The 56,063-nt window shown below is 71.9% G+C and carries 52 protein-coding genes (1 of these 52 running past the window's edge); 26 read left to right on the top strand and 26 right to left on the bottom strand.

From position 1 onward, the window contains the following. Both ABD999_RS39485 and ABD999_RS39480 read right to left on the bottom strand, forming a co-directional pair. Window positions 1-1,202: the 5' end (the start) of a non-ribosomal peptide synthetase gene (locus tag ABD999_RS39485; protein ID WP_271276756.1), read on the bottom strand. The gene continues 1,876 nt to the left of window position 1, outside the view; 1,202 of the gene's 3,078 nt are visible here — the first part of the coding sequence; its start codon is at window positions 1,200-1,202; its stop codon lies off the left edge, out of view. Then, window positions 1,193-7,435, bottom strand: a complete 6,243-nt coding sequence (locus tag ABD999_RS39480; RefSeq protein ID WP_271276755.1) for a non-ribosomal peptide synthetase — start codon at window positions 7,433-7,435, stop codon at window positions 1,193-1,195. The genes ABD999_RS39485 and ABD999_RS39480 overlap by 10 nt, the downstream gene beginning before the upstream one ends. Window positions 7,436-7,844: 409 nt before the next feature. Between ABD999_RS39480 and ABD999_RS39475 the strand changes: the two genes are divergently transcribed. Beyond that, window positions 7,845-8,753: a hypothetical protein gene (locus ABD999_RS39475; RefSeq protein ID WP_271276754.1), complete on the top strand. Its 909-nt coding sequence runs from the start codon at window positions 7,845-7,847 to the stop codon at window positions 8,751-8,753. A gap of 22 nt (window positions 8,754-8,775) precedes the next feature. On the opposite strand, the gene ABD999_RS39470 is transcribed toward ABD999_RS39475, so the two are convergent. Together ABD999_RS39470 and ABD999_RS39465 are read right to left on the bottom strand one after the other, a co-directional pair. Beyond that, a complete protein-coding gene (locus ABD999_RS39470) occupies window positions 8,776-9,741 on the bottom strand; it encodes an S-4TM family putative pore-forming effector (protein ID WP_271276753.1) in 966 nt (321 codons plus the stop codon). Window positions 9,742-9,892: 151 nt separating this feature from the next. Then, window positions 9,893-10,450, bottom strand: coding sequence for a TetR/AcrR family transcriptional regulator (locus tag ABD999_RS39465; RefSeq protein ID WP_222708951.1), 558 nt, complete (start codon window positions 10,448-10,450; stop codon window positions 9,893-9,895). 72 nt (window positions 10,451-10,522) lie between these two features. Here ABD999_RS39465 and ABD999_RS39460 point away from each other — a divergent pair, with 72 nt between their 5' ends. From ABD999_RS39460 to ABD999_RS39435, 6 genes are all read left to right on the top strand, one after another. Further along, window positions 10,523-11,500 (top strand): alpha/beta hydrolase, encoded by a 978-nt coding sequence (locus ABD999_RS39460; protein ID WP_271276752.1) that lies wholly within the window; start codon window positions 10,523-10,525, stop codon window positions 11,498-11,500. Then, the gene (locus tag ABD999_RS39455) at window positions 11,497-11,799 is read left to right on the top strand and encodes a sterol desaturase family protein (RefSeq protein WP_271276751.1); all 303 of its coding nucleotides are present in this window, start codon (window positions 11,497-11,499) and stop codon (window positions 11,797-11,799) included. Before ABD999_RS39460 ends, ABD999_RS39455 begins: the two co-directional genes overlap by 4 nt. Window positions 11,800-11,901: 102 nt before the next feature. Next, a complete protein-coding gene (locus tag ABD999_RS39450; RefSeq protein ID WP_148031734.1) occupies window positions 11,902-12,669 on the top strand; it encodes an ABC transporter ATP-binding protein in 768 nt (255 codons plus the stop codon). Further along, on the top strand, window positions 12,654-14,474 hold the full coding sequence (locus ABD999_RS39445; protein ID WP_271276750.1) for a hypothetical protein: 1,821 nt from the start codon (window positions 12,654-12,656) through the stop codon (window positions 14,472-14,474). The genes ABD999_RS39450 and ABD999_RS39445 overlap by 16 nt, the downstream gene beginning before the upstream one ends. 36 nt (window positions 14,475-14,510) lie before the next feature. Further along, window positions 14,511-15,719 carry a sensor histidine kinase gene (locus ABD999_RS39440; RefSeq protein ID WP_271276749.1) on the top strand — a complete coding sequence of 403 codons (1,209 nt, stop codon included), beginning with the start codon at window positions 14,511-14,513 and terminating at the stop codon, window positions 15,717-15,719. Next, a complete protein-coding gene (locus tag ABD999_RS39435; protein ID WP_148031737.1) occupies window positions 15,716-16,336 on the top strand; it encodes a response regulator in 621 nt (206 codons plus the stop codon). The genes ABD999_RS39440 and ABD999_RS39435 overlap by 4 nt, the downstream gene beginning before the upstream one ends. 8 nt (window positions 16,337-16,344) lie before the next feature. Here ABD999_RS39435 and ABD999_RS39430 read toward each other — a convergent pair whose 3' ends face one another. The 4 genes from ABD999_RS39430 to ABD999_RS39415 form a co-directional block, all read right to left on the bottom strand. Continuing rightward, entirely contained in the window at window positions 16,345-17,055 is a 711-nt protein-coding gene (locus ABD999_RS39430) for a GntR family transcriptional regulator (protein ID WP_271276748.1), read from the bottom strand. A gap of 109 nt (window positions 17,056-17,164) precedes the next feature. Beyond that, window positions 17,165-18,859, bottom strand: coding sequence for a dihydroxy-acid dehydratase (locus ABD999_RS39425; protein WP_148031739.1), 1,695 nt, complete (start codon window positions 18,857-18,859; stop codon window positions 17,165-17,167). 48 nt (window positions 18,860-18,907) lie between these two features. Then, on the bottom strand, window positions 18,908-19,882 hold the full coding sequence (locus ABD999_RS39420) for a cyclase family protein (RefSeq protein ID WP_271276747.1): 975 nt from the start codon (window positions 19,880-19,882) through the stop codon (window positions 18,908-18,910). Between the two features lie 29 nt (window positions 19,883-19,911). Then, window positions 19,912-20,775 (bottom strand): carbon-nitrogen hydrolase family protein, encoded by an 864-nt coding sequence (locus ABD999_RS39415; RefSeq protein ID WP_271276746.1) that lies wholly within the window; start codon window positions 20,773-20,775, stop codon window positions 19,912-19,914. A 143-nt stretch (window positions 20,776-20,918) separates the two neighbouring features. Here ABD999_RS39415 and ABD999_RS39410 point away from each other — a divergent pair, with 143 nt between their 5' ends. The 5 genes from ABD999_RS39410 to ABD999_RS39390 all read left to right on the top strand — a co-directional run bounded on the left by ABD999_RS39410 (window position 20,919) and on the right by ABD999_RS39390 (window position 27,852). Then, on the top strand, window positions 20,919-21,674 hold the full coding sequence (locus ABD999_RS39410) for an SDR family NAD(P)-dependent oxidoreductase (protein WP_271276745.1): 756 nt from the start codon (window positions 20,919-20,921) through the stop codon (window positions 21,672-21,674). 45 nt (window positions 21,675-21,719) lie between these two features. Then, window positions 21,720-22,766, top strand: a complete 1,047-nt coding sequence (locus ABD999_RS39405) for an ABC transporter permease (RefSeq protein WP_148031743.1) — start codon at window positions 21,720-21,722, stop codon at window positions 22,764-22,766. Between the two features lie 45 nt (window positions 22,767-22,811). Next, entirely contained in the window at window positions 22,812-23,981 is a 1,170-nt protein-coding gene (locus tag ABD999_RS39400; protein ID WP_271276744.1) for a substrate-binding domain-containing protein, read from the top strand. A 69-nt stretch (window positions 23,982-24,050) separates the two neighbouring features. After that, the gene (locus ABD999_RS39395; protein WP_271276743.1) at window positions 24,051-26,543 is read left to right on the top strand and encodes an ATP-binding cassette domain-containing protein; all 2,493 of its coding nucleotides are present in this window, start codon (window positions 24,051-24,053) and stop codon (window positions 26,541-26,543) included. 79 nt (window positions 26,544-26,622) lie between these two features. Then, window positions 26,623-27,852 (top strand): aminotransferase class III-fold pyridoxal phosphate-dependent enzyme, encoded by a 1,230-nt coding sequence (locus ABD999_RS39390; RefSeq protein ID WP_271276742.1) that lies wholly within the window; start codon window positions 26,623-26,625, stop codon window positions 27,850-27,852. Window positions 27,853-27,873: 21 nt separating this feature from the next. Here the strand turns inward: ABD999_RS39390 and ABD999_RS39385 are convergent, their stop codons facing one another. Beyond that, window positions 27,874-28,275, bottom strand: a complete 402-nt coding sequence (locus tag ABD999_RS39385) for a DUF4267 domain-containing protein (protein ID WP_148031747.1) — start codon at window positions 28,273-28,275, stop codon at window positions 27,874-27,876. 100 nt (window positions 28,276-28,375) lie between these two features. Between ABD999_RS39385 and ABD999_RS39380 the strand changes: the two genes are divergently transcribed. From ABD999_RS39380 to ABD999_RS39370, 3 genes are all read left to right on the top strand, one after another. Beyond that, complete coding sequence (locus tag ABD999_RS39380) at window positions 28,376-31,768, top strand: ATP-binding protein (protein ID WP_271276741.1); 3,393 nt, start codon at window positions 28,376-28,378, stop codon at window positions 31,766-31,768. A gap of 85 nt (window positions 31,769-31,853) precedes the next feature. Further along, on the top strand, window positions 31,854-32,726 hold the full coding sequence (locus ABD999_RS39375; RefSeq protein WP_271276740.1) for an aldo/keto reductase family oxidoreductase: 873 nt from the start codon (window positions 31,854-31,856) through the stop codon (window positions 32,724-32,726). A gap of 203 nt (window positions 32,727-32,929) precedes the next feature. Next, a complete protein-coding gene (locus ABD999_RS39370) occupies window positions 32,930-33,244 on the top strand; it encodes a transcriptional regulator (protein ID WP_271276739.1) in 315 nt (104 codons plus the stop codon). A 9-nt stretch (window positions 33,245-33,253) separates the two neighbouring features. Here the strand turns inward: ABD999_RS39370 and ABD999_RS39365 are convergent, their stop codons facing one another. The 5 genes from ABD999_RS39365 to ABD999_RS39345 form a co-directional block, all read right to left on the bottom strand. Continuing rightward, window positions 33,254-34,009 carry a GntR family transcriptional regulator gene (locus ABD999_RS39365; protein ID WP_271276738.1) on the bottom strand — a complete coding sequence of 252 codons (756 nt, stop codon included), beginning with the start codon at window positions 34,007-34,009 and terminating at the stop codon, window positions 33,254-33,256. Then, window positions 34,006-34,818 (bottom strand): tryptophan synthase subunit alpha, encoded by an 813-nt coding sequence (gene trpA / locus ABD999_RS39360; protein ID WP_271276737.1) that lies wholly within the window; start codon window positions 34,816-34,818, stop codon window positions 34,006-34,008. The genes ABD999_RS39365 and trpA overlap by 4 nt, the downstream gene beginning before the upstream one ends. Continuing rightward, window positions 34,815-36,020 (bottom strand): tryptophan synthase subunit beta, encoded by a 1,206-nt coding sequence (trpB, locus tag ABD999_RS39355; RefSeq protein ID WP_261808573.1) that lies wholly within the window; start codon window positions 36,018-36,020, stop codon window positions 34,815-34,817. The genes trpA and trpB overlap by 4 nt, the downstream gene beginning before the upstream one ends. 102 nt (window positions 36,021-36,122) lie before the next feature. Beyond that, window positions 36,123-36,299 carry a hypothetical protein gene (locus ABD999_RS39350; RefSeq protein WP_271276736.1) on the bottom strand — a complete coding sequence of 59 codons (177 nt, stop codon included), beginning with the start codon at window positions 36,297-36,299 and terminating at the stop codon, window positions 36,123-36,125. A gap of 206 nt (window positions 36,300-36,505) precedes the next feature. Beyond that, window positions 36,506-36,874, bottom strand: a complete 369-nt coding sequence (locus ABD999_RS39345; RefSeq protein WP_271276735.1) for a DoxX family protein — start codon at window positions 36,872-36,874, stop codon at window positions 36,506-36,508. Window positions 36,875-37,078: 204 nt separating this feature from the next. Between ABD999_RS39345 and ABD999_RS39340 the strand changes: the two genes are divergently transcribed. Further along, the gene (locus ABD999_RS39340) at window positions 37,079-37,960 is read left to right on the top strand and encodes a sigma-70 family RNA polymerase sigma factor (protein ID WP_271276734.1); all 882 of its coding nucleotides are present in this window, start codon (window positions 37,079-37,081) and stop codon (window positions 37,958-37,960) included. 124 nt (window positions 37,961-38,084) lie between these two features. On the opposite strand, the gene ABD999_RS39335 is transcribed toward ABD999_RS39340, so the two are convergent. Genes ABD999_RS39335 through ABD999_RS39325 form a run of 3 tightly spaced genes read right to left on the bottom strand, consistent with a single transcriptional unit; the run spans window position 38,085 to window position 40,385 of the window. Further along, window positions 38,085-38,519: a DUF6640 family protein gene (locus tag ABD999_RS39335; RefSeq protein ID WP_271276733.1), complete on the bottom strand. Its 435-nt coding sequence runs from the start codon at window positions 38,517-38,519 to the stop codon at window positions 38,085-38,087. Continuing rightward, the gene (locus ABD999_RS39330; RefSeq protein WP_271276732.1) at window positions 38,519-39,622 is read right to left on the bottom strand and encodes an FAD-dependent monooxygenase; all 1,104 of its coding nucleotides are present in this window, start codon (window positions 39,620-39,622) and stop codon (window positions 38,519-38,521) included. The genes ABD999_RS39335 and ABD999_RS39330 overlap by 1 nt, the downstream gene beginning before the upstream one ends. 19 nt (window positions 39,623-39,641) lie before the next feature. Then, window positions 39,642-40,385: a siderophore-interacting protein gene (locus ABD999_RS39325; RefSeq protein ID WP_271276731.1), complete on the bottom strand. Its 744-nt coding sequence runs from the start codon at window positions 40,383-40,385 to the stop codon at window positions 39,642-39,644. A gap of 202 nt (window positions 40,386-40,587) precedes the next feature. On the opposite strand from ABD999_RS39325, the gene ABD999_RS39320 reads away from it, so the two are divergent. After that, complete coding sequence (locus ABD999_RS39320) at window positions 40,588-41,304, top strand: TetR/AcrR family transcriptional regulator (RefSeq protein WP_271276730.1); 717 nt, start codon at window positions 40,588-40,590, stop codon at window positions 41,302-41,304. A 262-nt stretch (window positions 41,305-41,566) separates the two neighbouring features. Here ABD999_RS39320 and ABD999_RS39315 read toward each other — a convergent pair whose 3' ends face one another. Then, the gene (locus ABD999_RS39315) at window positions 41,567-43,033 is read right to left on the bottom strand and encodes a SulP family inorganic anion transporter (RefSeq protein ID WP_271276729.1); all 1,467 of its coding nucleotides are present in this window, start codon (window positions 43,031-43,033) and stop codon (window positions 41,567-41,569) included. Between the two features lie 393 nt (window positions 43,034-43,426). On the opposite strand from ABD999_RS39315, the gene ABD999_RS39310 reads away from it, so the two are divergent. Both ABD999_RS39310 and ABD999_RS39305 read left to right on the top strand, forming a co-directional pair. Beyond that, window positions 43,427-43,831 (top strand): MerR family transcriptional regulator, encoded by a 405-nt coding sequence (locus ABD999_RS39310; RefSeq protein ID WP_271276728.1) that lies wholly within the window; start codon window positions 43,427-43,429, stop codon window positions 43,829-43,831. A gap of 68 nt (window positions 43,832-43,899) precedes the next feature. Continuing rightward, window positions 43,900-44,568, top strand: a complete 669-nt coding sequence (locus tag ABD999_RS39305) for a hypothetical protein (protein ID WP_271276727.1) — start codon at window positions 43,900-43,902, stop codon at window positions 44,566-44,568. A 2-nt stretch (window positions 44,569-44,570) separates the two neighbouring features. Here the strand turns inward: ABD999_RS39305 and ABD999_RS39300 are convergent, their stop codons facing one another. From ABD999_RS39300 to ABD999_RS39285, 4 genes are all read right to left on the bottom strand, one after another. Then, on the bottom strand, window positions 44,571-45,773 hold the full coding sequence (locus ABD999_RS39300) for an RNA polymerase sigma factor (RefSeq protein ID WP_271276726.1): 1,203 nt from the start codon (window positions 45,771-45,773) through the stop codon (window positions 44,571-44,573). Next, complete coding sequence (locus ABD999_RS39295) at window positions 45,770-46,108, bottom strand: YciI family protein (protein ID WP_187281172.1); 339 nt, start codon at window positions 46,106-46,108, stop codon at window positions 45,770-45,772. Before ABD999_RS39295 ends, ABD999_RS39300 begins: the two co-directional genes overlap by 4 nt. Before the next feature lie 12 nt (window positions 46,109-46,120). Further along, window positions 46,121-46,519 carry a VOC family protein gene (locus ABD999_RS39290; RefSeq protein WP_271276725.1) on the bottom strand — a complete coding sequence of 133 codons (399 nt, stop codon included), beginning with the start codon at window positions 46,517-46,519 and terminating at the stop codon, window positions 46,121-46,123. 178 nt (window positions 46,520-46,697) lie between these two features. Beyond that, a complete protein-coding gene (locus tag ABD999_RS39285; RefSeq protein WP_271276724.1) occupies window positions 46,698-47,186 on the bottom strand; it encodes a DinB family protein in 489 nt (162 codons plus the stop codon). Between the two features lie 96 nt (window positions 47,187-47,282). On the opposite strand from ABD999_RS39285, the gene ABD999_RS39280 reads away from it, so the two are divergent. Next, window positions 47,283-47,861, top strand: coding sequence for a helix-turn-helix domain-containing protein (locus ABD999_RS39280; RefSeq protein WP_271276723.1), 579 nt, complete (start codon window positions 47,283-47,285; stop codon window positions 47,859-47,861). Between the two features lie 39 nt (window positions 47,862-47,900). Next, window positions 47,901-48,557 (top strand): alpha/beta fold hydrolase, encoded by a 657-nt coding sequence (locus ABD999_RS39275; RefSeq protein WP_271276722.1) that lies wholly within the window; start codon window positions 47,901-47,903, stop codon window positions 48,555-48,557. A 15-nt stretch (window positions 48,558-48,572) separates the two neighbouring features. Here ABD999_RS39275 and ABD999_RS39270 read toward each other — a convergent pair whose 3' ends face one another. Together ABD999_RS39270 and ABD999_RS39265 are read right to left on the bottom strand one after the other, a co-directional pair. Further along, window positions 48,573-49,718, bottom strand: coding sequence for an RNA polymerase sigma factor (locus ABD999_RS39270; protein ID WP_271276721.1), 1,146 nt, complete (start codon window positions 49,716-49,718; stop codon window positions 48,573-48,575). Window positions 49,719-49,724: 6 nt separating this feature from the next. Continuing rightward, a complete protein-coding gene (locus ABD999_RS39265; RefSeq protein ID WP_271276720.1) occupies window positions 49,725-50,132 on the bottom strand; it encodes a YciI family protein in 408 nt (135 codons plus the stop codon). Between the two features lie 175 nt (window positions 50,133-50,307). On the opposite strand from ABD999_RS39265, the gene ABD999_RS39260 reads away from it, so the two are divergent. Further along, window positions 50,308-51,516: a sensor histidine kinase gene (locus tag ABD999_RS39260; protein WP_271276719.1), complete on the top strand. Its 1,209-nt coding sequence runs from the start codon at window positions 50,308-50,310 to the stop codon at window positions 51,514-51,516. After that, a complete protein-coding gene (locus ABD999_RS39255) occupies window positions 51,498-52,175 on the top strand; it encodes a response regulator (protein WP_271276718.1) in 678 nt (225 codons plus the stop codon). Before ABD999_RS39260 ends, ABD999_RS39255 begins: the two co-directional genes overlap by 19 nt. A gap of 12 nt (window positions 52,176-52,187) precedes the next feature. Here ABD999_RS39255 and ABD999_RS39250 read toward each other — a convergent pair whose 3' ends face one another. Beyond that, window positions 52,188-52,643 carry a MarR family winged helix-turn-helix transcriptional regulator gene (locus ABD999_RS39250; protein ID WP_271276717.1) on the bottom strand — a complete coding sequence of 152 codons (456 nt, stop codon included), beginning with the start codon at window positions 52,641-52,643 and terminating at the stop codon, window positions 52,188-52,190. 30 nt (window positions 52,644-52,673) lie between these two features. Between ABD999_RS39250 and ABD999_RS39245 the strand changes: the two genes are divergently transcribed. Next, window positions 52,674-53,753, top strand: a complete 1,080-nt coding sequence (locus ABD999_RS39245) for a bifunctional NAD(P)H-dependent oxidoreductase/GNAT family N-acetyltransferase (RefSeq protein ID WP_271276716.1) — start codon at window positions 52,674-52,676, stop codon at window positions 53,751-53,753. Window positions 53,754-53,769: 16 nt separating this feature from the next. Here the strand turns inward: ABD999_RS39245 and ABD999_RS39240 are convergent, their stop codons facing one another. Next, window positions 53,770-54,363, bottom strand: coding sequence for a dihydrofolate reductase family protein (locus tag ABD999_RS39240; RefSeq protein WP_271276715.1), 594 nt, complete (start codon window positions 54,361-54,363; stop codon window positions 53,770-53,772). 149 nt (window positions 54,364-54,512) lie between these two features. On the opposite strand from ABD999_RS39240, the gene ABD999_RS39235 reads away from it, so the two are divergent. Both ABD999_RS39235 and ABD999_RS39230 read left to right on the top strand, forming a co-directional pair. Continuing rightward, window positions 54,513-54,896 carry a DoxX family protein gene (locus ABD999_RS39235; RefSeq protein ID WP_219547490.1) on the top strand — a complete coding sequence of 128 codons (384 nt, stop codon included), beginning with the start codon at window positions 54,513-54,515 and terminating at the stop codon, window positions 54,894-54,896. A gap of 19 nt (window positions 54,897-54,915) precedes the next feature. Continuing rightward, window positions 54,916-55,827, top strand: a complete 912-nt coding sequence (locus tag ABD999_RS39230) for an RNA polymerase sigma-70 factor (RefSeq protein ID WP_219547492.1) — start codon at window positions 54,916-54,918, stop codon at window positions 55,825-55,827. Window positions 55,828-56,063: the final 236 nt, after the last annotated feature.

Here is a 56,063-nt window from a genome sequence, read left to right as displayed (position 1 = left end):
ATCGTGGCGGGGTCGTACAGGTCGGTGGCGTACTCCAGCCAGCCGCTCAGATCGCCCTCGGCGTTCTGGATCTCCAAGGTCAGGTCGGTCTTGGTGGTGCCGGTGCCGATCTGGCCGCGCACGTCGTACGGCAGCTGGTTGAAGGCGACCTGGTAGAGCGGGGTGCGGGAAGGGTCGCGGGGTGGGTTCAGTTCGCTGACGATGCGGGCGAAGGGGACGTCCTGGTGGTCGAGGGCGTCCACGACGGTGGTCCGCACCCGTTCCAGCGCCTCGGCGAAGGACGGGGCGCCGCTCAGGTCGGTGCGGAGCGGGAGGGTGTTGACGAACATGCCGATGAGCGGGCCGAGCTCGGGCTGGTCACGTCCGGCGGCGGGCGAGCCGATCACCACGTCGGTCTGCCCGCTCCAGCGGGCGAGCAGGGCGGCGAACGCGGTGAGCAGCACCATGAAGGAGGTGCTGCCGGTGCTTCTGGCCAGCGCGGTCACCCGCTCGGTCAGCGCGGCGGGGACGGTGAAGGGGTGGTTGGCGCCCGCGTAGCCGAGCTCGGCCGGCCGCGGCCGGTCGGTGGGCAGTTCCAGCGGCACCGATCCGGCCAGGCGCTCGCGCCAGTAGGCCAGGGACGCCTCGAAGCCCTGCTCGCGCTGCCAGACGGCGTAGTCGGCGTACTGCACGGCCAGTTCGGCGTACCGGGGCGCCCGGTTATCGCGCAGCGCGTGGTACGCCTCGGCGAGGTCCTCGGTGAAGATCCGCATCGACCAGGCGTCGAAGACGGCGTGGTGGGCGACGAGCACGAGCCGCCACTGCCCGCCGCCGAGCCGCACCAGGCGGGCCCGCCACAGGGGCGCGTCGTCGAGGGCGAACAGCTCGGCGGCGTCGGCCGCCGCCAGGGCGGCGAGGTCGCCGGGACGGTCCCGCTCGGGGCGGCCGGACAGGTCGGTGTGGGCGAGCCGCACCGTCGCCTCGGGGGCGATCAGCTGCACGACCTCCTCGCCGCGCGGCTCCAGGCGGGTCCGCAGCGGCTCGTGCCGTTCGGCCAGCATCCGCAGCGCCCGCTCGACCAGGCCGGGCTCGACCTCGCCGAGCCGTTCCAGCCGGGAGACGCCGGCGATGTTGTAGAGCGGCACGTCAGGCAGCAGGCTGGTGAGGAACCAGACGCGTTCCTGCGCGTACGAGGCGGCGAAGGCGTCTTCGGTCACAGGCATGCGCGTATCTCCCGGGTGATCGGCTCCAGCGCGCTGACCTCGCCGATCGTGGCCAGCCAGTGCCACTGGTCGAGGGCGTGGTAGAGCCGGTAGAACGCCAGCCGCTCGGCCCAGTCGGCGGGCAGGTCGCCGTACCCCTCGTAGAGGGCGCGGCGGCGGAGCGGGTCGTCGCGGACGGCGAAGTAGTCGGTGCGGGCCAGGTCCATCAGCGGGTCGCCGCCGAGCGCGTTCTCGACGTCGATGAGACCGGTCAGCTCCCACCGGCCGGCGCGTTCTGCGACCATGACGTTGCGTTCGTGGAAGTCGTGGTGCAGCAGCACCGGCGTGGTGCGGCGGGCCAGCAGGTGGCGGTCGGCGCGCAGGCGGGCGAGCAGCGCCGCGTGCAGGCCGGGGTCGCCGCCGAACTCGGCGAAGTGGGCGGCCTTGAGCTCGAACTGGCCGCCTACGTAGGCGTCGTTGGTGGGTTCCTGTACGCCGTCGAGCGGGCCGAAGGCGGGCACCGTGACGCCGTGCACGGTGCGCAGCAGGCGGCCCATGTCGCGGTAGAGCCGCTCGACGGTCGTCCGGTCCATTCCGGCGGAGACCTGGGAGAGCGGCCGGCCCGCCACCTTGGTCATGACCAGGTACGCCTGGGGCAGGTCGCGCCTGGAGTCGTCGGCCCGGACCACGGTGGGCGCGGCCGCGCCGGTTCGGCTGAGCAGTTCGTAGACGTGCAGCTCCTTGCGCATGCGTTCGGTGAACAACCCCGGGTACAGCTTGAAGATCAGCTCGCGGTCGCGGGTCCTGACCTCGTAGACGGCGCTGATCTCGCCGCCGGTGCGCAGCAGCACCTTCTCGACCGGCTCCCCGAGCAGCTCAGCCGCCTTGGCCGCGCTGAGCGGCATGGTGAGCGCCTTGGCGAAGGCGGGAGCACTCCAGGCGAGGCTGACGACGTTGCCCGCCCGGTCCCGCAGCGCCCGCGCGCCGACCAGGTCGTCCGGGTCCGCCTCCGGCACCGCCTCGTCGAACCCGGCCAGCACCGGGATCCGCATGGCCACCAGCGCCAGGACGGCGATGCCCAGGCCCAGCAGGACGTACATGAACGCGATGCCGCGCCCCTGGCCCACGCCGATCACCACGCCGACGGTGTCGGCCAGCGCGCCGCCGGGCAGGAGCAGCGGCTCCAGCAGGCGTTCCCCGAGCGGGGCGACCACGGCCATGCCGACCGGCAGCGTCGACCAGGAGATCATCTGGTTGAACGCCATCACCCGGCCGTGGAACCGCTGCGGCACCTTCACGTGGATGATCGTCATGAAGACGCCGTTGACCACGGACAGGCTGCACCACAGCCCGAACGCGCCCAGGCCCACGGTCAGCGGCGAGGCGTACACCCCGGTGACGACGGCGAACAGGCTGAGCAGCAGGGTGCCGAGCAGCACGGCGCGCATCCGGCGGCGGCGCGGCCCGCCCCACAGCGCGACGATCACGCCGCCGAACGTGGCGCCCAGGCCCCCGACGAACGAGATGCGGCCGGCGGTGTCCAGGTCGGCGAACGACAGCACCAGCGGCGAGATCGACATCAGCACCGCGGCCAGCATGACGTTCAGCACCGCGAAGTAGAGCAGCGCGGCCCGCAGGTGGCGGTTGCCCAGCGACATGCGGAACCCGCCGGCCAGCTCGGCGGCCAGCGTCTCGCGCCGCTCCAGCGCCATCGTGGCGGGGAAGCGGATGAGCGCCAGCGCGGCCAGCACCACGGCGAAGCTGATCACGTCGATCACCAGGATGCCGCCGAGGCCGATCCCGGCCAGCAGCGCGACGGCCAGCAGCGGGGCGACGAACTGGGAGGTGCCCGCGAGCAGTTGCACCACGCCGGCGGCGTGCCCCAGATACCGCTTCGGCACCAGTTGCGGCAGCGCCGCGGTGTAGGCGAGCCGCTGGAAGACCAGCGTGATCGAGAGCAGGGTGACCAGCGGATAGATGTGCCAGGTGGCCAGGTCGCCGGTCCACAGCAGCACGCCGAAGACCAGCTGCACGCCGCCTGCCAGGCAGTTGCCCAGCGCCATCATGGCTCGCTTGCCGTGCCGGTCGACGAGCGCGCCGATCAGCGGGGCGGCCAGCACGCCCGGCATGATCGCGAGCGCGACCAGCAGGGCGAAGTTCAGCAGGGAGCCGGTGGTGGTGTAGACCCAGATCGGGATGGCGAAGTCGGTCACCGCGGTGCCGACCATGGACAGGAGCTGGAACGCCGAGACGGCGAGGAACCGGCGCATGCCGGGCTCGGGCGCCCGCTTCCTGGCCGGCGGAGCCTCCTGACCGTCCGGGGCCGACGTCTCCTCGACCCACCATCCGGCGGCCGGGCCGCGGGCCTGGCGGCTCAGCTCGGCGGCCGAGCCGTACTCCATGGCGATGTGCGTGTTGGTGAGGACCTGGGCCAGGTCGTCGGCGCGGTACTTCAGGTAGTAGTGGCCGGCCTCGTCGAGGACGACCAGCGCCGTGGTCTCGGACAGGAAGTGCCACTCCCGGTAGCGCTCGCGGTAGTAGTCGGTGGCCGGATCCTGCTCCCCCACGACCGCGATGACGGGGGCGCGCAAGGGCTCGGCCCGCTCCGCCAGCATGCGGGTGAAGGCCTCCTCCGCGATCAGCGTGTCCCGCCGCTGGTTGCGGACCATGAACTTGACCTGCTCCTCGTCCAGGCCGGAGATGTCGTTGCCCATGGCCTTCATGCGGTTCTCGTACGAGCGGTCGCCTCGCAGGCGGTCGGTGCGCAGCAGCCTGCCCAGCGGCCCCGCGATCCGCCCTTCCGGACGGGCGAACGGGAAGATCGCGCCGATGTAGACCGCGGCCGGTTCGCGCCCCCGGGCCTCCAGCCGACGGGCGACCTCTGCGGTGACGGCGCCGCCGATGCCGCAGTGACCGTACAGGGCGATGGGGCCGTCGATGCCGTCGAGGATCTCGCGTACGGCCTGCTCGATGACCTCCTCCAGCGGCATCACCGGCTCGTCGGGGCGGCCGGGGTCGTGGCCGGGGAAGGCCATCGAGTACAGCGCGCACTCCTCGGGCAGGGCGTCGGCGAGCGGCTGGTAGACCAGGGCGTTGCCGCCGCCGTACGGGAAGCAGACGAGGGTGAGCGCGGGGGTGACGCGCGAGCGGGTGAGGCGGTGCAGCAGCGCGCGCGGCCTGTCCTCGGCCGGGGCCGGCCCCTCGATGAGCTGGGCCAGGCCGCGCACCGTGGGGTGCTGGAACAGGTCCATGACGCCCACCGAGCGGCCTTCTGCCGGGGCCAGCAGCTTGCGGATCCGGGCCACCACCTGGATGGCGACCAGCGAGTGCCCGCCGAGGTCGAAGAAGTCGTCGTCGGCCCGGATGCCGGGCACGCCCAGCAGCTCGCTCCAGATCCCGGCGACGGCGATCTCGGCGGGGGTGGCCGGCAAGGCCCCGTCGCCGCTCGACCGGGTGGGGGCGGGCAGCGCGGACCGGTCCACCTTGCCGTTGGGGCTGAGGGGCATGGCGTCCAGCCGCACGTAGGCGGTGGGCACCATGTGGTCGGGCAGCAGCTCCTTGAGCCGGGCACGCAACCCGGCCGCCTCGGCATCGGTGACGACGTAGGCCACCAGGCCGTCCGCGTCCGCCACGACCAGCGCGTCACGCACGCCCGGTTGCTCGCGGAGCACGGCCTCGACCTCGCCCGGCTCGACCCGCTGGCCGCGGATCTTGATCTGGTCGTCGGCCCGGCCGAGGAACTCCACGGCGCCGTCGCGGTGCGTCCGGGCCAGGTCGCCGGTGCGGTAAAGACGTGACCCCGCGGGCCCGTACGGGTCGGCCAGGAAGCGTTCGGCGGTCAGGCCGGGCCGGTCGTGATAGCCCAGGGCGACCTGGACGCCGCCGATGTACAGCTCGCCGGTCACGCCGGGCGGCACCGGCCGCAGCCGCGCGTCGAGGACGTGGACGCGGGTGTTCTGCACCGGATGGCCGATCGGGATCCGGCTCTCGCCCGGCACGCAGCGCCAGGCCGTCACGTCGACGGCGGCCTCGGTCGGCCCGTAGAGGTTGTGCAGCTCCACCTCCGGCAGCCGTTCGAAGAACCGGGCGGCGACGGCGACCGGCAGCTCCTCCCCGCTGCAGACCACCCTCTTCAGCGACACGCAGCGCTCGACGTCCTCCTCCTCCAGGAAGGCGGCGAGCATCGACGGCACGAAGTGCATGGTCGTCACGCCGGAGGAGACGATCAGGTCGCGCAGGTAGGCGGTGTCGCGGTGGCCGCCGGGCGCGGCGACGACCAGGCGGGCGCCGGTGATGATCGGCCAGAAGAACTCCCAGACCGACACGTCGAACCCGGCGGGCGTCTTCTGCATCACCGCGTCGGCGCCGGTCAGGCCGAAGCGGCGCTGCATCCAGTCCAGGCGGTTGACGATGGCGGCATGGGAGTTCGGCACACCCTTCGGGCGTCCGGTCGAGCCGGAGGTGTAGATCATGTACGCGGGACAGGCGGGGGTCAGCGGCGTGTCCGGCACGTCCTCGCGCTGGAGTACGGTCTCCTCGGGCAGCAGGATCGCGGCTCGCGCGTCCCGCAGCATGAAGTCCAGGCGTTCGCGCGGATAGTCGGGGTCGAGCGGCACGTACGCGGCGCCGGACCGGACCACCGCCAGCAGGCTCACGACCAGGTCGAGGGAGCGCTCCATGGCGACCGCGACCCTGACGCCCGGCCGCGCGCCCAGGTCGCGTAATCGCCGGGCCAGCTCGCCGGAGCGCCGCTCCAGCTCGGCGTAGGTGAGCCGCCGCCCGCCGAACTCCAGGGCGACGGCGCCGGGCGTGCGGGCGGCCTGCTCCTCGAACAGCTCTCCCAGCGTCCGGTCCGCCGGGTACGGCACGCTCGGCCCGGCCGAGAGGGCCAGCACGCGCTCGCGCTCCGGCCCGGTCAGCAGTTCCAGGTCCGACACCCGCCGGTCCGGCCCGGCGAGCGCGGCGCGCAGGAGCGTCCCGAACCGGGCGCCGAGTTCCTCGACCGTGGTTTTGGCCAGCAGGTTCCGGTTGTAGACGAACAGCCCGTCGAGCCCGCCGCCGCGTTCGGTCAGGAACAGCTCCAGCTCGAAGGGGGCGGCCCCGGCCGTCAGCGGGTACGGCTCCGCCGTGAGGCCCGGCCAGGCGGCGGTGTCCTCCTCATAGCTGCGCAGCGCCAGCGCGACCTGGAACACCGCGGTACGCGAGACGTCCCGGGCCAGGCCGAGTTCGCCGACGAGCTGCTCGAAGGGCAGCCGCTGGTGCGCGAAGGCGTCCAGCGTGCTCCGCCTGACCCGGGCGAGCAGCTCGGCGAAGGTGGGGTCGCCCTCCAGGTCGGCGCGCATGGCCAGCATGTTGACGAACATGCCGATGAGCGGTTCGAGCTCGCTGCGCGGGCGCCCGCCCACGGGCGTGCCGATCGCGAAGTCGGACCGGCCGCTGTGCCGGGCGAGCAGCACCTGGTAGACGGCGAGGACGACCATGAAGAGCGTCGCGTCGTGCTCGCGGGCCAGCCTGGTGGCCGCGGCCAGCACGTCGGGGCCGAGCCTGAAGGTGTGGGAGTCGCCCTCGAAGGTGGCCACCGCGCCGCGCCTGCCGTCCAGGGGCAGCTCGATGGGCGGCACTCCGGCCAGCCGCTCGCGCCAGTAGTCCAGATCCGCCTCGTCCGCCGGTCGGCCGCGCTGCCACACGGCGAAGTCGCCGTACTGCAGGGCGAGCGCGGGCGGCTCCTCCCCCGTGTACAGGGCGCGCAGCTCCCCCGCCAGGATCTCCAGCGACCAGCCGTCACCGGCGATGTGGTGCAGGGCCACCAGCAGGACGTGGTCGTCGCCGGCCAGCCGCACGAGCAGGGCGCGCACGGGCGGTTCTGCGGCGAGGTCGAAGGGCCTGGCCAGCTCGGCGCTCAGGAGCTCACGGGCCGCCGCCTCGTCCGGGGCGCTCACGCGGCGCAGCTCCACCTGCCCGGTGCCGGCCACCTCGACGCGAGGGCGGCCGTCGGGGTCGGCGCAGAATCGGGTACGCAGGATCTCGTGCCGGTCCACGACCGCTTCGAGTGCTCGGCGCAGCCGTGCGGCGTCGAGGTCCCCGCGCAGGCGCACCACGAGGGGGATGGTGTAGGCGGCCGTGCCGGGGGCGAACTGCTCCATGAACCACAGGCCCTCCTGGGCGTGGGTCAGGGGGATGTCCGCGCCGGCGGGGCGGCGTGGGATCGTGGTCGGCTTGCCGTTCGACCTGCGGCGCAGGCGTTGCTCCAGCAAAGCTCGTTTGGTGTCTGAGAGGTGGGCTCCGCCTGAGGCCGGCTCCGTCGAGGTCGCCAACGACCGCCTCACTTTCAGTGGTGAACGTCACATTAACGGGATTTGCTCACACCGCGCCGGTGAGGTCAAGCGGGTGACCGCCATGAGCTGTACGACGCCAGAAAGGTCGCCGCCGCGTCGTCCGGTTGGCAGAATCCCGGCCATGGGTGCTGCCGGGAGCCGCATGGCCGTGCGAGCCTTTCTCCGAGACGTCGATGAGGCCGTGTCCGATCCGCCCCGCCCAGGGCCATGCGGGGAGCGGTTGCTCGCGGCGGCTCAGCGTCAGCTGAAGGCTCTCGGCACGTCGAGGTGGGCGCCTGTCGGCTCGGCCAGTTGCGCGACCAGCGTCGCGGGCTTCAGCGACGTCGACATGCTCGCCGTCTTCGGTGATCCGATCCGTCACGGCGCGGCCGACACGGTCCTGCCGTACTCGATCGAACAGCTCCTGGAGGCCATGGCGGCGGACCGGCCGCCGCCGGGGCCCATCAGGCCGCGGAAAGCCTACGACCTGTTCGCCGACCGCCTGGAGGCCATGGGCCCGATGTCCGGCTTCGGCCCGCTGAGACGCGCCTTCCCCGCGGTCCACTTCCCTTCGCTCACCGCTGAGCCGTCCATGGAACTGGTCCCTGGTTGCGAGGCCGACTTCCTGTGGGACTCTCCGGTGACCGCGCCCAGCTCCGGCCTGGCCGAGGTGGCGTTCCCGGCCACGGAGGAACGCTGGCTGGGCACCTCACCGGCACTGCACGAGCGCACACTCGACGCCAGTCCCGGCGGCGTCGACTACACCTGCAGGGAGGCCATCCGCATCATCAAGCTGATCAAGTACCGGCGGTCGATCCCCGTCCTGTCCTACTTCCTTGAGCTGTTCGCGCTGAGGTGGCTGGAAGGATCGCACGCGTTCGACGCCGAGAGCATCAGCCAGATCGTCGAGCAGGCCGACCTCGGCTGGCACACCAGACTTCCGGTGGGCCACCTGATCGACGACATCCCGGCGCTGCTGTCCGCGCTCGCCGGCCAGTTGGGCCGTGCGGCCGCGCAGGGTCGTCAGCTGCGGATGATCGACCTGACCACCCCGGAGCGGGAAGGGACCGTCGAAGCCTGCGACGCGACCCACGCGGTGGGCGCGGCGGAATCGTTCGAGGCCGCCGCCACGCTGGCGCACCGGGCGCGTGCCGCGGCAGACCGTGGCGACCAGTCGGCCGCGCTGTCCGCATGGAGAGAACTGCTCCGGCAGGGTGGCGTCTCCGCTTCCGGGGACGAGCCCGGTCGTTCCGGGTGAGCGTCACGCCGATGATCCCCCGCTAAGGGCTCGCCGGTTCGGCCAGGCGGCGCCGATGTCCTTCGGCCGTATCCGCGAAGTCCCGTTCGTCGTTGCCGCGGTAGTGCCGGTAGAACCACTCGGGGACGCGGCTGATGTCCTGCCGGGTGCGCAGGATCCCGTCCTGGATGTCGCGGGCCAGTTCACGCAGCCTCCGCCATTCGGCCTCGTCGATCTTCCCGGGACGTGCTTTCCGCAGCTCCGCGGTGACGAGCTTGAGCAGCCGCTCGCGCTCGGTGGCCAGGCGTTCCTGGCTGTACCAGGTTTCCAGGGCCAGTTGGTAAGCGGCCAGGGAGGGGACGAAATAGCTGACGACCACGCCCGTCATCGTGACCCCGGCGACGATCCCGGCCAGGACGCCGATGACGCACCACACGATCGCCGCCGCGAGCACGAGGCGGCCGTAGCGGCGGCGCAGCCGCGCGTCCCAGGCGAGGTTCTGCTCCTGGGCGATCAACACGTCATACGGATGGTGCACGCGATCCGTGGGGTCGTACCAGCCATCGGTGACCCGCCGATCCTTCGTGCTGCCCGGTTTGAGCTTGCGGGCCAGGCGCGAGACGTCGGGATCCGCGATCGGCTCGCCGGCGACCGCGCCGCGCCAGGGCAGGTGGAACAGGGCGGTGTCGAACATCTCCTGCAGCAACGCCCCCTGGTTGGCAAGCGAGGCCACCACCAGCCGCAGCGGGATGACGGAAATGAGAAACCACAGGAATCCGACGATCGCCACAGGGGTACGGCCGATCCCCGTCAGCGTGGTGACCACCCCTCCGGCCGCCATGGCGGCCGCCATCACCGCGCGCAGCGCCTCAGCCAACTGCCCGCGCTGGTGGCTGGCCGCGGCCGCGCGCTGTAGGCGCACCATGTCCTGGTCGAGCTGGCGCTGGTCGATCGCCCGCGCAGGCACTCCCCGCGGCGGGTTCTGGGGGCTGGCGGAAGAGCGCGTCATTCGACCGTCCGATCGCCGGATCCGCCGCGGTGTGGAGCAGGCATGCGCCCATTGTCGGCAACCGGCGAGACGCTTCCAAGTGACGAGGGCATGGCCGCTCTCACCGGTGCGCAGCCGCTCCGGCCGCCCGTGGCGTCGCCCCGTCCATCGCTCAGGGAGGCGATCCGGTGAAGTGCGGCAGGACCAGCTCGGTCAGTGTGGTGACGTCGTCGTCGGCCATCGGCTCGCCGGTCATGCCCATCCTGTGGAGCAGGGTTCCGACGACGACGTCGATGAAGAACAGGACCCGGTTCTCCGGCTCGCCGAGCGCCTCTTGGAGGGCGATCCGGTAGGGGTCCTGCAGTCGTGTGGACAGGATTGCGCGCAGGGCCGGATCGCTGACGGCGTCGCTGAACACGCCGGCGAACGCGTCGCCCACCCCGGGTTCGGCGATCTTCGCCGCGATCCAGCGGATGGCCGAGGACATGAGCTCGGCGCGACCGGCGCCTTCGAGCGGAATCGGGCCGAACGCGTCAAGGAGGCAGTCCACGATCAGCGCGCCCTTGGTCGGCCAGCGACGGTAGATGGTCGTCTTGGCGATTCCGGCCGCGGCGGCGATGCGGTCGACGGTGGCCCGCGCGTAGCCGAGTTCGTGGACGGTGCTCAGCGTGGCGGCGAAGACCACGGCGTGGACGCCGGAGCGTGGGCGACCGGGCGGTCTGGCGGTCATGGCTCCCAGGATAGCCATTTGCGCTACCATTAGTATCGATACTTCAGGTAGCGAAACACCAAGGAGCTGACATTGAGCGAGATCACCGATACGGAGCGGCCGCCGCTGGGCATCCGGTTGCTGCGTGCGCTGGGGAGGGAGCCGGACTGGCCGGCCATCACGGACGAGGAACTGGTCGCCTACCGCGAGGCGGAGAACCGCAAGCGGGCATCCCGCCTGGCACGGGTGATCACCGGCTTTCCCGACCGTGGTGCCGGCATCCGGTGGCAGGAGGTGGCGCTGCCCGGCCGTGACGTCCCGGTCCGGATCTACCGGCCGGTGGGCGCCGACCGGGCCGACCTGCCCCTGGTGCTCCACGTGCACGGAGGCGGGTTCGTGGGCACGGCGGCGCAGTGCGACTGGGTGAACAGTCACCTTGCCGCGCGCCTGCCCGCGATCGTCGTCTCGGTCGAGCATCGCCTCCTCGACCCGCGGACACCGCTGGCGGCAGCCGTCGACGACGGCTGGGACGTGCTCCGGCACGTGGTGGAGCACGCCGCCCGATGGGGGGTCGACCCGGCGCGGACCGTCGTCTTCGGGGAGAGCACCGGCGCGATGGTCGCCGCCCTGGCCGCGATCCGGGCCCGGGAGTCCGGGCTGGTCCTGAGGGCGCAAGTGCTGGTCAACCCCGCTGTCGACCTGACCTCGACCATGTTCGACCACGCCTCGATCACCCGGCATGCCCACAGCCCGACCCTCAGCCTGCCGCAACTGCGGTTGCTCCACCGGTTCGCCGTTCCGCCGGGAACCGATCCTCGTGCGCTGTCGCCGCTGTACGCCGATGATCTGGGCGGACTGGCCCCAGCGCTCGTGGTGGTGCCGACCCTTGACCCACTGGCCGATCACGGCCGCGCTTACGCCGAAAGACTGCGAGCCGCTGGGACACCCGTGCGGCTCACCGAACATCCCGGGGCGACACACGCGTTCCTCAGCATGCCGGGCGTGGTGCCGCAGGCCAAGGCCGCACGGGCGGAGATCGCCGGGTTCCTCCGGGACTCCCTCGTCCGATGACCGGCACTTGGCAGAGGACGGCCACGCTGGAGCCGGGCCGGCTGGCCTTCACCGGCGACGTCGGAACCACCGAACCGCACGCGCACGCCGCCCTCCAACTCGCCCTCAACGAGGGCCACCGCTTCCACCACCTCAAAGAGGCCGGTGTCGGCGACGTCAACTTGGGGCTGTTCACCCTGGTCTGGGAGCACCTGCTCGGCACCTTCTCCTACGACCCCGCCCGCCGTTTCACCTCCGGCGCGTGCCACACCGAACCGTCACCGCCGGAGCCCGTCGACCAGGAGCGGACGGCGACGTAGGACGGGGGTCCCGGCATCAACCGATCGGTTGATGCCGGAATCCACCATCTCGCTTCCCGCCCGGACGATCCGTCGCCCCGGCCGCCGCGCGATTCTCAATGCATGCCAACACACCAGGAGCCCGCACTCCGCACCGCCGGACTCCGCAAAGTCTTCGGCGACCACGTGGCGGTCGACGACATCGACCTCACCGTCCCGGCCGGCTCCTTCTACGGCCTGGTCGGCCCCAACGGCGCGGGCAAGACCACCACCCTGGCCATGGCCGTCGGCCTGCTCCGTCCCGACGCCGGCAGCGCCGAGATCTTCGGCGTGGACGTCTGGCGTGACACCGTCCAGGCCAAGGCGCTGATCGGCGTGCTGCCCGACGGGAACGCCATGCCGGAACGGCTCACCGGCCGCGAAGCCCTCACCTACCTCGGCCTGCTGCGCGGCCTGCCCCCCGCCGTGGTCGCCGAGCGCACCGACGAACTCCTCCAGGTCCTCGAACTGGACTCCGCCGAGCGGACGCTGATCATCGAGTACTCGACCGGCATGCGCAAGAAGATCGGCCTGGCCGTGGCCCTCCTGCACGCCCCCCGCCTGCTCGTCCTGGACGAGCCCTTCGAGGCCGTCGACCCCATCTCCGCGGCCACGATCAGGACCATTCTGCGCAGGTTCGCGGGCAACGGCGGCTCAGTGATCATCTCCAGCCACGTGATGGCTCTCGTCGAGCAGATCTGCGACCACGTGGGCGTCATCTCCGACGGCCGGGTCGTCGCCGCCGGGCCGCTGGCCGACGTGCGCGGCGCCGCGACCCTGGAAGACGCCTTCGTCGGCCTCGTCGGCGCCCGCACCGGAGGAACGGAGGGGCTGGCATGGCTCACCTCCTGACCCCCGGCCCGGCCGCCATGGCGCAGCACATGATCCGCATGCGGCTGGCACTCATGCGCAACTCCCTGCGCGGCGACGACGCCACCAACCTGTACGCCGGCGTCTCGTTCGGGCTGCTCCTGGCCCTCGGCACGATCGCCGTCGCCGTGCTGTGGCCCGCCTACCTGCCCCTCACCCTGGCCGTGTGGTTCTCCGGCTGGATCTTCGGCCCCATTCTCATCGGGGGCGGCAACGAGGCGCTGCGCCCCGAGTATTTCTCCATGCTCCCGGCCAGGCCGGGCCGGATCGCCGCCGCCCTGCTCGCCGGCGCTTTCGCGGGCCCCGTGCCCGCGGTCAATCTCATCGCCCTGCTGTCGCTGCCCGTGTACGGGTGGCGCTTCGGCCCGGCCGGAGTGCTCGTCGGCCTGGTGGCGGCGGTCACCACGCTCGTCACGATGGTGATGATCTCCCGCGTCGTCGTGGCGCTCATCGGCCTGTTCGTCAGATCCCGTGCCACCGCGGCCGCCGTCGGCATCGTGACCGGCACCGCCATCGCCCTGTGCAGCAACGGCTGGGCACCCGTCGTAGCCATGGGTGTCACCGACACCGACGCCTGGTCCGAGGTGTTCGTCCGCGTCCTGCCCTCCGGATGGGGCGTGGCCGCCATCGAGGCCTCCTGGCCCCTCGCCATCGCCATCCTGGTCGCCAACGCGGGCGTGATCGCCCTCCTCCTGGCCGCCTGGGCGGTCCTGCTGTCGCGGCGCGTCGTCTCGGCCGCACGCGGCGGTGTGCCGCCCCGCCGCGGCACGCCCCGCCCCTTCCCGGCCACCAGCGGCGCCCGCGCCGTCGCCGCCAAGGAGCTGCGCGCCTGGTGGCGCGACCTCGTCCGTATCCAGCTCCTCGCCACCGCCTTCTCCTACGCCATCGTCACCCCTCTCCTGCTCATCACCATCGACGTCTGGGTCATGGTCCCCTTCGCGGGGCTCATCGCGATCGTGATGGCGGCCGCGTCCTCGGCCAACCTCTACGGCGCCGACGGGACGGCCCTGTGGCTCACCCTCATGACCCCCGGCGCGGAACGCGCTGACGTACGCGGCCGCCAGCTGGCCTGGCTGCTCATCGTCGGCCCGGCCGCCGTCGCCCTCTCCCTGGCCGGAACCCTCGTCAGCGGCGAGACGTGGGCGTGGCCGTGGGTGCTGGGCCTGCTTCCCGCCCTCCTCGGCGGCGGCGCCGGGATCATCGTCCTGCTCGCCGTCACCTCGCTCGTCCCCGGCACCGACCCGCACAAGCGCGGCGGCAACCCGCTCAGCACCGGCGCCGACGAGACCGCCGAGACCAGCCTGGCCTGGCTCGTGCTCTGCGCGGTCCCCGCGACCGCCCTTCCCGCGGTCGGCGCCATCCTCCTCAACCCCTGGGCCGGCGTCGCCACCGGTGTGCTGACCGGAGCACTCGGCGCCTGGGGACTCGGCAGGATCGCCTACCGCAGACTAGAGAACCACGGGATCGACCTGCTCAACCTCATGAAGCACGGCCCGGCGCCCCAGGCCGACAAACCCACCACCGCGGACCTCCCCATCCAGCACCGCATCGGTGTCATGATCTGCTACACCTTCGGCTGGCTCCCCCTGTTCCCCCAGGGACTCGTGCCCATGGTCATGAAGATCTTCGGCATCGACAACCCCGTATGGTTCCTGGCCCTGCACCTCCCGCCGATCTGGCAATGGCCCGTGATCATCTTCATGATCGCCCTGGGGCTGCTCATGTACGGCTACGCCATCCTCATCCCCATGCGCCTAAGCTCGTCCTCGTCGGTCACCAGCAGCTGAGCCGCACCCGTGCCCGAGAGGAGGGCATCGCCCCGGATGAACGACCCCTTCCCGCCCTCCACCTGGGAGCGGCGCTTCGAGCGCGCCGTCGAGGTCATCCCCTACGTCACCCTCGCCGTCTCCCTCGTCATCAGCCTGGCCTCACCCGACCAGCCCGAAGGCGGGATCCCCCGCACCTTCGCGCTCACCGCCCTGGCCCTCGCCTGGATTCTCGGCGTCCGCACCCTCCTTCCCGCCGCCGTGCGCGGACGGAGGGTGGCCGTCACCGTTCACTTCGCCGGCGTCCTGTCCACGGCCGCGCTGCTGGCCTTCCACGACCCCATCTTCGTCATCTACTGCATCTCCGGCTTCTTCCTGGCGGCCAACTTCGCCCCCTCCAAGTGGACCTTCGCCGCCGTCGCCGCCACCTCCGTCGTCCTGTACGGTTCGACGCTCGACTGGACCCAGGCCACCGTCCAGCTCATCGCCTTCCACGTGGCGATCATCGCCGTGCAGACCGTCGCCATCGGCGGCGGCCACATCCTCGGCATCAGGATCGAGGACCGGCAGCGCAAATACCGCAAAGCAGTCAGCGACCTTCAGACCGCCCTGGAGGAGAACGCCGACCTGCACGCCCAGCTCCTCACCCAGGCCCACCAGGCCGGCATCCTCGACGAACGCCAGCGCATGGCACGCGAGATCCACGACACCCTCGCCCAAGGACTGACCGGCATCATCACCCAGCTGCGCGCCGCCCAGCGCGTCAAGGACTCCGGCACCCACCTCGAACTCGCGCTCGACCTCGCCCAGGACAGCCTCACCGAGGCCCGCCGCTCCGTCGCCGCCCTCCAGCCCCGCCAGCTCGAGGAAGCCCACCTCCCCGAGGCCATGACGACCCTGGCCCGCAACTGGACCCAGACCACCGGCGTCGACCTGCACGTCGAGGTGACCGGCGACCGCGTCCCCCTCAGCCCCGCCATCGAGGTCACCCTCTTCCGCGTCGCCCAGGAAGCCCTCGCCAACGTGGCCAAACACGCGGGCGCCACCCGCGCCGGCCTCACCCTCTCCTACACCGGCCCGGTCGTCCTGCTCGACATCCGCGATGACGGCACCGGCATCCACGACCCCGGCAGCAGAGGATTCGGTCTCAGCAGCATGCGTCAGCGCCTGCGCGGCGTCGGCGGCTCCCTCGAGATCGAGAGCACGCCCGGCGAGGGCACCGCCGTCAGCGCCACCGTCCCCGCGCTCCAAGGAAACGTGCTGTGATCCGCCTCCTGATCGTCGACGACCACCCCATCGTCCGCGACGGCCTGCGCGCCGCCTTCGAAGCCGAGCCCGACATCGAGGTCGCCGGCGAGGCCGCCAACGGCCGCGAAGGCATCGACCGCGCCGCCGCACTCGGGGTCGACATCGTCCTCATGGACCTGCGCATGCCCGAGATGGACGGCGTCACCGCCATCACCGCCCTGCGCCGTTCCCACCCGCACATCAAGACCCTGGTCCTGACGACCTTCGACGGCGACTCCGACGTCCTGCCCGCCATCGAAGCCGGCGCCACCGGCTATCTCCTCAAGGACGCCCCCACCGACGAGCTTCTGCGCGCGGTCCGCGCCACGGCCGCCGGCGAGCCGGTCCTGTCGCCCTCCGTCGCAGGCCGTCTGATGGGCCAGGTGCGCAGACCGGTCAAGGCCGCCCTCTCCGACCGCGAACTTCAGGTCCTCGCCCTCGTCGCCGACGGCGCCTCCAATCGCCAGGCGGCCGCCAAGCTCTTCATCAGCGAGGCGAGCATCAAGACCCACCTGCTGCACATCTACGACAAACTCGGCGTCCGCGACCGCGCCGCCGCCGTCGGCGAGGGTTACCGGCGAGGTCTGCTCAGTTAGCGGCGGGCTCAGTCGTCGGTGAAGACGGGAAGCACGGGCGGGGCGTAGCGGGCGCCGGCCTCCGGGTCGCCGGTCGACTGGGTCAGCAGCAGCCGCGTCGTCCCCAGGAGGTGATCACGCATGGCCTGGGCCGCCCCCTGCTCGTCCCGGGCCTGGATGGCCTCGAGAATGCGCTCGTGAACCCGCCAGATGTCCCACAGGGTCCGCGTCTTGGTCGTGGACAGGCCGCGCGCGGCCATCTGCGCCCGCATCGTCGCGACGGACTGGGTCACCCGCGTGTTGCCCGCGGCCTCCAGGATCATCTCGTGGAAGGCCACGTCCTCTTCCTGGAAGAGCCGCTCGTCCCCGCTCTCGCAGGCCTGCCGCATCCGCTCGAGCGCCTTGGAGAAGGACGCCATCTGGTCGTCGGTCATCATGGTCGCGGCGCGGTAGGCCGAGGGGACTTCGAGCAGGTAGCGCAGCGTGTAGATCTCTTCGATGTCGCGCGTGTCTATCTGGAGGATCCGCACCCCCCGGCTCCGCTCGAACCGGACCACGCCGTGCGTGGCGAGCTGCAGCAGGGCCTCACGGACGGGCGTCCGCGAGACCCCCAGCTGGGCGGCGATCTCCACGACGGAGTGCAGCGTGCCAGGTGCCAGCTCACCCGTGACGATGGCCCGGCGGACCGCTTCGAAGGTCTGGGCCGCCAGCGACGTCTGGTCCGTCGAGATCTGCTCCATATGGACATGGCTCCCGGTCAGTCGGTCCGCGCAGCGCCAGAACGCCGTGGTCGGCCGAGACGATATCACTCAGGACGAAGATGTGGCATGCGGCATGCAACGCCGCCGGTCAGAGGAACGACAGGTCCGCTCCCTCGCTGGCCGGCAGGACCGTCTGCGCGTACAGCCTGCGCCACCCCCGTGCGGGCAGCTCGGGCGGGACGAAGTCCGCGCGCCGGCGCTCCAGCTCGTCCTCGTCCACGAGGAGGTCGAGCCGCCGCGCCGCGACGTCCAGCCTGATGAGGTCGCCGTCGCGGACGAGCGCGATCGGTCCTCCGGCGGCGCTCTCCGGGTCGCAGTGCAGCACCACGGTGCCGTAGGAGGTGCCGCTCATCCGCGCGTCGGAGACCCGCACCATGTCCCTGATCCCGGCCTGGGCCAGCTTGGCGGGGATGGGCAGGGCGCCCGCCTCGGGCATGCCCGCCGCGATCGGCCCCGCGTTGCGCAGCACCAGGACGTGGTCCGGGGTGACGTCCAGGTCCGGGTCGTCCAGGATCCGCTGGGCGTCCTGCGCCGAGTCGATGACCAGGGCCGGCCCGGTGTGGTTCATCAGGTGCGGGCTCGCGGCCGCCGACTTGATGACCGCTCCCCTCGGCGCGAGCGTGCCCTGGAGCACCGCCAGGCTGCCCGCCGCGCCGAGCGGGTCCTCCAGCGGGCGGATCGTCGTCTGCCAGTCCTCGCGCGCCGGGCTCTCGTCGATCAGCGAGCCGAGCGGCTTGCCGGAGACGCCGACGGTCTCCCGTTCGAGCAGCGGTTCGAGGACCTTGAGCAGGGCCGGCAGGCCGCCCGACCGGTGGAAGTCCTCCAGGTATCCCGATCCGGCGGGCTTGCAGTCGACCAGGAACGGCACGTCGGCGCCGATCACGTCGAAGTCCTTGAGCGTGAGGTCCACTCCGGCCCGCCGCGCGACGGCGATCAGGTGGACCAGCGCGTTCGTCGATCCGCTCATCGCCGAGAGCACCCGGACGGCGTTGCGGAAGGCGGCCGGGGTGAGGATCTCGCGCGGGACGGGGCCTCCCGACCGGGCCAGTTCGACGGCCCGGCGGCCGGTCTCGGCGCCGTGCCGCAGGCGGGCGCCGGTGGCGGCCGGAGGGGTGGCGCCGCCGGGCAGCATCATGCCGAGGGTCTCGGTGAGGCAGGCCATGGTGGACGCGGTGCCCATGACCGCGCACGTGCCCGCGGTCGACACGAGTTCGTTGCGGACGCCGGTGATCTCGGACTCGTCGAGCTCGCCGCCCCGGTGCCTGCCCCAGAAGCGGCGGCAGTCGGTGCAGGCTCCGAGCCGCTCGCCCTGCCAGCTGCCGGTCATCATCGGCCCGACCACTTCGAGCAGGACCGGCTTGTCGGAGGAGGCGGCGGCCATGAGCTGGGCCGGCACCGTCTTGTCGCACCCGCCGAGGAGGACCGCGGCGTCCATCGGCAGGGCGCGGATCATCTCCTCGGTGTCCATCGCGAGCAGGTTGCGGAACAGCATCGTCGTCGGGGAGGTGAGGATCTCCCCGAGAGAGATGGTCGGGAAGTCCATGGGCAGGCCGCCGGCCTCCAGGACGCCGCGTCTGACGGCCTCCAGCAGGGCCGGCATGTCGCGATGGCAGGTGTTGTAGTCGGACTTGGTCACCGCGATGCCGATGATCGGCCGGTCGAGCGCCTCGTCGTCGTACCCGCTGGAGGCCAGGAAAGCACGCCGTAGGTAGGTGCTGAAACCGTCGTCGCCGTAGGACGTACGGCTCCGGTCGATGGCCGACTCAGTCGGTCGGGCGGGCATGGGGACCTCCGGGGGTCTGGCTGGTTCGGGAGAAGGGGGCCGGCAGGGTCACGGGCGCAGCGGCATCGCGAGCGGGCGCATCGGGGCGCCGGTCGCGCCGCGCAGCTTCATGGCGGCGGCGACGAAGGCGAACTCGTAGAGCCGTTCGGCCGAGATCTGCTCGCAGTCGACGACCTCCATGATGGGGACGCCCGCCTCCCCCAGGAGATAGGTGTGGACGACCTGCCAGTTCTCCTCGTCCGCGCCGGGCATCTGCTCCAGGGCGAGGGTGTCGCCGCCGATGACGGAGGCGCCCATCCGGGCGAGGAACTCGGCCCCTTCCAGGTTCAGCCCTGGGCTGTTGTCGATGTAGGCGTCGATCGCGGGCCAGGCGCGCATCCGGCCGGTGCGGATCAGCGCCACGTCGCCCGGCCGGAACTCGACGTTCTGCCGGCGCATGGCCTCGCGCAGGTCGTCCGCGCCGATCCCGTGGTTGTCGGGCAGGATGTCGGTGTCGTACAGGGCGGCGATGTCGAACAGCACCCCGCGGGCGATGATCGGGGGGATCTTCTCCGCGCCGCACTTGGTCCAGTGCCGGGAGCTGATGTGCTCCTCGGCGGAGAACCCGTTCCAGATCCTGCCGTTGTAGCCGAAGTGGTTCAGGGTGTCGATGTGCGTCCCGCAGTGGGTGTACATCGAGATGGCGTCGCCCGAGTAGGAGACCAGCTCGTTCTGCTCGCGGCCCACTCCGGTGATGTCGTCGAGGACCGTGCCGGCGGGGGTGTGCGTCATCCACTGCTGGAAGTTCGGGTCGCCGGCCTTCGTCCACGAGGGCATGCCGACGAAGTAGTCCACCGACAGGTCGATGACGCTGCCGCCGTCCGCCCGGCTCAGCACCTCACGCGACGCCTCGGGGGTGATCAGGTTGAGCATGCCGATCTCGTCGTCGGGACCGAAGGGGCTGCGGGTGACCTCGCGGAACTCCGCACAGTAAGCCGCGATCTTGTTCCTGGTCGCTTCGCTGATGAGCGCTGGTCCACACATGGTGATGTCGGCCTTCCTGTTCGATCCGGTTACTGGCCCGAGGCCATCGGGCGGGTGAGCTCGCCGTACATCTCGGGGCGGCGCCCGGCGAACACCGGCAGCTCGAACTCGCCCGGCTTCTTGATCAGCCGTTTCGTACGGGCGGCCCGGACGTCGATCGACGCCCCGAACAGCCCTTCGTCCTGGCCCGCGTCGGCCAGCACCTCTCCGGAGGGGGCGATGATCTGGCTTCTGCCCATGAAGCGGGTGCCGGCCTCGGCGTCGGCGCGGTCGGCGACCGCGAGATAGACGAGGTTCTCCAGCGCGCGCACCCGCGTCATGTGGTCGGCGAGCATGTCCGACCCCATGGGCCAGTTGGTGGGCATCGCGATGAGGTCGGCGCCCTGGAGCGCGAGCTCGCGGGCCGATTCGGGGAAGCGCAGGTCGAAGCAGATCATCACGCCGACCCGGCCGAAGGGGGTGTCGGCCACCCGGGGCGCGGCGTCGGCGCCCGGGTCGACGAACCGGTCCGCGCCGAGGTAGGGCAGGTGCTGCTTGCGGTAGCGGCCGATGATCCCGGAGGGTCCGAGCACCAGGGCCGAGTTGTAGACCCGCCCGTCCGCCTCCTCCAGCAGGCCCACCACCGCGTGCACGGAGGTCTCCGCGCAGGCGCGCACGATGCGGCCGATCCTGGGGTCGGCGGCGCCGATCGCGGCGGCGCGCGTCTCGGCGCGGGAGTCGAACAGGTAGCCGGTCAGCACGCACTCGGGGAAGACCACGAGCTGGTGCCCGCCCGCCGCGCCGGCCCGCAGGGTCTCGATGACCCGCTCGACGTTGGCGGCCACGTCTGTCCGGTCGACGCTGATCTGAGCGACCCCGACCTGGACGCCGCTTGCGGTAGGTGAGCCGGTCAACGTGCCATCCCTCGGGTCCGGTGGTGAGTGAATACCCGGCAGAGTGGCATGCAGCATGCAGCACGTCAAGTCGTTGACATGCTGCACGCTGCATGCAATGGTGACCCGACGAATCGGACATTCCGTGGGAGAGGGGCTGAGTTGTGCCAGAAGTAGTGATCGTCAGCGGTGCCGGAGGCGGCATCGGCGCCGCCACAGCGCGCGAGTGCGCGGCGGCCGGCGCGTCCGTTCTCCTGACGGATCAACGCGTCGAACCCGTGGAACGGCTCGCCGCCGAACTCCGTTCCAGCGGACACGACGCCCTGGCACACGGGCTGGACGTCACCGACGAGGACGCGGTCGCCGAAGCCTTCAAGATCGCCACCGACCGGTGGGGACGCCTCGACGGCCTGGTCAACTGCGCCGCCACGATCGTGGCCAAACCCCTGGTCGAGACCACCCTCGACGAGTGGAACCGGGTCATGACGGTCAACGCGACCGGCACCTTCCTGCTGTCCAAGCACGCGGTGGCCGCGATGCTCGCCCAGGGGACCCCCGGGTCGATCGTCAACCTCTCCTCGATCTCCGGCACGGTCGGCCTGCCCGGCCAGGCCGCCTACTGCGCCTCCAAGGGAGCGGTGCTGCAGCTGTCGCGCCAGATCGCCGTCGACTACGCCGCCGCCGGGATCCGCTGCAACGTCGTCAGCCCCGGATCGGTCGCCACCGAGCAGCTGGCCACCTACCTCGGCTCCCAGCCCGATCCCGACTCCGCCCGGCAGCGGCTCATCGCCGGCCACCCGATCGCCCGCCTGGCGGACCCCCACGAGGTGGCCAAGGTGGTCACCTTCCTGCTGAGCTCCGCCGCCAGCTTCGTGACCGGCGCGGACGTGGCCGTAGACGGCGGCTACACCGCCATCTGAGCACGGACCCGCGGTCCCTGCAGATTTCCAGAGAGGTACTCGTAAATGTCTCGGCGTACGACCTCGCCGCCGGCCAAGCGCGCCGGACCTGGTGGACTGATCGATCTGCGTCGCCTCAGGGCCGGTCGCTTCTCCTCCATCTGGCTGATCACGCTGCTGCTCTTCGCCGCCAGCCCGCTCATCTCGCCCGGCAGCCTGTCCGGATCCGCGGTGCTGTCCATGCTGCCGTTCGCGGCGGTGATGGCGATCGCCGCGCTCGGTCAGACCCTCGTCGTCGCCCACGGCGGCATCGACCTGTCGGTGCCCGGCGGGATGGCGCTGGCCGCGGTGCTCGCCACCAAACTCCCCGCCGCGTCCGGAGTCCCCGTCTGGGCGGCCGTCGGGCTCGCCCTGGTCGCGGGCGCGCTGGGCGGGCTGATCATCGGTTTCGCCGTGGTCCGGCTGTCCATCGCGGCGTTCGTGGCGTCCCTGGCGGTCAACTCCATCCTCATCGGCGTGGTCCTGCAGGTCTCCAGCGGCTTCCCCGCCTCCGCCAGCGCCGCCCTCAGCGCGTTCGCCGTCGGATCGGTCGCCGGCATCCCGAACCTGCTGCTGGTCGCGGTCGTCGTGGTCGGGCTCGCGCACTGGATCATCCGCCACACGGTGCTCGGCCGGCGCTTCATCGCCGTCGGCGCCGGACGGCCCGCGGCCCGGCTGCTCGGCCTGCCCACCGGCTCCTACGAGATGGGCGCGTACGTGGCGGCGGGCATCTGCTACTCGCTGGCCGGAGTCCTGCTCGCCGGCTACCTGCGCACGCCGGACATCCTGCTCGGCAACACCTACCTGCTCCCCACCATCGCGGCCGTCGTCCTCGGCGGAAGCCTGCTGTCCGGCGGCATCACCAACCTGGCCGCCACCGCCGTCGCCGCGCTCTTCCTCACCCAGCTGGACCAGGTGGTGCTCGCCGCCGGCGCCTCCACCGCCACCCAGCTCCTCGTCCAGGCCGCCGTACTCGCGCTGAGCGTGGTGGCCCGCGGCGTGCCGTGGAGCGCCGTCCGCGCGCGGCTGACCACCCGCGCCCCCGACCCCGCCTCCACGCTGCCATCGCGCTAGCCGACCAGGCACCCCTCACCAGTGTCCCCCAGACAGGAGAACCCCATGACCTCCACCAGAGCCCGCTTCCGGGCCCGCGGCTCGGCCGCCGTCCTGGCCCTCGCCCTCGGCGTGTCGGCCTGCGCCGGCGGGCCGGGCGCCGCGGACAACGCCACCGAGGGCGGCGTCGAGGCCGTCTACGACAACGCGGCCAAGATCGGCGACGTCTCCCAGCTCCGCCCCATGTCCGACTTCTGCGGCACCAAGCCGGTCAAGGTCGCGCTCGCGGACGGCACCGGCGACAACGCCTTCCGCAAGACGGCCCGCGCCGAGTTCGAGGACGAGGCCGCCAAGTGCCCCAACATCACCGTTCTGCCCTACGCCGACGGCCAGAACAACCCGCAGAAGGCGATCAGCGACATCAAGGCCCTGGTCGCCCAGGGCGTCGAAGCCCTCGTGGTCTTCCCCGACGCCGGCGAGGCGCTGCTGCCGACCCTGCGTGAGGCGTACAAGGCCGGCGTGCAAGTGGTGCCCTGGACGGCGAACCCCGGCGGCAAGCCGGGCGTGGACTACACCACGTTCGTCGGCCACAACACGGTCAACGACGGCGTCACCTGGACCCGCTGGATGTGCGACGCCCTCGGCGAGAAGGGCGGCAACGTCGTCTTCCTCGGCGGCACCCCGGGCAACACGCAGAGCATCACCGAGATGATCGGCATCGAGAAGGAGCTCAAGGAGAACTCCGCCTGCGGGAACGTCAAGCTGCTGAACGAGCCGGGCAAGCCGGTCGACACCAACTGGAACCCCGCCCAGATGCAGAAGGTCGTCGCCGGGCTGCTCACCAAGTACCCGACCATCGACGGCGTGATCACCGACTCGGGCGACGCCTCCCTGGGCGGCATCCGCGCCTTCCTCCAGGCCGGCCGGCCGCTGCCGAAGTGGACCGCCAACGACAACAACGGCTTCGCCTGCGCCTGGGAGGAGAACGCCGACAAGCACCCGACCTTCCAGACCGTGACCGTGTCGGCGCGTACCTGGATCATCCGTCTCGCGCTGCGCAAGGCCGTCGCCGCGCACCAGGGGATCGAGAACGACGAGCCGGAGATCATCAACATCCCGATCTTCGAGGACACGCTCGACGAGACGAAGCCCCCGAAGTGTGACCCCGACCTTCCCGCCAGCGCTGTCCTGTCCTCCGAGCTCACGCCGGAGCAGCTCAAGCAGGCCTACAGCTGATCACTTGTCGCCTTCCGCCGGGCACCCGCCCGGCGGAAGCGATGAGCCGAGTGAGGAGTGATCCTTCACATGGTCGATTCGACAGCCGGACTGGTCCTCCGCGGGGTGACCAAACGCTTCCCCGGCGTCGTCGCGCTCGACGCGGTCGACTTCGAGGTGCGCCCCGGCGAGATACACGCCCTGGTGGGAGGTAACGGCGCCGGGAAGTCCACCCTCATGGCGGTGGCGTCCGGAGCGCTGGCACCCGACGCGGGCACCATCGAGATCGCGGGCGAGCCGATGCGGCACCTGTCCCCGATCGCCGCCCGGGAGCAGGGCCTGGCCATCGCCTTCCAGCACCCGGCGCTTCTCCCCGACCTCACCGTCACCGAGAACCTCCTGCTGAGCGTGCCCAAGCGGCTGCGGCCGTCGTTCGGCGACGCTCAGGACTGGGCCAGGGAACGGCTGCTCCCCATGGGCATGGACATCGACCCGGCCGCCGTGGCCGGCCGGTTGACCCTGGCCGAGAAGCAGGCGCTGGAGATCTGCGGGGCCCTGGCCTGCGAGCCCAGCGTCCTGATCCTCGACGAGCCCACCGAGCCGTTCATGGTGGCCGAGATCGACAGGCTGTTCGAGCAGGTACGCAAGGCCGCCGCCGGCGGCATGGCCGTCGTCTACATCAGCCACCGGCTGCCCGACGTGATGGCCCTGTCCGACCGTCTCACCGTGCTGCGCGACGGCCAGATCCGCGGCACCTTCCTCGCCTCGGAGGTGACCGAGGAGGAGATCATCACCCGCATCGCGGGCCGGGAGATCGACGCGCTGTTCCCGCCGCGGCCCTCCTCCGTCGGCGACGTCGTCATGGAAGTACGCGATCTGCGCTCGGACCGGCTCCGCGGGATCACCACCACCCTCGCCCGCAACGAGGTCCTCGGCCTGGCCGGCGTGGAAGGCAACGGCCAGCGCGAGTTCATCCGCGCGCTCGGCGGAGCCGACCCCGTCACCGGCGGCCGCGTCACCGTCGCCGGCCGGCCCGTGGAACTCGGCAGCCCCCGCCGCGCCCGCCGGGCCGGCGTGGTCCTCATGCCCCAGGAACGGCACGTCGAAGGCGTCGCGACCGTCCTGTCGGTCAAGGAGAACCTCGGCGTCGCCGCCACGAACCAGACCGCCTCAGCCGGGGTCGTCAAGGGATCGGCCGAGAACGCCCTGGTGGCCGAGGAGATCCGCCAGCTCGGCATCAAGGTGGCCTCGCCCGACTCCGCCGTGGAGCACCTGTCGGGCGGGAACCAGCAGAAGGTGGTGCTCGGCCGCTCCCTGCTGTCGGACCCCAAAGTGCTGCTGTGCGACGAACCCACCCAGGGGATCGACGTCGGCGTACGGTCCGACATCTACCACCGGCTCCGGTCCACCGCCGAGTCGGGGACACCGGTGGTCGTGCTCAGCTCCGACAACGTCGAACTCGCCGGGCTGTGCGACCGCGTGCTCGTGTTCTCCCGAGGGCGGGTCGTCCGCGAACTGACCGGCGACGAGATCTCCGAGCACGCCATCACCGAGGCGTCCCTCACGGCGGCGACCTCGGCCCAGAGCGAGGAGGCCGCCGGACCGGCCCGGCGCAAGGGCCCGCTCGACAGGTTCCGCCGCCTGCTCTCCAGCGAGCAGGCGCCCAGCCTGTTCCTGGCGGCCGCGATCGTCCTGCTGGCCCTGGTGAGCGCCACCAGGAGCGAGCGCTTCCTGTCCGAGTTCAACATCGCCAGCATGCTCGGCCTGGCGGCGCCCGTGCTCTTCCTCGCCGCCGGACAGCTCATCGTCATGCTCACCGGAGGAATCGACCTGTCGGTCGGCCCCCTGAGCGGGACCCTCGTGGTCATCGCCTCGTTCTACGTCCTCGACGGGTACGGAGCCGGGTGGTGGATCCTCGGATTCGTGCTGATGTTCCTCGCGGCGGCCGCCGTGGGACTGGGCAACGGGATGATGGTCAGATACGCGAGGGTGACACCGGTGGTCGCCACCTTGGTCACCTACACCGCGCTCCAGGGATTCTCCCTGGTCATGCGCGACTCGCCCGGCGGATCGATCTCCAGCACCGTCACCGAGGCGCTCGGGGCGCGCATCGGCCCGATCCCCTACGCGGTCATCGTCGGCGCGGCCGTCCTCATCGCGCTGGAAGTGATGTCCCGGCGTTCGATGATGGGCCTGCGCCTGCGGGGCGCCGGCTCGTCGGAGCACGCCGCGCGCAACCGGGGAATCCCGGTGACCCGCGTCCACCTCGTCGTCTACGTCGCCAGCGCGCTGCTCACCATGCTCGGCGCCCTGCTGCTGATGGCGCAGATCGGCGTGGGCGACCCCACCGCCGGCGTCAGCTACACGATGGCCAGCATCACCGCCGTCGTCCTCGGCGGAGCCTCCATCTTCGGCGGCCGGGGCAGCTTCATCGGCGTCCTGTTCGGCGTCGTACTCCTGCAGGTCATCCAGAACACCACCGTGTTCCTCGGCCTGTCGCAGGCATGGCAGTACTGGATGCTCGGCCTCATGGCGCTGGCCGCCACGGCCATCTACTCCCAGGTCCGAGCCGCCCGAGCGTAAGGAGGATCGTCCCGTTCTCCCCCTTCAGGGGGCTTGCTGACCTGCTTCTCGTGTGACCTCTGAAAGGACGAGTGTGATCATGGCTGGGACTTCGGACGCCGCGCTCCGCGAACGGGCGCGCCGGGTCATTCCAGGCGGGATGTACGGACATCAGCGGGCGGGCCTGTTCCCGGAGAACTTCCCGCAGTACCTCTCCCACGGCGAAGGGGCCCTGATCCGCGACGTCGACGGCCGTGAGTTCGTCGACCTGCTCTGCGGATACGGGCCCATCGTCCTGGGCTACCAGCACGCCGGGGTCGAAGCCGCCGCCGCGGCCCAGCGGCGGCGGGCCGACTGCCAGAACGCCCCCTCGGCCAGAATGGTGGAACTGGCCGAACTGCTGGTGGACGTCGTCGACCACGCCGACTGGGCCTACCTGGCCAAGAACGGCACCGACGCGACGACCACCTGCCTGACCATCGCCCGGGCCGCCACCGGCAGATCCGTCATCCTGGTCGCCCGGGGCAGCTACCACGGAGCCGCCCCCTGGTGCACCCCCGGACTGGCCGGGGTGCTCCCGTCGGACCGCGCCGCCCTGCGGTACTTCGAGTACAACGACCACGCGAGCCTGCGGGCCGCCGTGGACGAGGCGGGCGACGACCTGGCCGGCATCATCGTCACCCCCTTCAAGCACAACGACGGCGAAGACCAGGAACTGGCCGACCCGGCGTTCGCCCGCGAACTCCGCCAGGTGTGCGACTCCAGGAACGCGGTGCTCATCCTGGACGACGTCCGCTGCGGATTCCGGCTGAACTTCGGCGGCAGCTGGGAGTCCCTGGGGATCCAGCCTGACCTCAGCGCCTGGGGAAAGGCGGTCAGCAACGGCTACACCGTCTCGGCGGTCCTCGGCGTCGAAACCCTCCGGGACGCCGCCACCAGCATCTTCAGCACGGGCACCTACTGGTTCGCGGCGGTGCCCATGGCCGCCGCCATCGCCACGATCAACGCCATCCGCGACGAGGACGGCATCGCCAGGATGGAACGCGCGGGCGAACTGCTCAGAAGCGGCATCGTGGAGCAGGCCAAGGCCCACGACCTCGCCATCTCCTACACCGGGCCCGCGCAGATGCCCTACTTCCGGTTCCTGGCCGATCAGGACTTCGAACGGATGATGCACTTCTCCCGCGTCGCCCTCGACAACGGCGTCTACATCCACCCGAGGCACAACTGGTTCGTCAGCGTGTCGCACACCGACGAGATGGTGGCCCGGGCGCTCTCCGGCACCGAGGCCGCCTTCCGCGCGGTCCGCGACCGGTTCGGCGACGGGTGAGCCCTCCGGGGCTCGCGGGCGTCAGGCGGGCCGGCCCGCCTTGCCCGTCTCGCGGAGCATCAGCAGGCCGGTGACGGCCACCAGCGCCGAGGTCAGGCCGTGGATGCCGAACGCGGCGGCCACCGAGCCGTGGTGGGCCAGCACGTTGGCCATGTCGCCGAACGGGATGACGGCCATCGTCAGCAGGACCCAGCCCAGGGCCCGGCGCTGGCCCGTCACCAGCAGGACGCCCAGGACCAGGCCCGACCCGATGTCGCGGATGCCCTTCAGGATCAGGAAGCCGCCGCCGTCGCCCGAAGGCCAGTCCGGCAGGCCGAAGGTCGGGGCGGACGTCTCGGGGGTCAGGACGTAGGACACCCCGATGTAGAGGATGAACAGGGCACCGGCGGCGGCCAGGACGGTGTTGACGTTCTTCAGCGACATGGTTCTTCTCCTTTGACGTGCCGACGCGTCCAGGCTGCTCCCGGGTGTTTGGAGGGTGCTTGGAGCCGGTTTGGAAGCCTCCTCGTACGATGTACGGATCATGGTGTTCATTCGGGTGCTGGGCGAGTTCGCCGCCGAGGTGAACGGTGAGCCCGTCCACCCCGGCGGGCCGCGGCAGCGGGGCGTGCTGGCGCTGCTGGTGGCGGCGCGCGGGCAGGTCGTGCCGGTCGACCGGATGATCGAGGACCTGTGGCGCGGGGAGCCGCCCGCGCGGGCGCTGATGTCCTTGCAGGCGTACGTGTCCAACCTGCGCCGGCTGCTGGAGCCGGGGCGCCCGCCGCGCGCGCCGGCCCGGCTGCTGGTGAGCGCGCCGCCCGGCTACGCGCTGCGGCTGCCGCCGGACTCGGTGGACGCGTGGCGGTTCGAGGACCTGCTCGACCAGGCCCGTACGGTCACCGACCCGCGCGCCGCCCGGGCACGGCTCGCCGAGGCGCTGGAGCTGTGGCGGGGACCGGCGTTCGCCGAGGTCGCCGACGAGCCGTGGGCCGCCGCCGAGACGGCCAGGCTGGACGAGCTGCGCCTGGTCGCCGCCGAACTGCACGTCGCGGCGGGCCTGCGGACCGGCGACCCCGCGACGGTGGTGCCCGAGGCCGAGCGGCTCACCCGCGGCGAGCCCCTGCGCGAGGAGGGCTGGCGGCTGCACGCCCTGGCGCTGTGGAGCAGCGGCCGCCAGGCCGACGCCCTGGCCACCCTCCGCCGCGCCCGCCGCCTGTTCGCCGAGGAGCTCGGACTCGACCCCGGCCCGGACCTGACGGCACTGGAGGAGGCCATCCTCACCGGACGCACCGACGTCCTCCGCGCGACCGTACCCCTGCCACCGCAGTCGCCATCGCCACCGGAGATGTCTTCGTCACCGCAGATGCTTCCGCCACCCCAGTCGCCTTCGTCGCCGCCTATGCTTCCGCCACTGTTGACTGCCCGGCCACTGTTGACCGCCCCGCTTCCGCCGACGGTTACCCTCCCCGGGACGGTCCCGGTCGCCGAGGCGTCGTTCGTCGGGCGTGAGGCGGAGCTGTCAGCGCTGGTCACGGCCGCCGAACAGGCCGCCGCCGACGGAGCCCGCGTCGCCCTTGTCACCGGCGAGGCCGGGCTCGGCAAGTCGACGCTCCTGGAACACCTCGGCAGGCGGCTGGAACGTACCGGATGGCTGGTCGCCGCCGGTCACTGCCCCGAGGCCGCCGGCGCGCCGCCCGCGTGGGCGTGGACCGAGGCGCTGGGAGCCGTCGCCGCGGCCACGTCACCGGGCGAGCACGCGGACGACCTCGCGCCGCTGCTCACCGACACCGTGCCGGTGGACGCCGACGCCACCGCCGGCCGGTTCCGCCTGCGCCGGGCCGTGTGGCGATGGCTCGCGGCGGTCGCCGCGAAGCGCCCGGTCGCCGTCGTGCTGGACGACCTGCACTGGGCGGACGCCGCCACGCTGGAGCTGCTCGGCGGCGGCCTCGGCACGCGGGCCCCCATCCTGGTCGTCGCGGCCTACCGGGCGGAGGAGAGCGGCCATCTCACCGACACGCTGGCCGCCCTCGCCCGCGCCGCACCCCTGCGGCTCGACCTGCCCGGCCTGGACGACGTGGCCGTGGCCCAGCTCGTACGGAACGAGTGCGAGGCCGACGACGAGACCGTCGCCGGCATCGCCGAGCGCACCGGTGGCAACCCGTTCTACGTGCGCGAGAGCGCGCGGCTGCTGAACGGAGAAGGCGCGCTGGTCGCCCTCTCGGAGGTCCCGCAAGGCGTACGGGACGTGCTGCGGCGCCGCCTGGCACGGCTGCCCGGGCAAGGCGTGGCCGTGCTGCGGCTGGCCGCGGTCGCGGGCCGGGAAAGCTCGGTGGACATGCTGGTCGACGCCGCCGACAGCGACGCCGACAGCGTGCTGGACGCGCTGGACGCGGGCGTGATCGCCGGACTGCTGAGCGAGCCCGCGCCCGGACGGGTCCGGTTCGTCCACGCCCTCGTCCGCGACACCCTCCTGGCCGACGTCAGCCGCCTGCGGGCGGCCCGCATGCACGCCCGCGTCGCCGCCGCCCTGGAACCCACCGGCGACATCACGGCGCTCGCGCACCACTACGCCCGTGCCGGATCCCCCAAGGCCGTCGGCTACTGCGTCCGGGCCGCCGAGCTGGCCGAGGCCCGCTACGCCCACGACGTCGCGGCCGATCTCCTCGCCGACGCCGTCGCCAACTCGACCAGTCCGGAGGAACGCGTGGCCCTGCACGGCAGGCTGCTCCGCGCGCAGATCCGGGCCGGCGCCGTGGCCGCCGCCCGGACGACCCGCCGGCAGGCCGTCGAGTACGCGGAGTCCCTGGGACGCGACGACCTGATGATCGCCGCCTTCACCGCCTGGACCGAGCCGACGCCCTGGCAGTCCCGCCCGTACGGCACGGTGGACCGGCCCGTCGTGGACCGGCTGAGCCGCCTGCTCGAACGCACCGACCTCACTGCGGAGGTACGCGGCCGCCTCCTCGTCTCCTACGCCGAGGAACTGGCCGGCGAGGACGACCCCACCGTCACGGCGGCGGCCCGCGAGGCGCTCGGCCTGGCCACCGGGCCCCGCCTGCGGGCGGCGGCGCTCCGGATCCTGACCCGCGGCCACACCGGATCGGCCGGCAGCGACGAGCTCTGCCGCGAGCTGGTCGCGCTCGGCACCGAGCACGACCTGCCCGTCTACCGCGTCACCGGGCTGCTCAACCACGCCGCCGTCGCCGCCGGGGCCGGCGACCCGGCCACCATGCGCCGGGTGACCGCCGAGGCCCTCGACCTCGCGCGTACCTACCGGATGCCCGAGGCGATCGGCGTCGCCGAGGTGACGCTGGCGACCCTGGCCCTCATCGAGGGCCGGTTCGCCGACGCGGAACGGCTCTACACCGAGGCCGCCGGCGGCATGCGGCGCGCCGGATCGCTGCACGCCCCCGGCTTCCTCGGCCTCGCGCTGGCCGCGACCTGGGTGAACGACGGCACCCTCGGCGAGCACCTGGACGAGGCGCGCGCCCTCCACGAGGCGACCGGCCCGATCGCCGCCGACCTGCTGGCCCTCGCCCTGCACGCCAACGGCCTGACCGCCGAGGCCCGCCGGGTGCGCGCATCGGACCCGATCCGGCCCGACTACTTCTTCACCTTCCTCACCACCGCCCGCGCGATGGCCGTCATCGCCCTGGACGACCGCGCCGCCGCAGAGGAGATCTACGCGGCGCTGCTCCCTCACCGCGACGGCCCCCCGGCGGGCGTCACGAGCCTGGCGGCGGCGCTGCGCCCGGTCGCCCACACCCTCGGCGAGCTGGCCGTCTTCCTCGGCCGCGATCAGGAGGCCGCCGACCACTTCGCCCGGGCCGCCGTCATCGCCGACCGGTGGAACGCGCCCCACTGGGCCGCCGAGGCCCGGTCACGCCGGGACATGGCCGCCACGAAAGCGAACCCGCGGGTGTCCTACGCACCTTGAAGTGCCTGCTTCCCCATGGGGAGTTACCTGACCAGACTGGAGCAAGTTTCCGAGAGACTCTTGCTCACCCTTGAAAGGCAGAGGCATGACGACGTTCCCCGCTTCGCTTCCCGGCGGCACCTGGGCCCTGGGTGACCTGACCGTCACCCGGTTCGGCTACGGTGCCATGCAGCTCGCCGGTCCCGGGGTGATGGGTCCGCCGGCCGACCGCGACAGCGCACTCGCCGTCCTCCGCGAGGTCGCCGACCTCGGGATCACCCATATCGACACCAGCGACGCCTACGGGCCGCGCGTCACCAACCAGCTGATCCGCGAGGCGCTGCACCCGTACCCCGAAGCGCTGCACATCGTGACCAAGGTCGGCGCGACCCGCGACGAGCAGGGCGGCTGGCCCCCGGCGCGGCGGCCGGAAGACGTGCGCCGCGCCGTCCACGACAACCTCGAAGCCCTCGGTCTCGAGGTGCTCGACCTGGTCAACCTCCGGCTCGGCGACGCCAGCGGACCTCGGCCCGGCTCACTCGCCGAACCGTACGAGGCTCTCGCCGGACTCCAGCGGCAGGGGCTGATCCGGCACCTCGGCGTGAGCAACGCGACGCCGGAACAGGTCGCCGAGGCGCGGACCATCGCGCCGATCGTGTGCGTGCAGAACATGTACAACCTCGCCCACCGGCACGACGACGAACTGATCGACGAGCTCGCCCGGGAGGGCATCGCCTACGTGCCCTTCTTCCCGCTCGGCGGCTTCAGCCCCTTGCAATCCTCGGCGCTCTCGGCGGTGGCCGCCCGGCTGGAGGCGACGCCGATGTCCGTCGCCCTGGCCTGGTTGCTGCGCCGGTCGCCGAACATCCTGCTCATTCCCGGCACCTCGTCGGTGGCGCACCTGCGCGAGAACGCCGCCGGCGCCGGCCTGCCGCTCTCCGGCGAGGACCTCGCCGAGCTGGACAAGATCGGCCGCTAGGCAGGCCCGCGATCGGTATGGATCAAGGGCTCGGCGGTCCTCCAGACCGTCGACCACGCCCTGCGTTTCCCGCCGGGAGGAGACCTCGCCCACCTGCTCCCGAGGGAGTTCGCGGACATGGCGTGGATGTCCGGGCTGATCGCCGGGACGGGCCTGACCGTGTGGCGCTACGCCGGCCTGCACGCCCTGCGAAGGACCCGTCCGTGACCCACCCCACCGGACGCCTGAGCGACGTCGTCCACCAGCGCCACCGCCTCGGCATCCTCGCCATCGCCGACGAGGCGGCCAAGGTGGAGTTCACCTACCTCCACCAGGTGCTCGAACTGACCCGGGGAAACCTCAACCGGCACCTCGCCGTCCTGGAAGAAGCCGGCCTGATCGTACTGGAGAAGGGGTACGACGGGCGGCGCCCGAAGACCCGGGTCGTCATCACCGGCGAAGGCCGGGCCGCCCTGTCGGCCGAACTCGCCGCATTCGAGGAGCTCGTCCGCCGCCACGGCGACCGTACGCACCGGTGACGGACCGGCTCAGCTGGTGGCCCCCCAAGTCAGAGAGAGGCCGGTGGCGGCGCGTTCGGTGCGGATCTCCATCATGCTGCCGAGGATCGTGGCATGGTCGGACACCACCGGCGTGGCGTCGAGCGCGTAGGTGATCCGGGAGCTGACGAGCACCGGGCTGCCCTGCGGCTCGTGCAGGTGACGGGCCGCGGCGGCGTCGAGCAGACCCGGCCGGACCACCTCCGCCGCCCGGGAGACCGTCACCCCCGCGTCGGCCAGAGCCGTGTAGAGGGAGACGGCGGTGAAGTCGCGGTCGCGGATCCGGTCGGCCACCGGCCGCCGGACCCAGGACACCTGATGCACGGCGGGACGCCCGGCGAACTCACGGACCCGCTCCAGCCGCAGGGCGGTGTCGCCGGGACGCAGCCGCAGCTCCGCGGCGATCCGGGCCGGGGCCCGGCGCACCGCCTGCCCGGCCACCGCGGTCCGCACGTCGTGGCCCTGTTCACGCAGGTCGTCGACCAGGCTGCGGAGCGAGTCGAGCTGGTACGCCAGGTGCGGCGGGGCGACGAACGTGCCCCTGCCGGGCCGCTGCACGATCAGCCTCTCGTCGCTCAGCTCCCGCAACGCCTGGCGCAACGTCATGAGCGTCACCCCGTAGGAGGCGCTCAGCTCACGCTGCGGCGGCAGCGCCTCACCCGGGGCGTAGCGCCCCGACCGGATCTTCGCGGCGAGGTCGGCGGCGATGGCGCGGTATCTCGCCTCGTGCCCGGCGTCGGAGGTCATCGTGGTCGGTCACACTCCTGGTCGAGGGCCAGGCGCAGGGTCGCCAGGAAGGCCCGCAGGTCGTCCGGCCCGGCCCCGTCGAGCACCCGCCGCATGACCGCGGCGCCGACCACCACGCCGTCGGCGTGCCGGCGGGCTTCGCGTGCCTGGTCCGGGGTGGAAATGCCAAATCCTAGCAAGACCGGCCGGTCGGTGACGCGCCTGATCCTCCCGGCGAGTTCCGCCGCCGAAGCGGCGAGGGCGGTCCGCTCGCCGGTGGTGCCCATCAGCGACACCGCGTACACGAATCCGCGGCTGCGGCCCGCGATCTCCGCCAGCCGCGGCTGCGGCGTCGCCGGCGAGGCCAGCAGGGCCGGCTCGATCCCGGCGGCTTCGGCCGCGTCCGTCAGTTCGTCCGCCTCGTGCACCGGCAGGTCGGGCACGATCAGGCCGCCGGCGCCGGCCCGGCGCAGCGCGGCGCAGAACGCCTCCGGGCCGTCGTTCAGCACCAGGTTGTAGTAGGTGCTGACGACCAGCGGCACGCCCAGGTCACCGACCTCGGCCAGGTCGGCGAGGATCCGGCGGGTGCTCGCCCCCCTGGCCAGCGCCGTGTCACTGGCCTGCTGGATGGTGACGCCGTCCAGCGTGGGATCGGAGAAGGGCAGGCCGACCTCGATCGCGTCCGCCCCGGCGGCGGCGAACGCCCGCAGATAGTCCGTCCAGCCGGGCGTGATCCCCCCGGTGACGTACGGCATGAGCAGGCCGCGGCCGGCGTCCCGGCGGGCACGCAGGTGGCGTTCGACCGCGCCGGCGGTCAGGGCGTTCGTCACAGCAGCTCCTTCAGGGTCGAGACGTCCTTGTCGCCCCGGCCGGACAACGTCATCAGCACCGTCGACCCCGCGGGCAGGTCGCCGTCGCCCGCCGCGCGGATCACCCAGGCCAGGGCGTGCGCCGACTCGAGCGCCGGGACGATCCCCTCGGTACGCGCCAGCCTCAGCGCCGCGCCGACCGCCTCGCCGTCGGTCACCGTGACGTACCGGGCCCGGCCCAGGTCACGCAGATGGGCGTGCTCCGGGCCGACGCCCGGGTAGTCGAGCCCGGCCGCGATGGAGTGCGCCTGGATGATCTGCCCGTCGTCGTCCTGCAGGAACAGCGAACGGCAGCCGTGCAGCACACCCAGCCGGCCGCGGGCCGCCCCCGCGCCGCCGTCCGCCTCCACACCGACCAGACGCGCCGGGGTGTCGGCGAACCCGGCGAACGTGCCGGCCGCGTTCGAGCCGCCGCCGACACACGCCACCACATGGTCCGGGACGCCCGTCCGCAGCTCGGCGGCGCACTGCCCGCGCGCCTCGTCGCCGATCACCCGCTGGAACTCCCTGACCATCCACGGGTACGGATCCGGCCCGACGACCGAGCCGACGCAGTAGTGGGAGTCGCCGGTCGCGCCCACCCAGTGCCGCATGGCCTCGCTGGTCGCGTCCTTGAGCGTACGGCTGCCCGTGGTCACCGGGACCACCTCGGCGCCCAGCATGCGCATCCGGAAGACGTTCAGCGCCTGCCGCTCGATGTCGCGCTCGCCCATGAACACCGTGGCCTCCAGCCCGAGCAGCGCGGCGGCGGTCGCGGTGGCCACCCCGTGCTGGCCCGCCCCCGTCTCGGCGATCAGCCTGCGCCGCCCCATCCGGATGGCCAGCAGAGCCTGGCCAAGCACATTGTTGATCTTGTGGGATCCGGTGTGGGTGAGATCCTCCCGCTTGAGATACAGCTCCACACCCAGCGCCTCCGACAGCCGGCGGGCCGGCGTGAGCGGCGTCGGCCGCCCGGCGTGCACGGCCAGCAGCCGCGCCAGCGCGCCGCGGAACCCCGGATCCGCCCACGCCTCCCGGAACGCCTCCTCCACCTCGCGGCACGCCTCCACCAGCGACTCCGGCGCGTACCGCCCGCCATACCCGCCGAACCGGCCCCGCGCCCGGGGCTCGCCCATCGTCCCGTCCGGCGCGACCGCCTCACGCCACGGCAGCACGTCTCGCATGCCACCCTCCCATCGTTCTATAACTCTTCTGAGAGTTCTATAACAGTGAGTGTGGCACAGGCGGCACGCACACGCCACCACCCCCGGGCACAGCCGACCGCATCAGTCGAGTGACAGCCCCGCGACCGGAGCCACCCGGGCGGCCCTACGCGCCGGGACGACAGCGGCCACGAGCCCGGCCAGAACCGCGACCCATGACGACCACGGGACCCGCAGGGCGGCGTCACCGAGAGCCCGCTCCACGAACGTCTCGTAACCCCACCCAGGTGAACCCGACACCGATCACCGTGCCGAGGACAGCCGCCACCACCGAGTCGCCGGCGTCTCCGGCGTGACCACCCCCACCGGGCTCGTACCAACAGCGACCCGCAACCGGGCCCACCGATCACCGGCACGCACCGTGACCCAGTCACCGGCCCGCACTCCGAAAGCCCCCGTATCAGTCCTTATCCGCCCCTCTAGCCCGGGAGCCCCTTCCCGTGCGATCAAGCGAGCGACCGACCGAAGTACCCGCCGGCCGCCACTGCCAGGAGGAGGAAGGCCACCGGGAAGCCGAGGGTGTGAAACACGCGCGCACGGACATGGGCGAGGACGGCTCCGACGAAGAACAGCACGAGCCCCAAGGCAGCGGCCAGCCCGAAGAGAGGCCGGCCGAGCAGCCCGAGCACGAGCCCTACCACCCCGGAGCCCTCAACGACCGCGAGGTAGGGGATCCACCGCGGATCGAGGCCGACCTCGGCAGAGTTACGCACCACGAACCGAGCCGAGACCGCCTTCGCGACCACCTCGAAGGCGTTGGCCAGGATGCAGGCGAGAGTCGCGATGAACAGCCCGACGTCGAGTGCCGCGGTCAACGGGCATACCGCCCCAGCAGCGTCACTGGTCGCGGAGGTACCGGCGCGTCGGCCCACTCCGCGACCGCTTCCGGAGCCTGTTCGGATGTGGTGTTGAATCGGACAATCTGTACGCTCATGTGTGTCTCCTCAAGGAGGTGCGCTCGTCAGGTAGCTGGTCTCACCCCTCCTGACGTTGAGCACACTCGAAAGGTGACCTCACCCATGAAACTCGTCGAACACTTCGAGGCGTCCCGTCCCCGGCTGATGTCGCTGGCCCACCGGATCGTGGGCTCGTATCACGACGCGGAGGACGCGGTCCAGACCGCCTGGACGCGGGTCCAGACGGCCGGGGCGGCCGACATCGCCAACCTGGACGGCTGGTTCACCACGGTGACCGCGCGTCTGTGCCTGGACCTGCTACGGGCACGTGAGCGACGTGGCGAACTCCCCTTGCGCTCCGACGACATCGCCGGCGCAAGGATCAGCGCCGACGAGACGTTCCTTCGCCGTGAAGAAGTGTCCAGAGCCCTGCTGGTGCTCCTCGACGAACTCTCGCCCAGGCAGCGGGTGGCGTACGTGATGCACGACCTCTTCGCCATCCCGTTCGATCAGATCGCCGCGACGCTCGGCACGAACGCGGTCTCGGCGAAGAAGCTGGCCAGCCGTGCGCGCGCACGGCTGCGCGACGTGCGACCTGTCATACGTCGCCACGACGCGGAAGAAAACGAGATCATCGAGGCGTTCCTGGCAGCCGCACGCGGCGGCGACATCGCACGACTCGTCACCCTGATGGCTCCCGACGTTGTCCGTACCGCTGACCCTTCCCTGCTCCCGGCAGGCTCCGCAACGGAAGTCCGTGGGGCAGCGGCGGTCGCGGAAGAGACGAGGATCTTCGCCGACCGCATCGCCGTCGCGGCTCCGGTCCTCATCGCAGGGCGGCCCGGCGCGGTCATCGCACCCGGCGGCCACGCGTACGCGCTCATCCGCTTCCGCATCGACGCCGGTCTCATCACGAAGATCGAGATCACTCCGTACGCGACCGGCACGATGTCGCTGCGCGACCAGCGACGAGATCCCGCCCTCATCCGCCGGACCAGTAGGTGATCAAGGGGCCGTCCCCCAGGCGTGCTGCTGCCGCGCCAGGGCGGCGTACGCAGCAGGAGCAGGAACACCGCGATGTAGCAGCAAGCGGTGGTATAGCGCCTTGAACAAGCAAGGGCCGGGCTCATCACCGGGCGGTGGAGTCCACGGGCATGCGCAGTGTCGCCGCTGTCGCGAGCAGCAGCGCCAGGAGCAGGACGATCGCCATGAAGATCTGCCCGTGCAGGCCGAGGACGAAGACAGTCCGATCGGCGAACTCCGGGTCGTAGGTGGCAGTGCCGGGGAACAGGAGCGCACCGATCATGCCGAGCCACGGGGTGGCCAGGATGGCGGCGGCGTGCAGCAGCGTGTTCCGCCCTGACCGTAGCGCGAGGGCCAGGCCGGTGAGGCCGAGGAGCACGGTCATCACCATGTACTGGGCGTCGTGGAACTTGGCGTGGGGTGGCCAGGCCGGGTTGTAGGCGTGCTGTGCCGCCAGGTCGGGGATGACGAGGTCGGCGAGCACGGCGCCGACCGTTGTGATCGCTGCGACGGCGATGATCAGGATTCGTGGGAGGGACATCAGATCGTCCAGGTATAGGCGGGGGTGAGTGAGCGGTCGAAGAGCACGTTCGGGAGGAGAGGAAGAACCGCGTCTCGCAGAGTGGTCATCGGCGTGGAGGTCCAGTGCGCGGCGGCTCCGGCCTGGCGGGAACGGCGGACGATCAGTTGGGTGCGCGGCCTGCGGGCGCGGTCATAGGCTTCCAGGCCCGCGCGCACGCCGAGGGTGTCCACCGCGTGCGCGAGCGTGACCGCGTCCTCGAGCGCCTGGCAGGCGCCCTGCCCCAGGTTGGGGGTCATGGCGTGGGCCGCGTCACCGAGGACGGCGACGTTTCCGGAAACGTACGTGGGCAGCCTCGGCAGTTCGTACGTGTCGTGTTGCAGCACCGCCTCCTCTTGCGCGGAGTCGAGCAGCGCGGGGATGGGCCGGTGCCAGCGTGCGAAGCGTTCGCGCAGCTCATCCAGGCCGACATGGGAGCCCGCCGGGGCGTTGGCCATGACGTAGCAGTAGATGCGGCCGTCGGGCATCGGCACGTGCCCGAACCGTTCGCCCCTGCCCCACGTTTCCGCGCTCCCCTCGACGGGCTGAGGGGGGACGATGAGGCGCCAGGTGGTATAGCCGACGTAGCGCGGCCCAGGGAGGCCAGGCCAGAGGGAGCGCCGGGTCACGCTGTGCACGCCGTCGGCGCCCACCACGAGATCCGCGGTGGAGGTGCCGCCGCCATGGCGGACCGTGCCGTCGGGCTGCACGTGCTGTACGTCGATGCCGGGCCGCAGAGCCTCGGGCGGCACGGCTGCCCTCAGCAGGTCGACCAGTGCGGCCCGGTGCACGGTCACCCACGGGCCGAAACGACGCTTGAGGCTGTCGACGTCGTTGCGGACCAGCCAGTCCCCCCGGCTGCCGCGGATGCCTGCGAGCGGGTCGGCCAGCCCGCCGACGCGCAGACGCTCGCCCAGGCCGAGGGCGTCCAGCGCGCGCAGACCGTTGGGCTGGACGGTCAGCCCGGCGCCCACCTCGGTGAACTCAGCAGCGCGTTCAAGGACCTCCACCTGCAGGCCACGCTGGTGGAAGGCGACGGCCGCGGCGAGTCCGCCGATGCCGCCTCCCACGATGATCACTTTCATGTCCGGATCTCCTTGACGGTCAGTGCAGGCCACGCTTGCCCGGGGCCCAGAACGGCTTGGTCTTGATCGAGGCCCGTGCCCAGTTGCGCTCACGCACCAGGAAGTCGCGCACCATCTGGCAGGTTCTGGCCTCGCCGGCCACATAAGCGGCTCCCGCGTTGCCCGGCAGATCGAGTTCGGCCACGGCCCCGAGCAGCACCCGGGAGGCGACGGCGGAGGTGCCGTGCCGGTGGACACGGCGCAGCGGCGGCGTCCCGGGCAGGGGCAGGTCGTGCTCGGGGGTCTCGCTCTCCAGGACACCGAACACCTCGGCCGAGGCTCCCAACGCTCTGATCATCGGGCCGAACGCGGCGCTGGCGGTCTCCTCCCCGATGAACACGTGATAGGCCGCCTCGCGGGTGAAGAAGTCGCCCTGCGGCCACCAGAAGGTCACCCGTTCTCCGGGCCGGGCCGCCCGCGCCCACCTCAGGCCGATGCCGTCGCCCGCATACAGGTGGACGCGCAGTTCGATCGCCGTCCTGCCGGCGTCGAGGCCCCAGATCGTGTACGTGCGCAGCGTCTCGGACGGACGCAGGATGCCCGACACCGACAGCGGATCCTTCAACTCGATCCTGATGTGCTGGCCGGGGGTGTACGGGAAGGCGACGGGCTGGTCGGTCTCCAGCCGGATCCGGCGCATGGCCGGGTTGACCTGGTCGGCGACGGTGATGGTCGCCTCCATGGCGTACTTGCCGAACAAGCGGTCGCGCAGCGTCCGGGCCATGTCAGGACTCCTCGCGCCGCCGGACGTGGGCGGATCTGGACATCCGCCACCACACGGCCGCCACGAACACCAGCGCCGCGAGAAGGATCCACAGAAGCTCCACAGCTACTCCTTAGTGCTTCTAGATTTCTTAGAGGCACTAAGGAAACATACTTGCCCTAAGATGTCAACGCCGACCGAGGAAACGACGCGAGAGGTGACGATGTCCGCACACACCAGCAGACGGCAGAGGTTGCGCCAGGCCACCCTGGAGGAGATCCACACGGCCGCGCGCAAGCTGCTGGTCGAGCAGGGATCGGCCGCGGTCACCATCAACGCGGTCGCCCGGCAGGTCGGCATGAGCGGCCCAGCCCTCTACCACTACTACGCCAGCCACGACGAACTGGTCGGCGCAGTGACCGCCGACTTCTTCCGCGAACTGGCCGCCGCGATGGAACAGGCCCGCGACGGCCACGCCGACGCGTCGCTCGGCGAGCGGATACTGGCCGTCTGCCGCGCCATGCGCGCCTGGAGCACCGCCCACCCGGCCGAGTTCGGCTGGATATTCGCGAGCCCGATCACCCCGCAGAACCGGCGGCCGGACTCGGTGCGCCACCAGGCCGCCCTGCGGTTCGAGCAGGTCCTGCTCGACCTGATGGTCGAGCTGTGGCGGACACGACCGTTCCCGGTGCCCGACCTGGCCGACCTGCCCGCATCCCTGCGCGAGCAACTGACCGCCTACTCCGCCACCCTCGAAGGACGGCTCCCGCCCGAGGCCGCCCACGTCTTCCTGTCGTGCTGGACCAGGCTGTACGGGCTGCTGTGCATGGAAGTCCTGCACCAACTGGACTTCGCCTACACCGACATGGAGCCCGTCTACGAACAGTGCCTGCGCGACCTGGCCGCCACCCTCGGCCTCGACAGCCACGCGCCGGCATGACGCCCGACACCGGCCGCATGATCTTGACGCAGGCCCCCTGAGCCCTTCCCAGCAGTGGGGTCAGGAAGCCAACGCCTTTACAATGTAGATTACTAGTTCGGTCGAGAGCAGAGCTGGGACCAGGGATGACAGGCGGACCTCACCCAGTCCGGCCTCTCGGTTGCGCGGACCACGATCGGTCCTCCCCTCTCCCGGATGCCGAGCCGCCCGAGTACGGGCCACTCCCCCACTTCAGGTCCGCACGCACGCCCGCAGGCCGCCGTCACCGGCTGCCGGACAGCTCCCCCGACAAGGTGGCGTGCATGCGGGCGCTGGGCTGGTTCAGCCCGATGATCCGTACGGTCTTGCCGCGGGCGGCGTACTTGGCCTCGACAGCGTCCAGAGCGGCGACGGATGAGGCGTCCCAGATGTGGGCGTCGGTCAGGTCGATGACCACGTCGTCAGGGTCGCCGGCATAGTCGAACCGGGAGACCAGGTCGTTGCTGGAGGCGAAGAACAGCTCGCCGGTCACGGCGTAGACCACCTGCCCGCCGTCGGGATCGACGACGGCGGAGACCTCGGCCAGGTGCGCCACCCGGCGCGCGAAGATGACCAGCCCGGTCAGCGAACCGACGACGACGCCGATGGCCAGGTTGTGCGTGACGACCACGACCGCGACCGTGATGACCATGACGCCGATCTCACCGGCGGGCATGCGCCTGAGGGTGGCCGGGGCGATGGAGTGCCAGTCGAAGGTGCCGACCGAAACCAGGATCATCACGGCGACCAGCGCGGCCATCGGAATCTGGGAGACCAGCGGGCCGAAGACGATGCACAGGACCATGAGCAGGACACCGGCGGTGAAGGTGGACAGCCGGGTGCGGGCGCCGTTCCTGACGTTGATCATGGTCTGGCCGATCATGGCGCAGCCGCCCATGCCGCCGAAGAAGCCGGTGACGATGTTGGCGACGCCCTGGCCGATGGACTCGCGCGTCTTGGAGGAGCGGGTGTCGGTGAGGTCGTCGACCAGCTTGGCGGTCATCAGCGACTCCATCAGCCCAACGAGGGCGAAGCCGACCGCGTACGGCGCGATGAGGGTGAGGGTGTCCAGCGTGAAAGCCACGTCGGGCAGACCGGGCACGGGCAGCGAGGACGGCAGCGTGCCACGATCGCCGACCGTGGGCACGGCCAGACCGGCGCCGATCGTGAGGGCGGTGAGCGCGGCGATGGAGATCAGCGGAGCCGGGACCACCTTGGTCAGGCGGGGCAGGAACACCATCAGCGCCAGCGCGCTGCCGACCAGCGGATAGACGACCCAGGGCACGTCCACGAGCTCGGGCACCTGCGCCATGAAGATCAAGATGGCCAGGGCGTTGACGAAGCCCACCATGACACTGCGAGGCACGAAGCGCATCAGCTTCGCCACGCCGAGCGCGCCGAGCGCGACCTGGATGAGCCCGCCGAGAATGACGGTCGCGACCAGGTAGCCGAGGCCGTGCTCGCGGGCCAGCGGGGCGACGACCAGAGCGATGGCTCCGGTCGCGGCGGAGATCATGGCGGGGCGGCCGCCGGCGATGGCGATGACCACGGCCATGGTGAAGGAGGCGAACAAACCGACGCTGGGATCGACCCCGGCGATGATGGAGAACGAGATCGCCTCAGGGATCAGGGCGAGCGCGACGACCAAGCCGGACAGGATCTCGGTACGGGCCACCGAGGGCTTCAGCCATTCGGGGCGGCCGGGCCGCATGCGAGCAGGCAGGGTCAGAGACGGGCGGGCAGGCACGGATGAGCTAGGCAACAGGAGTCCTTAAGGATGGAACAGCCCCGGAGGGCAGCGTCGCACCGGCCGGAGGCAGGGGCACGCTCGCGGGCGCGGAAAGGCGGCAGGCCGGACGGCGCTACCGCGGGCAGGTCACGGCGGGCAGCAGGCGGCGGTGATCAAAGGCATGCGCGCGTCGCTGTTCCTTACCTCGGGTGAGGGCGGCGCTCGGCGGCCCGGTGCGTGGGTGGCGGGATGTCCGGTCGGTACGGCGACGCCCCGACGCGGTCTGGCCAGCGGCAACTCTACCTTAACGTTAGGGTAGAGATCCGGCAGGGCTCGATGCGGCCGCCCTACCGGCTGACCAGTGAGGTTCTACAGATGCACATCGGGCAGGTGGCCGCGCGCACGGAGCTGTCACTGCGGACCATCCGGCACTACGACGAGGTCGGCCTGGTCCGGCCCTCGGCGCGCAGCCAGGGCGGCTTCCGCCTCTATACCGAGGCCGACGTGGCCCGTCTGATGGTGATCCGCAGGATGAAGCCGCTCGGCTTCACCCTGGCGGAGATGGGCGAACTGCTGGCCATCACCGACCGGCTCGACGACCCCGGTGCGGCGGCGGAGCTGGAGACGGCCGAGCGTGAGCAGTTCCTGGCCAAACTGAGCTGGTTCGAGCAGGCCACCCGCGAACGCTGCGAGGCGCTCCGCACCCAGCTGAGCCGAGCCGAGGAGTTCGCCACCGACCTGCGGCGGCACGCCGACCGACTGACCGCCGGCCCCACCTGACCAGTGGCACCGCCCCGATGCATCAGGCCCGTGGCGTGCGCGGGTGAAGGCGACGTCGAAGGAGCATCATGACGACCCCTCCCATGCCGCGCTCTTCGACAGAGATCCGCGCCTACCTCAAAGACCGGCTCAACCAGGCGCTTCGCCGGCCCGGCATGTTCGGCGGCGAGACGGCCCTGCGCCTCCTGTTCGACCATCTGGTCTACGCGGAACACCAGGAGCAGGAGTGGGCGCAAGCGATGCGGACCCTGGAATCGCGGGGCGCCTTCAACTCGCTCGGCGTGACGGGAGCGTTCAGAACCATCCTGCCTGCTGCCGGCGAGGACGGCGTCGCCTCGGTCTATGCCGAACTGGCCCACGACCGCGGATGGCTACAGGCCGACAGAACCCTGACCGCCGGAGAATACGGCTCCCTGCGCCGGGAGCTCATCGCTTGGACCGCTCACGACCGAACACTCACCGAAGTGCAGGAAGCGCTCGGCCCGCCTTCCGTTCTTCTCGGCGGCACCAACCCCTTCTACGGCAAGACCCTCGCCTACATGACCGCACAGGCGACGGAACCGATCATCTTCCTACACCTCTGGAACGGGACCTCCGGGTCGAGGGAAACGACCTGGCATCCCATCTACGACGAACCCGTTCTCTTGGCCATCCGATTCGGGAAGGGAGCGTTCGCGGACACCTTCACGTTCACACCGGAAGGAAGCAGACGCCGCCCAGGGGGAACAGCCGCATGAGGTCACGTCCACCTCAACCGATCGGCCAGCAGGGCCTGCTGGGCCGGGTTGGCGGTCAGCTCCAGCGCCCGCTCGTCGGCCCGCCGCGCCTGCCCACGGCGGTCCAGGTCACGCAGCAGCTCAGCCCGGGTGGCGTGGAAGAGCGGGTAACGCTCCAGCACCCGGCCGAGTGGCTCCAGCTCGGCCAGCGCCGCCTCGGGGCCTTTGACGTGGCGCAGGGCGACGGCCCGGTGCAGCCGGGTGACGGGCGAGGGCGCCAGGTGCAGCAACATGTCGTACAAGACCAGGATCTGCGCCCAGTCCGTGTCGGCGAAGGTCTCGGCCTCCGCGTGACAGGCCACGATCGCCGCCTGGACCTGGTACGGCCCCGGCCGGCGGTGGGCGTGAGCGGTCCGCGTCAGCAGCGCCGTGGCCCGCTCGATGGCCTGCCGGTCCCAGAGGCCGCGGTCCTGGTCGGCGAGCAGCACCAGCCGCCCGGCCGGGTCGAAGCGGGCCGCGCCCCGGGCCCGGTGCAGCCGGATCAGCGCCAGCAGCCCGGCCGCCTCCGGCTCCTTCGGCATCAGGTTCACCAGCAGCGCGGCCAGCCACTCGGCCTCCTCCACCAGGTCACGCGCCTGCGCCCGCTCGGCCGTGCTCGACAGGTAGCCCTCGTTGAACAGCAGATAGACGACCGCCAGCACCTCGCCTACGCGCCGCGGCAGCTCCTCCTCGGCGGGGATGCGGTACGGGATGCCGGCCTCGCCGATCTTCCGTTTGGCGCGGGTGATCCGCTGCGCCACAGTGGCCTCCGGCACGACGAACGCCGCGGCGATCTGCGCCACCGACAGCCCGCACACCGCCCGCAACGTGAGCGCGATCTGCGCGGCGCGTGACAGCGCCGGATGGCAGCAGGTGAACACCAGCCGCAGCCGGTCGTCGCGCGGGGCGGGGTCCGGCCTGGTGAGCCCGGCGAGCTTGGCCCGGTAGTTCGACTCCCGGCGCAGCACGTCCAGGCCGCGCCGCCGGGCCACGGTGAACAACCACGCGTCGGGCCGCTCCGGCACCCCCTCGACCGGCCAGCGCCGCAGCGCGGTCTCGACCGCGTCCTGCACCAGGTCCTCGGCGGCGGAGAAGTCGCCCAGCAACGACACCAGGGACGCGGCCAGCCGGCCCGCGTGCTCGCGCACCACCCCGGCCAGCACCTCCTCGTGCACCGGCCCGCTCATGAAAGGGGGCGGATCTCCACGATCGGGCAGGCCGGCCACGAGCGGGCGACCTTCAACGCCTCGTCCAGGTCGGCCACCTCGAGCTCGGCGAACCCGCTGACCACCTCCTTGCCCTCCACGAACGGCCCGTCGGTGACGACCGGCTCGCCCTGGTCCAGGCGCACCGTGGTGGCGGTGTGCACCGGCGCCAGATGCGCATGGTGAGTGATCTTGTCAGCGTGGTCGGCGAACCACTGCCCCACCGCCGCGTAGGCGGCTTCGCGCTCTAGCTCCCCCATCGCCTCCAGCTGGTGGGCGAACTCCTCGGTCTCGATGAACATCAGCACGTACTTCATGACGACTCCCCTTCAGCTCGCCGGGAGGGCGGCGTACAGGTCGACACCGTTCCCGTCCGGGTCGGCCACCGTGGCGTAGCGCATCCCCCAGATCGCGTCGAACGGCTCGGCGATCCCCCGGTGGCCCGCCTCGACGAGCTCGGCGTACCTGGCGTCCACCCCGGCCGGGGTCTCGAACTCGAAACACAGCAGAGTACGCGGCCCGCCGGTCGGCGCGCTCCAGCCGGGCAGGAACGGCGTGCGGAAACCCTCGGTGTCCAGCATCACATGCAGCCCGTTCGGCAGGTCGCAGCCGGCGTGTCCGGGCGAGTGCTCGTCCACCTTGAACTCCAGCCCGAGCCGGGCATAGAAGGCGATCGAGGCGTCCAGGTCGGACACCACGATGTCGATCGTGTTCAGCGTGGGATTCATGATGCGCTCCTTCGAGCTCGTTCGGCGAGGTTCCCCGGCTGTCCGCGCGATGCCCCACGCTCGCGTCACGTGTCCGCGAGCCGACATCCCCGCTGACAGCCTGGCTCTTATCTCACAGACGATCGGCTGAAACCCCGATACGACAGATGCTGCTGATTACTTCACTGATCGGACGCCTTTACACTGTAGATTTTTGACCGAGGCACCGAGCCGCGAGGATCTGTTCCCGGAGGATGTCGGCATGGCCGAGGTGCTGGGCGAGTTCGCGCAGCATGTGCAGGTGGATCTGCCACAGGAAGCGCTCGCCGCGTCCCGTGACGACGGCGTCGAGGTCCAGGGAGGCCGTGTTCCTGCGGGACGTCTCGCAGATGTCCCGGTAGGCGGCCCGGACGGACGCGATCGTGTCGTCCCGCTCCAGGACGAAGGAGCGATCGGGCGTGGAGGCGATCCCGATCTCCTCGTACGAACGGCCGGTGATCGCCTGGTCGAACCAGACGCCTTCGACGTAGGTGACATGCTTGACGAGCCCCAGCGGGGTCGTCCTCGACGGTACGAGACGCCTTCGAGCCTCGTCCTCGGTGAGCCCTTCGAGGCTGTCGTGCAACCGGGAGCGGTACTCGTCCAGGAAGGCGTCCAGTTGGGCGCGCAGGGCGCTGGCGGACATCATCTGTTCTCCTCAGTCTGGAAAGGTCCAGGAGCAAGCAAGGATCCGCGCGGCCATGCGGGATTTGCAAAGGACGTTGCGGATCCGCAAAATCGGGGCATGGCCGAACCTCGGAGCGACGTGCCGGCCGGTGTCGGGCCGCGGCTGAAGGCGCTGCGCCGGGCGCGCGGGGCGACCCTGGCCGAGCTCGCGGAGCTGACCGGCCTGACGCCGAGCACGCTCTCGCGCCTGGAGAACGGGCGGCTCCGCCCGACCCTGGAGCAGTTGCTCCCGCTGGCCCGGACGCACGGCGTGACCCTCGACGAACTGGTCGACGCGCCGCCCACCGGCGACCCGCGCGTCCACATGCCGCCCGTCCACCGGTACGGGCTGACGTTCATACCGCTGACCCGGCGCGCCGGCGGCATCCAGGCGTTCAAGGTGATCCATCCACCCGCCGTCGCCGACCTCACGCCGAGCCCGCGCGGGCACGAAGGCTACGAGTGGTTCTACGTCATGTCCGGGCACGTCCGGCTCGTCGTCGGCGACCGCGACCTGCGGCTCGGCCCCGGCGAGGCGGCCGAGTTCGACACCAGGCTGCCGCACTGGATCGGCAACACCGCCGACAAGCCCGCGGAGCTGCTCATGCTCTTCGGCGCCCAGGGAGAACGCGCCCACCTCTCGGTCTCCACGCCATGACCCCGATGAGTTTCCGCGCCGCCGGCGGTCATCACCGTCATGACGACCTTCGCGCTCATCCACGGCGGCGGCGGGAGCGCCTTCGACTGGCACCTGCTCGAAGCCGAGCTGCGCGGCCGCGGGCATGACACGGTCGCGATGGACCTGCCCATGTCCGATCCGCGGGCGGGGCTGTGGGACTACGCCGATGCCGTCGTCCGGGCGATCGGCGAGCGCCGCGACCTGGTCGTGGTCGCGCATTCGTGGGGCGGCTTCGTCGGCCCGCTCGTTTGCGCGCGGGTGGAGGCCGCCGCGCTCGTGCTGGTCACCGCCATGATCCCGAGCCCCGGCGAGACGCCGGACGACTGGTGGGAACGGAGCGGCCGGCCCCCGTCCGGCATCGACGACGAGTACGAGCTCTACCTGCAGGACGTGCCCCGTGAGCTGGCCGAGCGGGTGCTGGCCCACGACGCCGCGCTCGCCGGGGACGTGAGCATGGACCGGGCGGGTCGTGAGCCCTGGCCGCTGGCCGCCTGGCCGGACGTGCCCACGAGATACCTGCTCTGCCGCGACGACCGCTGCTTCACGCCCGGATTCGTGCGCCGCCACGTGAAGGAGCGGCTCGGCATCGTCCCCGACGAGATGCCCGGCGGCCACATGGTGATGCTGTCGCGGCCGGGCGAGCTGGCCGGCTACCTGGTGGGGCTCCTGCCGTGACGGCCCCGGGCCGGGTCAGGCGCGCAGCTTCGCGTTGAGCCGTGCGGCCTGCCGCGTGAGGTGGTCGCGTTCGGGGAGGCTGGACGCCGACCGGGCGGCCTCGGCGTAGAGCCGCGCCGCGGTGACCAGGTCACCGTCACGCTCGCGCAGGTACGCCGCGACGGCGGTGTGGCGGGGCAGGCCGGGGTCGAGCTCCGCCAGGGCGGCCAGGCCGGCCCGCGGGCCGTCGGCCTCGCCGACGGCGACCGCCCGGTTGAGCCGGGCCACCGGGCTGCCGGTGAGGCGCACCAGCTCGTCGTACCACTCGACGATCTGCACCCAGTCGGTCTCCTCGGCCGTCCGCGCGTCGGCGTGGAGCGCGGCGACGGCGGCCTGGGCCTGGAACTCGCCCAGGCGGTCGCGGGCGAGTGCCGCCTGCAGCACGTCGACGCCCTCGGCGATCAGGCGGGTGTCCCACAGGCCGCGGTCCTGCTCGGCGAGCGGCACGAGCCTGCCGTCCGAGCCGGTCCGCGCCGGGCGCCGGGCGTGGTGCAGCAGCATGAGCGCGAGCAGGCCCGCGACCTCCTCGTGGTCGACCCTGGCCGCCAGCTGGCGGGTGAGCCTGATCGCCTCGGCGGCGAGGTCGACGTCACCGGAGTAGCCCTCGTTGAAGACCAGGTAGAGCACGCGCAGCACGGTGGCGACGTCACCGGGCTGGTTGAACCGGACCCCCGCGACGGTCCGCTTGGCCCTGCTGATCCGCTGCGCCATGGTCGCCTCCGGCACGAGGTACGCCTGCGCGATCTGACGCGTGGTCAGTCCGCCGACCGCGCGCAGCGTGAGCGCTACGGCCGACGCCGGTGTCAGGGACGGGTGCGCGCACAGGAAGTACAGCTGGAGCGTGTCGTCCACCTCCTCCCCCGCCCCAGGCACGGGCTCACCCTCGGCGCGCTCCTCGCGGTGCCGCCGGGAGGCGTCGGCGCGGGCGGCGTCGAGGAACTTGCGCCACGCCACGGTGACCAGCCAGCCCTTCGGGTCCCGTGGCGGGTCGTCCGGCCACACGCGTACGGCCTCGACCAAGGCGTCCTGCACGGCGTCCTCTGCCGCCGCGAAGTCCGCTCCGCGGCGGACGAGAACGCCGATCACGGTGGGGGTGAGGGTCCGCAGGAGGGACTCTTCCACCGTTCGTCACTCCGTGATGGTCGGGTGCGCGGTCAGGAACGGGCGCAGTTCGAGCCACTCGTGGATCGGCTCCCCGCCCGCGCCCGGAGCCGCGGACAGCTCGGCGGCCAGTTCGAGCGCCCGCTCGTAGCTGTCGACGTCGATCACCATCCAGCCGGCGATCAGGTCCTTCGTCTCCGCGAACGGGCCGTCGGTGACCGGCGGCCGCCCTTCGCCGTCGTAGCGGACGAACGTGCCCTCCGGGGAGAGCGCCTGACCGTCGACGAACTCGCCGGTGTCTTCGAGCCGGGCGGCGAAGTCGTCCATGTACTTCACGTGGGCCGTGACCTCCTCCGGCGTCCACTTGTCCATCGGCACGTCGTTGACCGCTGCCGGGGCGCCCCGGTAGTGCTTGAGCAGCAGGTACTTGGCCATGATGTCCTCCTTGGTGCGGTACGGCCATGGTGGCCGTGCTCGACTCTGGGACGGAGCCGCGCACGCGTTCTCGACATCCCACCGCGACATTTTTCCTGAAGCCTCCGCCGTGCGTGAGGCAGAGGTAGACCCAGCACTACCGTGCCCGCGCACCCGGATCGGTTAGCGTCGTGGAGTGCTCGCCCCCACCGCCCTGGCCGCCGTGACCCGCCGGCCGTCGGCGTTCCTCCGCTCCTCGTGGCCCTGGCGGTCGCTGGCCTACCTGCTGGGCAGCGCGATCCACGCGGTGGCGGCGTGCGTGGCGATCTACGCGGCCTACGCGTACGGCGTCGGGGTCGCGGCGGGGGGCGTGCTGCTCGCGCTGGCCGTGCTCTCCCTGCCGGCGGCGGCGTTCGAGCGGTGGCGGCTCCGGCTGGTGGACCGCGCGCCCGTCGACGACCCGCACGTCAGGCCGCCGCGGCCCGGTCCGCGCGCCTGGCTCGCCACCCGCTTGCGCGAGCAGGCGACCTGGCGGGAGCTGGGGTTCACCGTCATCGCGGTGTCCGTGATGTGGTGGATGGACCTGGGATTCGTCTCGTCGGCGATCTGGCTGCCGCTGATGCTGCTGTCGGCGCCGTTCCAGCCGAGCCTGCACCTGGTGGAGAGCCTGCCGCTGATCGCCGCCGGGCTGCTGCTGTCGCCGCTCTTCGCGTACATGATGACCGCGTGGGCCGGCACCCGCGCGTTGCTCGTGCGGGCCGTCCTCGCGCCGCGCGACGCGGAGATCATCCGTTCCCGCGCCCGGCTGGTCGACGCGTTCGAGGTCGAACGCCGCCGGATCGAGCGTGACCTGCACGACGGCGCCCAGCAGCGGCTGGTGGCCCTCAGCATGAAGCTCGGGCTGGCCCGGCTCGACCTGCCTCCGGGTTCGCCCGCCGAGGCGCAGCTCGCCGAGGCGCACGAGGAGGCCGGGCGCGCCCTGGCCGAGCTGCGCGAGCTGATCAGGGGCGTCCATCCCCAGGTGCTCACCGACCGGGGGCTCGGCGCGGCCGTGCGCGACGTGGCGGGCCGCTCCCCCGTTCCCGTCGACGTCGACGTCTCGCTGCCCGGCCGGTTGCCGCCGTCGATCGAGGTGACCGCCTACTACGTCGTGTCGGAGGCGATGGCCAACCTCGCCAAGCACAGCGGGGCACGGCGCGGTTTCGTGCGCGCCCGGCTCCACGACGGCGCGCTGGTGCTGGAGGTGGGCGACGACGGGGTGGGGGGCGCCGACCCGGCGGCCGGGTCCGGGCTGGCCGGGCTCGCGGACCGCGTGGCCGTCACCGACGGCCTGATGACCCTGTCCAGCCCGCCGGGCGGGCCGACGTCGCTGCGTGTGGAGATCCCATGCCCCGTCTCCGGGTAGCCCTCGCCGAGGACGGTGTGCTGCTCCGTGAGGGGCTCGCCGGGCTCCTCGACCGGTTCGGCCACGAGGTCGTCGCCTCGGTCGGCGACGGCGCGGCGCTGATCGCCGCCGTGGCCGAGCACGAACCCGACATCGTCGTCGCCGACGTCCGCATGCCGCCCGGCTTCACCGACGAGGGGCTCCGCGCCGCGCTCACGCTGCGCGCCTCCCACCCGGGGCTCGCCGTGCTGGTGCTCAGCCAGTACGTCGAGCAGACGTACGCGGCCGAACTCCTCGACTCGGACGGCGGCTCCGGCATCGGCTACCTGCTGAAGGACCGGATCGGCGACGTGCGGGAGTTCGTGGACGTGGTGGAGCGGGTCGCCGCGGGGCGCACGGTCGTGGACCCGGAGGTGGTGCGGCAGTTGCTGAGCCGCCGCCGCGCGCCGCTGTCCCGGCTGACCCCGCGGGAGCGTGAGGTGCTCGGACTGGTCGCGGAGGGCCGCTCCAACGCCGCCGTCGCCCGCGCGCTGGTGGTCTCCGAGGCGGCGGTATCCAAGCACATCGCCGGCATCCTGGCCAAGCTCGACCTGCCCCCGGCGGGGGACGACCACCGCCGCGTCCTCGCCGTCCTCGCCTACCTCCGGGGCCGGCCGGGCGGGCCGGAGGAGCGGCGCTGATCCGGCCGTGCCTCAGCCGTCGAGCTTGCGGGCGATGGTCTCCAGGGCGGAGAGGTCCGCGGGTGAGAGCCGGTCGATGACGTGGCGGCGGACCGACTCCAGGTGGGCGGGGGCGGCGTCCTCCAGCGTCTCCAGGCCGCGTTCGGTGAGGACGAGATAGCAGCCCCGGCCGTCGGCCGGATCGGGCTCGCGCCGCAGGAGTCCCCGGGCCTCCATGCGGGTGGCGTGCCGGGACAGGCGGCTGCGTGACCAGCCCATCTTGGCCGCCTGCTCGTGCAGCGTGCTGGTGCGGCCCGGACGCTCGGAGAGCGTGCTCAGCACTTCGTAGTCGGGATCGGACAGGCCGATCGCGGCCAGGTCGTGCGCGGTGCGCGACTGGACGGCGATCATCATGCGGCGCAGGGCGCGCCAGGCCCGTTCCTCGTCCGGGTCGAGCCAGCGGACCGTCCCCGGCGGTTTCTTTGACATGTAAACAAGTTACCAGCTACGTTCGTTTCCATGTCAACGAAAACTGTGCGGGTCCTCGTCCTGATGTGCAGCTCCCGTCCCGGCGCCCGGGGCCCGGCGGTGGCGGAGTGGCTGGCCGAGACGGTCGCGCCCCGCGCCGCGGAGCTCGGCGTGGAGCTCGTGCCGGTGGCCCTGCGCGACCTCGGCCTGCCGTTCCTGGACGAGGAGGACGAGCCCGCGTCCGGCGTCTACCGGCGCGAGCACACCAAGCGGTGGAGCGCGACGGTGGACGCGGCCGACGGCTTCATCGCGGTAACCCCCGAGTACAACTACGGCATGCCCGCCATCCTCAAGAACGCCCTCGACTACCTCGGCCGCGAGTGGGCGTGGAAGCCCATGGGGTTCGTCAGCTACGGCAACACCTCGGCCGGCACCCGGTCGGTCCAGCACGCCAAGCAGGTGGTGACCACGCTGCGGCTGGTGCCCCTGGGCGCCACGCTCGCCCTGCGCATCGGCGACACCATGGAGAACGGGCGGGTCCGCCCCGACGCCGGCCGCGCCGCGATCGCCGTGGGGGTCCTGGACGAGCTGGTCCGGGTCGCCCACGCCCTCCGGCCGCTGCGCGAGCAGGCCCGGTCGCAGCCGGGGCCGCTGCCGGGCTCGTACGTGAGAGAGCTGACCCCCGGCGACGCCGGGGAGGTCCTGGTGCTGCAGCGCTGCTGCTGGATGGAGGAGGCGCTGGCCAACGACACGCTGGCCGTCCCCGCCCTCGGCGAGTCGCTGGAGCGGGTGGGCGCATGGCTGGCCACCTGGCACACCACGGGCCTGTGGCAGGACGGCCGGCTCCTGGGCATGGTACGGGCGCGCCGCGTGGACGACGACTGGCACGTGGGCCGGCTCGGCGTCGTCCCCGACCTGCGCGGCCGGGGCGTGGGGCGCTGGCTGCTGGGCCGGGCCGAAGCTGCGGCCGAGGCCGGCTGCCGCCGCTTCGTGCTGCGCACCGGCGCCGAGAGCCGACGCAACCTCGCCCTCTACCACGCCCAGGGCTACCGGACGGAGTCGTCCGACGGCGCGACGGCCTTCCTCACCAAGCGGGTGCCCGCGCACGAGCCCGTCCCGGCGGCCGGATGAGGACACCGGCGGCGGGTCAGCCGCCCGTGGTGGCATAGGTCGCGATGATCGCGCCCGTGCTGGTCACCTGGCTGTCCGCCAGCCGCAGCGACCGGAGCGCGCCGTCGTCACGGAAGAGACGCTTGCCGCCGCCCACCACCAGCGGGTCGATCATGAGCCGGAGCTCGTCCAGCAGGCCCAGGGCCAGCAGGGTCTGGACGAGACCCGGGCTGCCGATCACATGCAGGTCGCCGCCTTCCTCCTTCTTCAGCGCTCGTACGGCCGCGCCGGCATCACCCCCCAGCAGCCTCGCGTTCCGCCAGCCGAGCGGCTCTGCGAGGGTGGTCGAGGCGACGTACTTCGGCAACGCGTTCAAGGGCTCGGCGAGCACCTGCTGGTCCTGCGGCGCGTCCGGCCAGTGGGCGGCGAAGATCTCGTACGTGCCGCGCCCCAGCAGGTAGCCGCCCGCGCCGCGGACGTTGTCGATCACCCACGTCATCGACAGGTCGTCGAAGTAGCGGGCGTGCCAGCCGCCGTGCGTGAAGCCGCCGGCCGCGTCCTCGTCGGCGTAGCTGGGTGACTGCACCACCCCGTCCAGCGTCATCCACTCGTTCGCGATCACTTTCCGCATTCCGGCCTCCTGGCAGTCGTGGAGCCTGTCACCCGCGAGGACGGAGCCGGGCGCCCGTTCTCGACATGGCGGGCTTAACCGGCATGTCACAGGCGGGAGCCGCTGTCTCGTCTACGGGGTAGAGGCAATCTTCGATTGAGGGATGGACGATGAATCTCGCGCTGTGGATCGCTGCCGGACTGCTGGCCGCGGTTGCCCTGCTCGGCGGCATCACCAAGACTTTCGTGCCGAGGGAGAAACTGGCCGCGGCCCACGGCGGAGGATGGACCGGTGACGTCAGCGCGGGCTTCGTCAAGACCCTGGGCGTTCTCGAACTCCTGGCCGCGCTGGGCCTGATCCTGCCCGCCGTGCTCGGCATCGCGCCGGTTCTGGTGCCGGTGACCGCCGTGTGCTGGGTCCTGCTGATGATCGGGGCGATGATCACGCACGGCCGCCGCGGCGAGTACTCTCTCTCGGCGCTGAACCTGGTATATCTCGCCATCGCCGCGTTCATCGCGTGGGGCCGCTTCGGCCCCGAGTCCTTCGTCGGCTGACCGGCGGGGAGGAGCCGTCATGAGCAGGACCGAGGAGTTCGAGGAGCTGCGGCCGCTGCTGTTCTCGATCGCGTACCGGATCCTGGGCAGCGTGAGCGAGGCCGAGGACGCGGTCCAGGAGACCTGGCTGCGCTTCCAGGCCTCCCCCGCCCGGCCCAGGTCGGTCAGGGCTTTCCTGTCGGCCACGGTCACCAGGATCGCGATCGACGTGCTGCGCTCTGCCCGCGTCCGGCGGGAGGAGTACGTCGGGCCGTGGCTTCCGGAGCCCCTGCTCGCCGACCCCTACGAGGATCCGGAGCGGTCGGCGGAGCTGGCCGACTCGGTGTCGACGGCGGCCCTGCTGCTGCTGGAGCGGCTCAGCCCCCTGGAGCGGGCGGTCTTCGTGCTGCGGGAGGTGTTCGGCTTCGGCTTCCCCGAGGTAGCGGCGGCCGTCGGCCGCTCGGAGGCGGCGTGCCGCCAGCTCGCCGTGCGGGCGCGGCGCCACATGACCGAGGGACGGCCCCGCTTCGAGGCCGATCGCAGGGAGCGGGAGGAACTGGCGTCGCGGTTCTTCGACGCCCTGCGCGAAGGCGACGTCGCCGGCCTCCAGGAGTTGCTCGCGGCCGACGTGTCGATGGTCGGCGACGGCGGCGGCAAGGCCCCGCAACTGGCCAGGGCCGTCGCCGGCGCCGGGAACGTGGCCAGGCTGCTCGCCTCCGTCTTCCCCCGGATGGCCCTGATCGACGTGGCGTTCGAGCCGCACGACGTCAACGGCGAGCCGGGCGCGATCTTCCGCGACCGGGACGGCAAGGTGCTCCACACCCTGGCGCTGGACGTCCTCGACGGGCGGATCCAGACGATCCGCGCGGTGATCAACCCCGACAAGCTCGGGCACGTGGGCCCGGTGGCGGACGCCTGGGCGATCGACCGCGAGGCACGGCGGGCACGCTGACAACCCGGGTTGGTTCCCGGGGGTGAGGGGCGGTCCGGCGAGGACGAGTGCCTGATGGCGCTCGTCCTCGCCCGAGACGTGCCGTCCGGCTCCGAGCCCGGGTCAGACCTCTTCCACGCTGCTCGGCTCACGCCGGGACAGGTCGATGCCGAGCTCCTCCGCGGCGCGGAAGACGTCCTCGTCGGTGTCGCGCATCTCGATGGACATGCCGTCGCTGGAGAGCACCTCGACGTTGA

Origin of the sequence: Nonomuraea ferruginea, from assembly GCF_039540635.1 — a bacterium.
Lineage (GTDB): Bacteria > Actinomycetota > Actinomycetes > Streptosporangiales > Streptosporangiaceae > Nonomuraea > Nonomuraea ferruginea.
Note: the sequence above shows the minus strand (reverse complement) of the source record. Positions and strands in the feature narration are given on the sequence as shown.

Coding starts and splice junctions, on each gene's coding strand:
- ABD999_RS39305 (WP_271276727.1), top strand. CDS start 43,900: ATGACGACCCCTCCCATGCCGCGCTCTTCGACAGAGATCCGCGCCTAC.
- ABD999_RS39475 (WP_271276754.1), top strand. CDS start 7,845: ATGCTCGCCGTCTTCGGTGATCCGATCCGTCACGGCGCGGCCGACACG.
- ABD999_RS39325 (WP_271276731.1), bottom strand. CDS start 40,385: ATGGCCCGGACGCTGCGCGACCGCTTGTTCGGCAAGTACGCCATGGAG.
- ABD999_RS39405 (WP_148031743.1), top strand. CDS start 21,720: ATGTCTCGGCGTACGACCTCGCCGCCGGCCAAGCGCGCCGGACCTGGT.
- ABD999_RS39255 (WP_271276718.1), top strand. CDS start 51,498: ATGCCCCGTCTCCGGGTAGCCCTCGCCGAGGACGGTGTGCTGCTCCGT.
- ABD999_RS39275 (WP_271276722.1), top strand. CDS start 47,901: ATGACGACCTTCGCGCTCATCCACGGCGGCGGCGGGAGCGCCTTCGAC.
- ABD999_RS39240 (WP_271276715.1), bottom strand. CDS start 54,363: ATGCGGAAAGTGATCGCGAACGAGTGGATGACGCTGGACGGGGTGGTG.
- ABD999_RS39290 (WP_271276725.1), bottom strand. CDS start 46,519: ATGAATCCCACGCTGAACACGATCGACATCGTGGTGTCCGACCTGGAC.
- ABD999_RS39470 (WP_271276753.1), bottom strand. CDS start 9,741: ATGACGCGCTCTTCCGCCAGCCCCCAGAACCCGCCGCGGGGAGTGCCT.
- ABD999_RS39420 (WP_271276747.1), bottom strand. CDS start 19,882: ATGTGTGGACCAGCGCTCATCAGCGAAGCGACCAGGAACAAGATCGCG.
- ABD999_RS39340 (WP_271276734.1), top strand. CDS start 37,079: ATGAAACTCGTCGAACACTTCGAGGCGTCCCGTCCCCGGCTGATGTCG.
- ABD999_RS39285 (WP_271276724.1), bottom strand. CDS start 47,186: ATGATGTCCGCCAGCGCCCTGCGCGCCCAACTGGACGCCTTCCTGGAC.
- ABD999_RS39315 (WP_271276729.1), bottom strand. CDS start 43,033: ATGCGGCCCGGCCGCCCCGAATGGCTGAAGCCCTCGGTGGCCCGTACC.
- ABD999_RS39425 (WP_148031739.1), bottom strand. CDS start 18,859: ATGCCCGCCCGACCGACTGAGTCGGCCATCGACCGGAGCCGTACGTCC.
- ABD999_RS39335 (WP_271276733.1), bottom strand. CDS start 38,519: ATGTCCCTCCCACGAATCCTGATCATCGCCGTCGCAGCGATCACAACG.
- ABD999_RS39400 (WP_271276744.1), top strand. CDS start 22,812: ATGACCTCCACCAGAGCCCGCTTCCGGGCCCGCGGCTCGGCCGCCGTC.
- ABD999_RS39440 (WP_271276749.1), top strand. CDS start 14,511: ATGAACGACCCCTTCCCGCCCTCCACCTGGGAGCGGCGCTTCGAGCGC.
- trpB (WP_261808573.1), bottom strand. CDS start 36,020: ATGCGAGACGTGCTGCCGTGGCGTGAGGCGGTCGCGCCGGACGGGACG.
- ABD999_RS39380 (WP_271276741.1), top strand. CDS start 28,376: ATGGTGTTCATTCGGGTGCTGGGCGAGTTCGCCGCCGAGGTGAACGGT.
- ABD999_RS39310 (WP_271276728.1), top strand. CDS start 43,427: ATGCACATCGGGCAGGTGGCCGCGCGCACGGAGCTGTCACTGCGGACC.
- ABD999_RS39385 (WP_148031747.1), bottom strand. CDS start 28,275: ATGTCGCTGAAGAACGTCAACACCGTCCTGGCCGCCGCCGGTGCCCTG.
- ABD999_RS39465 (WP_222708951.1), bottom strand. CDS start 10,450: ATGACCGCCAGACCGCCCGGTCGCCCACGCTCCGGCGTCCACGCCGTG.
- ABD999_RS39430 (WP_271276748.1), bottom strand. CDS start 17,055: ATGGAGCAGATCTCGACGGACCAGACGTCGCTGGCGGCCCAGACCTTC.
- ABD999_RS39300 (WP_271276726.1), bottom strand. CDS start 45,773: ATGAGCGGGCCGGTGCACGAGGAGGTGCTGGCCGGGGTGGTGCGCGAG.
- ABD999_RS39330 (WP_271276732.1), bottom strand. CDS start 39,622: ATGAAAGTGATCATCGTGGGAGGCGGCATCGGCGGACTCGCCGCGGCC.
- ABD999_RS39320 (WP_271276730.1), top strand. CDS start 40,588: ATGTCCGCACACACCAGCAGACGGCAGAGGTTGCGCCAGGCCACCCTG.
- ABD999_RS39245 (WP_271276716.1), top strand. CDS start 52,674: ATGTCAACGAAAACTGTGCGGGTCCTCGTCCTGATGTGCAGCTCCCGT.
- ABD999_RS39235 (WP_219547490.1), top strand. CDS start 54,513: ATGAATCTCGCGCTGTGGATCGCTGCCGGACTGCTGGCCGCGGTTGCC.
- ABD999_RS39450 (WP_148031734.1), top strand. CDS start 11,902: ATGCCAACACACCAGGAGCCCGCACTCCGCACCGCCGGACTCCGCAAA.
- ABD999_RS39395 (WP_271276743.1), top strand. CDS start 24,051: ATGGTCGATTCGACAGCCGGACTGGTCCTCCGCGGGGTGACCAAACGC.
- ABD999_RS39250 (WP_271276717.1), bottom strand. CDS start 52,643: ATGTCAAAGAAACCGCCGGGGACGGTCCGCTGGCTCGACCCGGACGAG.
- ABD999_RS39455 (WP_271276751.1), top strand. CDS start 11,497: ATGACCGGCACTTGGCAGAGGACGGCCACGCTGGAGCCGGGCCGGCTG.
- ABD999_RS39265 (WP_271276720.1), bottom strand. CDS start 50,132: ATGGCCAAGTACCTGCTGCTCAAGCACTACCGGGGCGCCCCGGCAGCG.
- ABD999_RS39365 (WP_271276738.1), bottom strand. CDS start 34,009: ATGACCTCCGACGCCGGGCACGAGGCGAGATACCGCGCCATCGCCGCC.
- ABD999_RS39445 (WP_271276750.1), top strand. CDS start 12,654: ATGGCTCACCTCCTGACCCCCGGCCCGGCCGCCATGGCGCAGCACATG.
- ABD999_RS39230 (WP_219547492.1), top strand. CDS start 54,916: ATGAGCAGGACCGAGGAGTTCGAGGAGCTGCGGCCGCTGCTGTTCTCG.
- ABD999_RS39375 (WP_271276740.1), top strand. CDS start 31,854: ATGACGACGTTCCCCGCTTCGCTTCCCGGCGGCACCTGGGCCCTGGGT.
- ABD999_RS39280 (WP_271276723.1), top strand. CDS start 47,283: ATGGCCGAACCTCGGAGCGACGTGCCGGCCGGTGTCGGGCCGCGGCTG.
- ABD999_RS39390 (WP_271276742.1), top strand. CDS start 26,623: ATGGCTGGGACTTCGGACGCCGCGCTCCGCGAACGGGCGCGCCGGGTC.
- ABD999_RS39295 (WP_187281172.1), bottom strand. CDS start 46,108: ATGAAGTACGTGCTGATGTTCATCGAGACCGAGGAGTTCGCCCACCAG.